Here is a 54518-nt window from a genome sequence, read left to right as displayed (position 1 = left end):
CCTGGCGGGGCTGCTCGGCGAGGCCCGCACCATGGGGTAGGGCCGCCGTCGTACCGGCAGGGGTCAGCCTTGCCGCAGCCGTCCGCGCAGCCCTGCCGCGCCTGCCCCCGCGGGGCCGGCGATAACCCTGATGCGTATCTTCCTGCTGCTATCAGTGGGACTGCTGAAACTCGCGTGTGGATGACAGAAACCATCATTTAACACGCCGGAAACCTAGTCCAAAATCGTCGCCATACAGTTGGAGCACGACGGCAATAGCCGGCCTCCGCTGAACTCTCCGGAGCGGCTCTGACGGCAATTTACCGTTCTCTCTTCGCATCACGAAAGGGGTTTCCCATGGATTCGGGAAATGTCGCTTGGATTCTGGCCAGCTCCGCGCTGGTTTGTATGATGATCCCCGCCCTGGCCCTGTTCTACGGGGGCATGGTGGGGTCGCGCCGCATCCTCAACATGATGATGATGTGCTTTGGCGGCGCAAGCCTGGTGGCAGTCCTCTGGGCGCTCTTCGGCTACTCGATGGCCTTCGGAAACTCCGTGGGCGGCATGGGGCTCATCGGGGACGTCACGGAGTTCCCCGGCATGGCGCAGCTGCTGCCCGCGGACGAGGGGGCCTCCATCCCGGTGATCCTTTTCGCCGCGTTCCAGCTGTTCTTCGCCTGCGTCACCACGGCACTGGTTGCTGGAGCCGCAGCCGGCCGCATGAAGTTCGGCGCTTGGATGCTGTTTGCCGGCATCTGGGCCACCGTTGTCTACTTCCCCATCGCGCACTGGGTGTTCGCCTTCTCCTCCGCTGACGGCAGTGTTACCGGCGGCTGGATCGCGAGCGGCATCAAGGCGATCGACTTTGCCGGCGGCACCGCTGTCCACATGAACGCCGGCGCCGCAGCCCTGGCCCTGGCCCTCGTCCTGGGCAAGAGCTCCGGCTGGCCCAAGGTGGAACACGCCAAGCCGCACAGCCGCCCGTTGGTACTGGTGGGCGCGGGTCTGCTGTGGGTGGGCTGGTTCGGCTTCAACGCCGGCTCGGCACTCTCGGCCGGCCAGTCGGCGTCGGTGGTTTTCCTGAACACCGCTGTTGCTGCGTCTGCCGGCCTCCTCGCCTGGGCGCTCGTTGAGCGGATCCGCCATGGCGCGGCCACCAGCATGGGCGCAGCCTCCGGCCTGATCTCGGCACTGGTTGCGATCACCCCGGCCTGTGGTGCCGTCAGCCCGCTCGGTGCGGTCGCCATCGGCGCGATTGCCGGGGCTGTATGCTCCCTCGCCATTGAGCTGAAATTCCGCCTCGGCTTCGACGATTCACTCGACGTGGTGGGTGTCCACCTCGTGGGCGGCATCCTCGGCACGCTGCTGATCGGCCTCTTTGCCACCGATGCCGCACCCAACGCCGTCAGCGGCCTCTTCTACGGCGGCGGCCTGGTCCAACTGGGCATCCAGGCATTGGCCACGGTCTCGGTCCTGGCATACTCGTTCGGCATCACCTGGGTCCTGGCAAAGATCCTCGACAAGACCATCGGCCTGCGCATCAAGCCGGAAGATGAGCTGCGCGGCATCGACCTCGCCGCCCACTCTGAGCTGGCCTATCTCACGGACGAGGATCCCGTGGAGTTGGGTTCGCCGCAGCGGGCCTAGCGTGCAGTAAGAGTTCCGGGTGGGGGCGCCCGGAATGACGAGTCAGGCAGAGGGCCAGGCCTTGGACCGGTGCCAGCATCAGCTGGCTTATAGTTCCAAGGTTTGGCCCTCTGCTGTGTGCAGTGTCTGGCGGGAAGGCTGGGTGGCTTTAGGGTTCGCTGCAGACCAGGCTGCCGTCCTGTACCTCCAGCACCGCAGCCCGGATGTGGCTGAGATGAGTTTTCGGGTCCGGCGCCATGGTGCCGATGTCCTCGCCGCCCCAGTGCGGGTGGGTGAAGTAGACCAGCAGGGCGCGGTCACTGCCGTCCTCGCGTTGCGGGAGCGGAACCACATCCGCGTGGCGTCCGACGACGGGCCTTCCGTCCACGGATTCCGGCGCCTTGAGGATGAGCCCGCCCGAGTGGTCCTGCCGGACCCAGCCTCCCGCACCGTCCTCGGAGCGGTAGATGCCCTGGCCGCGCCATTCGTCCACGATCATCCAGAACGCTCCGCCCAGCCGGAACACCTTGGGCCCCTCATGCGGCCGGCCCGGGATGGTGAGTCCTTCAAGGACCCACGACGACGGGTCCCCGGGTGTGTCGCTGACCGCGCTGCAGGTGTTCGAGCCGCGCGCCTCGTCTTTGTACCAGAGCCGGTAGCGGCCATCCCCGCACCGGGCGACGGCGGCGTCGATGACGCGGGGCGAGTCCAGGTCGATGGCGCCCAGGTACTGCCAGGTGAGCAGGTCACGGCTGGCGAACTGGACGATGGACGCCGTCCCGGTCCAGTCTGTCCGCACCCCGCCAAGCACGGTCAGGTACATGATCCACTGGTCGCCGATCCGTACGACGTCGGGAGCCCAGAGTGTCGCGGGCAGTTCAGTTTCCGGCGGGACCAGTCCGTCCACGGTTCCTTGGTAGGCCCAGGTGAGTCCGCCGTCGGACGATCTGGCCACGCCGATCGCGGTGCCGTGCACCCATTCCACGCCTGTCAGGCCTGGCGCAGTGGCCCGGCGCTGGGTGTAGAACAGCACCCACTCCCCGGTGCGGTGGTCCGGAACCAGGATGGGATCGGTGGGTCCGTCCCAGAGTGGATCGCGGTAGGGGTTCCGGAAGGCGTCCGGGCTCAGAAGCGGCGGGGCTGACGATACAACAGGCGTAGTGGCGGTCTGTTGGGACACAGATTTCTCCAACGTTGTAGTTTTCTTGCTGCATCCCAGCATATTCGTGTTTGGCGACTCGTAAAGGCGATCATGCTACGCACATTCGCCCGCGCTACCAAGATCCGGGCCGCGTCAGCGAATGGGCGGGTCGAAACCGGATTCCCGGGCCGAAACCAAATTCCCGGGTCGAAACCGGAACGGCCGGCGGGCGGAGGCTACTCCTGGAACAGCCCTGCCAGGTCCTCGGCCGTGATGGCGCCGCCGGCCAGGGCATCGCCCTCCATCACGTCGGCGAACAGCTGGGACTTCCGGGCTTTCAGCGCCATGACCTTTTCCTCGATGGTGTCCTTGGCCACGAGCCGGTACACCATCACGTTCCGCGCCTGCCCGATCCTGTGCGTCCGGTCCACTGCCTGCGCCTCGGAGGCCGGATTCCACCACGGGTCCAGCAGGAACACATAGTCGGCTTCGGTGAGGTTGAGGCCAAACCCGCCGGCCTTCAACGAAATCAGGAACACCGGCGCGCTGCCGTTCTTGAACTCACTGACCACGTCGGCACGGTTCCGGGTGCCGCCGTCGAGATAGCAGTACTCGATCTTCTCCTCGTCCAGCCGCTCGCGGACCTTCCCCAGGAACCCGGTGAACTGGCTGAAAATCAGGGCACGGTGCCCCTCCGCCACCAGGTCCTCCAGCTGCTCGAACAGCACGTCAAGCTTGCTGGACCGGACCGCCGTCAGCGCCGGGTCAACGAGCGAGGCATCCAGGCTGAGCTGCCGCAGCAGGGTCAGCGACTGGAAAATGGTGAAACGGTTCTTGTTGACGTCCTCGATCAGGCCCAGGATCTTTTGCCGCTCCCGCTGCAGGTGCGTCTGGTACACCTTCTGGTGGCGCGGGTTCAGCACCACTTCGAGGATCTGTTCCTGCTTGGGCGGCAGGTCCTTGATCACCTGGTCCTTGGTGCGGCGCATCATCAGCGGACGGACCCGACGGCGGAGCTTGTCCAGCTGCCCCTTGTCGCCGTTCTTTTCCACCGGCTTCTGGTAGTACTCCGCGAAGCGCTTGGGACTGGAAAACAGTCCCGGTGCCACGATCGAGGTGAGCGCCCAGAACTCCATCAGGTTGTTTTCCAGCGGGGTGCCCGTGATGGCCAGCTTGAAGGCGGCAGGCAGCTTCCGGGCGCACTGGTACGCCTTGGACTGGTGGTTCTTCACGAACTGGGCCTCGTCCAGCACCAGACCAGCCCACGACCGGGAAGCATAGGCCTCGTAATCGATCCGGAACAGGGCGTAGGACGTGATCACGATGTCCGCACCCGCAAGCGCCTCGGCCGGGACCCGGCTGCTCTTCGCGAAGGTCTCGCTGACGGCATGGACGTTCAGGCCGGGCGCGAACCGTGCGGCTTCCAGGGCCCAGTTGCCCACCACGCTGGTGGGGGCGACCACCAAAAAGGGAGCGCCGGCGTCGGGCGCGGAAATTGAAACGCCGGAAGGGGAAGGCTCCGCGGCAGCAGGTTCCTCCGCGGCGGCGGCCACGGCCAGTTCCTTCGCCGCGCACATCAGCGCGAGCGCCTGCACGGTCTTGCCCAGGCCCATGTCGTCGGCGAGGATGCCGCCCAGGCTGTGCTTGTACAGGAAGGTGAGCCAGTTGAAGCCCTCCAGCTGGTAGGGCCGCAGCTCGGCGTTCAGGGTGCCGGGCAGCGGGAGGCCGTCCATGCCGCCCTCGAGCAGGCCGCCCACCGCCGCGCGCCACGCCGCCGCCTGCTCGTCCACGACCCCCAGCTGCGCCAGCTCATCCCAGAGCCCGGCCTGGAAGCGGCTGATCTGCAGCGGCGCATCCTTGTTGTCCTGCAGCGAGCGCGCCTCCTCGATCAGGGCGCGCAGCTGGTGCAGTTCCGGCAGGTCGAGGGAAAAGTAGGCGCCGCTGGGCAGCAGCATCTTGGTCTGCCCGGCGGCGAGCGCGGAGAACACCGCGGCGAAGGACACCGGCTGGCCTTCGAGTGAAATCTGGATGCCGAGGTCGAACCAGTCGCGCTGCTCGGTGGCCTTGGTGGAGATGGAAACCACGGGCGCTTCCTCGGCCTCGCGGTAGTCGGCGATGTCTCCCACGGTGTCCACCTCCACGTCGGGGGCCTCGCGCAGGCGGGGGAGCACCTCCTCGGTGAAGGCCAAGGTGTCCAGGCCCTTCAGCTCCACGGACGCCGCGAGCCGGGGAGTGCCCCAGCCTGCGGTGGCGGACTCACCCAGCACGGGCACCACTTCCCACGGCCGGCCGACGCCCTCCAGGATGCGGGCCTCGGCAGTGTCGTCGCGGTAGCCGTGGTCGCCGGGGTGCCGCCACAGCGGCTGGGCGGTGACCAGGTTGCCCGTTTTGTAATGCCACTCCCAGTGCAGGCGCACGCGGTGGTCGGCGCCGTAGTTGGCGAGCAGCGAGAGGGTGGGGACGGCCAGCGCGGGCAGCGCGACGGACTCGTCCTTGGCGGTGACCCGGGCTGTCTGTTTGAGCTTGGGGTAGAACCCGGTGAGGAAGCGCGTCTCGTCCTTGGCGGGGATGTGCAGGGTGCTGCCGGCGGTGACGAACGCGAGCAGTTCCTCGCTCAGGCCGCCCTCCAGGGGTGCCAGCGTGATGGTGCCGTCGGGGTCGGGAACTCCCGGCAGGGAGGCTTCGCCGGAGGTGAAGAAGATGCCGTGCGCGGGCCGGCCGATGGTTCCCACGGCGGCCGGATCAACGTCTTCCCCTTCCACGGTGATGGTGGGCGAGAGCTCCAGCCCGACGTCGGACGCCTGCTCCTTGGCCGGCATGACTGGCTCGGCCGCGGGTTCAGTCACTGGCGCGCCGTAACGGCCCAGATTAAGGCCGACGGCGGCGGGGGACTCCGCGAGCCGCACCGGTTCGCCGCCGCGGGAGTGAACGAGCGCGAGGCCGATCTTCCGGGCGTCGGCCAGCAGGCTCCACAGGTTCTTGCCGGAGTAGGTGTTCAGGCCCAGCCACAGTCCGGAGGAGTTCTGCATCCGGCTGGCGGAGGCGGAGTGCGCGGCCAGGAACTCCTGCATCCACTCCACATGCGACGGGTTGCACTCGCGGCGGAAGTTCAGGTAGCTCAGGGTGTTCCAGGAGACGTCGCCGCGGATCCACTTGCCCTTGGAGCCCATAATCACCGGGCGGGCCTTGAGCTGGCGGACGCTGCGGAGCGGGTCGCGCCGCCCTGTGTAGGAGAAGTGCGGGGCAGGCTCCTCGATCTCGAACTGCAGTGCCAGCGGGGTACCGCTGGTTGAGGGTGTGATGCCGGGCCGCGAGATCAGCGGGCTGAGGGCTTTTTCCCAATCGGACACGGCCGTGGCGGGTTCACGGGAAACCTGGGTGGCGGTGCCCGGCGACAGCAGCTGGATGCGGGTGGCCGGGTTGTCCTCCGCCGCGAAGAGCAGCGCCGCCACGTGCTTGCAGTCCTTCCGGACCGGGCAGCTGCACACCCCCACCGTGCAGCTCCAGCCGCCGGCCTTGCGGACCAGTTTGGCGGTGGTGGAATAGGGCACGTCCGCGCCGCCGCGGACCTTGCCCAGCATGAGCCCGGTGGCGGCGTCAAAGGAGATGCCCGAGACGCGGCTGCCCATGGCATACGCCAGTCCGGCCGCCAGGGAACGGTCGTTGATGGCGGGGGTCTGTATTGCCAGTGCCGTACTTTCGTCCGGATGGGATGGAATGGTGCGCGCTACTTTCAGCAGGCCGCGGCGGGGCCGGGCTGGTGGTTGGTTATCTGATCCATCTTAGTTCGCCGGCGGGATTCAAAAGCCCCGCAAACTTCGCCGGACGTTCACTTCCCCCTCAACGCTGCGGGTACCCGGCGGACGTAGCGTGAAAAGCGTTCGAGCACCACCCGGTCCCAAGCAGTGAGGATTGCCATGATCACCACCCAGCAGCCCGTCGTCCTGACCAGCAGCAGCATCGCATCAACCGACGAGGACGTCGTAGAAGCCAATGTCAGCATCGTGGATGCCATGCACACCGCCCTGCTCCGCACCGGGGAGATGTCGCCCGTCGCCGTCCGCAGCTACTACGTGGACTTCTACCTCACCCAGGCACTCGAGGGCGGCTTCGCGCAGTACGTATTCACCGCCGTCGACCGAGCCGAAACGGACACCCTGATCCGCGAAGGCATGGCAGGCATGGGTGCCGCACCGCACCTCGACCTCTTCAACCGCGCCGTAGAGGCATTCGACGATCTGTCCGAGGAAGACGAGGAGCACTACCTCGACGGCGGCCTGGACGACACTGACGAAACGCCCGACGGCGTCCTCCGGATGGAGGAGCTCGACGGCGAGTTCGAGGAACTGCTGGAGAGCGAAAACATCACAGCCCTCAATGCGGCCTGGCTCCGCGGCCAGGCCGAACTTCTGGTACTGGACGACGAGGAGGTGGGCGCATACATCGAGCGCCTCGTCGCCCAGATCCCGGACCTGCCCGAACGCCAGGCGCAGGCCGACGCCGAAGCGCTGGAGGACGCCCCCGACTTCGAGATCATCATCCGCGAACTCTGCAGCATCGCCGGCTACGAGCTGGTCAAGATCACCATGGGCGACCCCAACTACCTGCGCGACGGCGCGAAGACCCTCGCCTGGCACTTCGCCACTGACCACGGCGACTTCCTGATGGTCGAAGAAGACGACGAGGCTTTTATGATCAACCCCGAAACGCAGGAGATTGTAGCGGCCGTGGAGTTCGAAGAAGCCGACGCCGAGATGGCCGAAGCCTTGGGGTAGAGGAAGTCCGGGACGCTTGACGGGGCGTCCACAGCGCCGCCCCGTCAGCTGTTCTGTGCCAGGGCGGTGGCCAGAGTCTCCAGCAGTTCGTCGTCCACCTGGTCCGCCGAGGTGAGCCGCACCCGGCGGGTGAACAGATCATCCGCCCGGGTCTTGACCGTCTCGATCCTGCCGGCCGCTGCCTGTAGGCCCACGGCATCCACGCCCGCGGCCCCGGGTCCGGTCGTATCCAGCCTGAGCGTCACGTCCACCGCGTTGTTGGTGGTCCTGGTGACCTGGGCGAACTTCCGGCGCGCGCTGTGGAGGGACACGTATCCCTTCCGCATCTGGATCGCTACGCCCCCGGTGGCAGAAGCCCACGCGAGGATCGCGTCCGCAATCGGCCGCAGGTGCGGATGGTTCGCGTACTGGCCGCCGATCAGCTCATCGGCGTCGCGCAGCATGAAGTCCGGATAGCCGAACATTTCCCAGGACACCGCGTATTGGGCGTACCCGGTCACGCCGAATTCGTCGCGCAGCCAGACCCGGAGCTCGCCGTCGCTTTGGATGCCGGCGGCGCGGGCCTTACCGGCCCAGTGCGCGGTGTCCTTACCGGTTTTCCGCAGCAGGCGGGCCTTGTTGTTATCCACCATCAGCTGCCAGGTGCCGGCTTCCTTTTGCGGCCCGGGTGCCGGCTCGGGGGTTGTAGGCATGCCTCGATCGTAGCGCCCGGCCTGTCCCCGCGTTTGCCCCCTTAGGCCTCGCGGCACGTGCCGCAAAAAAAGATTCCCCGCACCCGTAACCTTTCCGGCGTCCCCTGCGATGCAGGAGGTGATGGGCCCGCGCGCCGGGCCCGAATCGAAAGTGTTGTCTAAGTTTTGGAGAGTCTAATGTCGTTGTTCACCGTTCTCGCCACCAGCAAAGTCGCCGCCGGAGTACTCGCAGCCGGCACCCTTGCCGTCGGCGGAACCGGGGCCGCTGCCGTTTCCGGCGTCCTCCCCACCGAAGCACAGCAGGCCGCCCACGACGTCTTCGGCGCGCCTGCCCCGAGGCTTGCAGCAGAAGCTGCCGGTGAAGGCCAGGGCGCCGCAGAGTCGGCCGCAGACGCAGCAGCCAACGCCTCCACCGACGCAGACGCGGACGCGGACGCCTCAGCGGACGCCACCGTTTCCGACAAGAACATCGCTGCCAAGGCTTCTGTCTCCGCTGCAGCCGGCACCGCCGTTGATGCAGCCGGCGCCGCATCCCTCGGCCTCTGCACCGCTTTCGCCAACGGCGGCCTGGACGCTGCCTCTGAAGGCTTCTCCTCGCTCTCCATCGCGGCACAGGGTGAAGCGAACATCGACAGCTTCTGCACCGACGTCGCAGCCCAGGCTGATGCCGCCGCTGCTGCCGGCGCCGAAGCAGCCGGTTCCGCCGCTGTTGACGCACAGCGTCCCGAACTGCCTGCTGTTCCGGCAGTCCCCGCCGTTCCGGGTGTCGATGGCGAGCCCGCAGTTCCCGCCGTACCTGCTGTTCCGGCCGTCCCCGGCAACGCTGTGGACGCACCCTCCGTTTCGGTCCGCTAAGCCCGCTTAGCTAGTGTGTACTGCGGGGAACGGCACAGATTCCGTTTCCCGCAGTAGCAGTCCCGATCCCTAGGATCATCACCCGCACCCCTGGTGCAGCCCCCCGAATACCGACCGGGGACGCCGCCGGGAGGCAGCGGGGCAGTGCGGGAGGGACCCGCAGACCGCAGCGTAAACCGGGATGGGCATTGCCTGTCCCGGGATGGAGGAGCCGCTGGTGCTGGACACTTTGGCCCAAGAAGAGATCGACATATTCGACGCCGCCGCCGGCACCGACCCGGCAGCGCTCTTCGGCGTGGCCTACCGGACCTTCGCCGGCCCGGTACTGGGCTATCTCAAGGCACGCGGCGTGGACGATCCCGAAGCGGTCACCCAGGATGTTTTCCTCGCCTTTTTCCCCAAAATCAACGGCCTCACCGGTGGACTGCAGGGCGCAAAGTCACTGCTCTTCTCCATTGCCCACGCCCGGATGGTGGACCACTACCGCCGGCTGGAACGCCGGCCCCAGCTGACTCCGTACGACCCCCAGGAAGACAGCCGCAGTACACCCTCGGCGGAACATCACGCGGTGGAGCTCACCGGCGGGGCCGAAGCACTGCTGGCCGGGCTCAGCGATGAACACCAGGAAGTACTGGCCCTGCGCGTGGTGGCCGACCTGTCCATCGAAGAGGTGGCCGCCATCATGGGCAAAAGCGAAGGAGCCGTCAAACAGCTTCAACGCAGGGCCCTTCGAAACCTCAAGGCACAAACGCTCACAAGAAACCAGGCAAACCATGAGTGACACCGCAGGAATCCGCCGCGGCGGGGCAGTCGACCGGCTGCTGCTGGAAGCAGACCTGGACGGCGACAGCCAGCTCCGCCCCGTCCTCCTGGAACTCCAGGCGCTGGGCACCGTTGCCCCGGAGCCCTCTGCCGAACTTCTCGCGCTGATGGGCGGCGCCCCGGCAGTTGGTTCGCCGGCAGCCGGTGCCTCGCCTGAAGTTGATGCTGACCTTGCAGCCAGTGCCGCCCCTCCGGCCAAACCATCCGCGGCTCCCGTTGACGAACTCGCAGCCCGCCGCAGGGCACGGCGCAGGATCGCCCTCACCACGTTGTCCGTGGCGGTCTCACTCGGCGCCGGCGGTGCCGTTGCCGCAGCATCAGACCAGGGCATCCGCGACTCGTTCACACAACTCAACCAGGCTGTCACGTCCTTCATCACCGGCACAGCCGCTGCCCCCGCCGGCGAGCAGGCAGGCCAGCCCGCCGCGCCTGCACGTACGGCGACCCCCGGAACCGAAGCCGGGGACCCGGCGGCGATCCCGACAGGCCCCGCCGCAGCCACGCACCCGACGGCCTCATCGACGTCGGACGGTCAAGCTGCGACGGAGCCCGCCAAGGGCCAGCGAACTTCCCCAGGAAAGCCCGGGGAAGTTCCCGCTTCAGGAACCCTGCCCGGCGAAGTTCCCGGACACCTGGCTGACGGCCTGGGCAAACCGCCCGAGGTGCCGGTCCCCTCGGAGGTTCCCCTGCCGGGGACGCTTCCGGCCGTTCCGTTGCCCTGACGGGTGGTTTTGCGTCAGTAACCGGAGGCTCCCATCTTGATCATTTCGCCCGCCGGGTCCGCCAGGTACCAGACGCTATTAACGCCCTGTCCCGTGATGTCGCCGGGCTTGGTGTCCTTCGCGTAGTAGTACAGCGGCAGCCCGTTCAGCGTCACCTGCTTTGTGCCCTCCGGCGTGGTGATGGTGCCCAGCGTCCCACTGATTCCTTCGGCCTTCGGCTGCGCAGCAGTGGTGAGAAGCGGGGGCCACGCCGCGAGGCACCCGCCGGTGCAGGCGCTGGTACCGGAATCCTTGACGTCCTTGGTGAAGAAGTAGACGCTCATGCCCTTGCCGTCCACCACGATGTTTCCGGCGCTTGAGGATGCGGTCTTGAGGTCGACGGCGGCACTCGCCGTTGACGTGGACGGGGCGGAAGGAGAGGCAGAGGCAGCCGGCGAACTCCCCGTGGCAGCCGGACTGGTGGCCGCAGGAGTCGTTCCGCCGCCGCCGGCACACCCGGTCAGGGCCGCCGTCAGGGCCAGGATGGCGAGGCCTGTGCCCATATGCTTTTTCATGGGTTGCTCCTTTGCTGGTGCCCGGCGCCGGTCGCCGAACGCTAACCAATACGACGCACGTGGGTGAAGAATGGTTCACGATGAACCAAAAACCGGATCTGGACGTCGTACCAGCCGGGAAGCACGGAGCAACCGTGCCGGAGGGCGGGACAGGAGGCCCTGGAATGCCGCTTGACGAGGACGTGGTGGAGGCCATTTACCGGGAACACGGAGCGGCCCTCCGCCGTTTCGTGCTCAGCGCCTCCCGCGACCCCCAGCTCGCCGAAGATGTGGTCCAGGAAACCGTGCTCCGCGTCTGGCAGCACGCACCAGAGGTCACCGGCAGTCTCCGCAGCTACCTTTTCCGGACCGCAAGGAACATCATGATCGACAACTACCGCCGCGCCCAGCGCCGCCCGGCGGAGGCACTGGACGGCGGCCTCAACGATACGGCCGAGGCCGTGGAACGCGTGGATGAGCTGCTGAACCGGGTGCTCATCGAGGAGGCGCTGCTGCGCCTCAGCAACGAACACCGGGACGTCCTGGTGGCCCTGCATTACCGCCGCTTCACAGTGAACGAGACGGCAGTGCAACTGAACATCCCGAGCGGAACGGTGAAATCCCGGGCCTATTACGCCGTGCGTGCCCTGCGGACCATCCTGGACGAAATGGGTGTGGAACGGTGAACACTTCCGGGCTGCACCAGTTGCTGGGGGCCTACCTGCTGGGTGGGCTGGATGCCGTGGACCTGAAGAGTTTCGAAGACCACCTCAGCGAGTGCGTGCAGTGCCGCGAAGAACTGGCCGGGCTGGAGAAGATTCCGGTGCTGCTGGACGCCGTCCCCGTGCCGGATGCCGTGGCGCTGACAATTGTTCCGTCCACCGTTCCTGCCGCGCCATCAGCCGCTGCCCCGGTGAGCCTCCTCGGCAAACTGGCGCGCCGCCGTCGTAACGTGCGACGGCGGTGGGTGGCGCTGGCGGGCGCAGTCGCAGCTGCCTGCCTCGCCGCGGGGCTGGCGGCGGGTCCGCTCCTGAGCCGGGCCCCGCAGCCGGACGCCACGTACTCCGTCCAGTCCGGCGGCGGCCTGCAGTTCAGCATCGACCTGGCCCGGAAGACCTGGGGGACGGAGCTGGCAGTGAGCGGGAGCAGCCTCCCGTCCGACGGCACCCTGTCGCTCTGGGTCCGGGACCGGGCCGGCGGGGAGGACCGGGCGTGTGCCTGGACGGCCACCCCGAGCGGCCGGGTCAAGGTTACCGGGGCGACGCCCATCCAGCTGGGCAGCATCTCCAGCGTGGAACTGAGGGACGGCACCCAGCAAGCCGTCGCCGTGATTACCGTCCCGTGACGTTGGGTGCCGGGATGTACGGTGTTTAGGCTAGGGCTGCTTCGAGTCGGTGCTGCCCGGTGCCAGGGCGCGGAACCCGGCCACGAGCGCGGGGTCTTCGCAGGCGCGGGCGAACGCTTCGATCCGTTTTTCGATTTGCCGGCCCAGCAGCCAGGCGCCGATCCGTTCCATCACCGACCGCAGCAGTGCCGGGCGGCAGGAGAAGGTGTACTTCCAGACTGCCCGCGTGCCGCCGTCGTCCGCAGTGAACCGCCAGCAATCCGGATGAGGCGTTCGGCGCGTACCTGGGGCATGGTCCAACCCTAGCCACCGCTGCGCTCCAACATCTGCAGGCGGTCCTGCACGCGGACCGTTAGGCGCCGCGCTGTTCGTGCAGCGCACGCCACCCGCGGCTACTTGGTCATTTTTGCCAGCCGCGCCCGAACCACCATGTAGACGCCGTAACAGATCAGCCCCGCACCCACGGCGGCCAGCACATACACGCCGAACGGCTGGTCGCGCAGTGCCCGCAAGGCTCCGTCCAGTCCCGTGGACTCCTCCGGATGTGCCTGGAGGGTGGCAATGGCGATGAGCAGGCCGGTCAGCAGCAGCACGATTCCCTTGGCCACGTATCCGGTCACGCCCAGCACAGTGACGGCTTTCCTTGTCATCTGGGATGCAGGCATCCTGAGCTGCTTCTCAAAGGACTTCCTGATGCCGCGGATGCCATAGGCCACGCCCGTTACGGCGATAGCGGCACCCAGCAGGACCAGCAGTGCAACGCCGCCCGGAGCCTTCATCAGCGAGGCGGTGAGGTCGCTTGCTTTCTGCTGGTTGTCCCCGCTTGAACCCGTTCCCCGCGCGAAGGCCAGCAGCGTCAGGGCGAGTCCTGCGTACACGAAGGCCTGGGCCGCAGCTTTGCCTTTGTTCTTGGCTTTTTCCTTGGTGGGGAGGTGGCTGTAGTCGAAGATGGCATCGCTGGCCTGCCACAGCGCAAGGGCCGCGCAGGCGGCGAAGCTTGCCCAGAGCAGGAAAGGTCCCGCGGGCTGGGTGGCCAGCTCTGCCACGGCGCCGCTGATGTCTGCGTTTCCCGAGCCGCCCATGGCCAGCCGGATGGCAATGGCGCCCACCAGCAGGTGCAGGATGCCGCTGGCCGCAAAGCCGGCCCTCGCCAGCAGCTCCAGGGTGCGGGAGTTGGTGACGTTCTCCGCCGCGTCCGCGGCCTGCCTCAGTTCTCTTTTGATGGCTGTTCCTTTATGCCGGCGCTGATGCGCGAAAATTGCGTGCCCCGCGCACCGCCATCGTGTCACGCCCCGGTGGCCGCGGCCAGTAATTGGGACGACTATGTGGAATAGCCCGCAGAGCATGTGGTTTCCGGGCAAGGCACGGCCGTCCCAGGCCCGCCGCAGGCCGTCGCTGCTAGATCCGGCGGTAGCAGAGATCGAAGATCATACGCCCGGCTTCGTGTGCCTTGGCTTCGAAGCTGGTCCGGATCCGGCCCTCGAAACGGGGTGCCCAGCCGCCCGTTGCGTCCACTCCCTCGTTGGGCCCGGTATGTTCAGTGCTGACCGGCGCCCGGCCCTCCCGCACGGGTGCCCCGCCCACCACTGATTCCACGCCGGACTGCCACACCTGGGTCAGCGGACTCTCGGGTCCGCGGCGCTCGCCGGCGTGCAGGTTCTCAAAGTCCTGCGAGTCCGCCAGGACGTCGCGGACGTGGACGGCGTAGTTGGACCAGTCGGTGGCAATCCGCCAGAGGCCGCCCTTTTTCAGTGCGCGCGCCGCCAGTCCGGCGAACTCGGGCTGGATGAGGCGCCGCTTGTGGTGCCGCGACTTGTGCCAGGGGTCGGGGAAGAAGACCCAGAGTTCGCTGACCGAGCCCTCGGGAAGCATGGTGGCCAGCACCTCCGGGGCGTTGGCCTCCACCACCCGGACGTTGCTCAGACCGCGGCTGTTGATTTTGATCAGCGTGTTGGCGAGCCCGGGGGTGTAGACCTCCACGGCGAGGAAGTCGGTGTCCGGGTTCTCCTCGGCGGCGTGGCAGATGGCGTCGCCCAGGCCCGAGCCGATCTCGACGATGAGGGGAGCCTTCCGGCCAAACTCTGCCTCGGCATCAAACGTGTAGTCCGGGTGAACCGACGTGTTGGCCACATGCCGGGGGACGTTCACCGCCCACCGCTCGGCATGCAGTTCCCACGCTGCCTGCCGGCGGCCCTGCAGGCGGGTGCCGCGGCGCACGAAGCTGACGGGCCGGCCCCCGTACGTGCCGTAGGAAGCCTGCGTGCCGGGGGTTACCGGCCTGGGGACATGCTGCGGCTGGGGGGTTTCTGGGGATTCGCTCATCCCTTCCAGAATACCGGCGGGTGGACAGCCGGAGGAGCAGAAGCCGGACAATCAATAGGACCGCCGCAGGGACTCGTCGAAAAACCCCGTGCCAATCATGAACTGCAGCGTGGCTATCAGCCCGGCGAGAAAGAAGATGCCCATGAACGACAAAGAAATCACCGCCACCACCCAGGAGCCTGATCCGCGCCGGCACTTCCGCAGTGACGAACGTGCCAGCGAGACAGAGCTGATGCCTGCGAGAAGGGGAAGGCTCCAGAAAAAGACGGGTGCCAGCCAGGTCAGAGGGGTATGAGCCGTGGGACCCGCAGTCATGAGCATGGTGAACATTCCGATAGGGCCGGTGATGCCGATGCTGATCGGTGCAAGGAAAGCAAGGATCAGGCTCCCAACGGCCCCGCTGTCCGTCCCGGGTGACGGCGCTGGTGCCGGCAGGGGTGGGTCCGGGCTGGGAGGTTGGACGTTGCTCATGCTTCCAAAACTAGGAGCAGGGCTGCAGGGCCGGCAGGGATACATCCTGCTATGTGGATAACTGCGGCCAAAACAACTCCTGCAAGAATGGGCAGGTGACGGAAGCGACAGATGCCAAAGCGAAGAAGCAGCGGCCACGGGAGCCATCAGGGAGGCCCCGGCCGGCGAAACAGGACCGGCCCGGAAACCCGGCCCGCCCGGACAACCTGGTGGACGCCGAGATCGATGAGCTGCCGGCACCGGAACCAACCCGGATGGGAAGCCGAAGGGCCCTCGTTTACCTGGGCCTGTGCCTGGTCCTGGTCGGGCTGAACCTGCGGACGGTCTTCTCCAGTTTCTCGGCCGTGCTTCCCGAGGTCACGGCCCAGGCTGCCTTGCCGGGGTGGGCCGTTGTAGTCCTGACCACCGTCCCGGTGACACTGCTGGGCCTGTTTGCGCCCCTCGCCCCGGTCCTGGCGCGACGGTTCGGCCCTGAGCGGGTCCTGCTCGGTGCCATGGCGGTCCTCACAGCAGGGCTCCTGCTCCGTCCTGCAGGACCGCCGCATTTGCCCGCACTGCTTGCCGGCACCGCTGCCTGCGGCGCCGCCATCGCCCTGTGCAACGTGCTCCTGCCCGGGCTCGTCAAACGCGACTTCCCGCACCGGCTTGGCCTGATGGGCGGCCTGTACACCACAGCCATCTGCGCCTCGGCGGCCCTCGGAGCCGGCTTCACCTACCCTGTCTACACGGCGACGGGGGAGTGGACACGGGCGCTGTGGTTCTGGGCGCTGCCCGCCGCCGTCGTCCTCTTCCTGTTCCTTCCCATAGCGGTCCGGCAACGTGCGGTGCGGCACCAGGTGGCGAAGGACGGCGTCAACGTGTGGCGCTCGCCCGTGGCCTGGCAGGTGACCATTTTCATGGTGCTGCAGGCGATGATGTCCTTCAGCGTGTTCGCATGGCTGGCTCCCATCCTGCGGGAACGTGGCGTGGACGGCGGCACGGCAGGGCTGATCGTCTCCGTGTGTATTGTGCTGCAGATGCTCGGCTCACTGTTCGCGCCCGCGCTCGCTGCAAGGTTCCGGGACCAGCGGGCCATCAACACGGTGGTGGCGCTGATGACTGGCGCCGGCTTCGCCCTGAGTATTTTCGGCCCGCTGGAGCTGGTGTGGGTCTGGGCGGGCCTGTTGGGTCTGGGCCAGGGAAGCCTGACCGCGGTGGCCCTGACCATGATCATGCTGCGGACCCGGGACGGACACACGGCCGCGCACCTGTCTGGGATGATGCAGGGCGTGGGCTACGGCCTCGGTTCAACGGGAACCCTGATGGTGGGCCAGCTGCACCAGGCCACCGGATCGTTCACCACCGCCGGCATCCTGTTCCTTGCGGTGGGGCTGCTCGCGGCTGTCTTCGGGTACCGGGCCGGGCGGAACCGCTTCGTCGGAGAGTGACACTTGGCGCTCCTTAGTTGGGAGAACTAGTGCGTCAGGTCCTTGCCCTTGGTCTCCGGGATGGTGAAGACGAACGCTGCACTCACTACGAGCAGCAGCACGGCGTAGACGTTGAACAGGTCCGGCATGTGGAGGGTGGTGCCCAGCCACTGCTGCAGGTACGGGGCGGTGCCGCCGAACAGTGCCACGCAGATGGAGTACGGGACGCCCACGCCCACGGTACGGATGCTGGTGGGGAACAGTTCGGCGTACACGGCCGGCACAATGGCGGCGCTCGCGGCGATGAAGATCAGCATCACGGACATGCCGACGGCCAGCTGCCAGGCCGAGTCCTTCAGCAGCCAGGTCATGGGGAAATGCATCACCGCAGACCCAATGGCACCGGACCACAGCACCTTCTTGCGGCCGATCCTGTCTGACAGTTTGCCCCACACCGGCAGCGCCGCGATGAACACGATGTTGCCGATCACTCCGGCCCAGAGGGCTTCGCCGCGGTCGATCTTCAGGGCGGTGGTGGCGTAGCTGGGGGCAACAACACCCCAGATGTAATAGATCACCGTGAGCCCGACAGTCAGGCCGATGACCTGCAGCGCCTGCTTGCGGTGGCGGACCACCTGCGGCCAGATCGGAGCGCGCTTCTCGCGGACGGATTCGCTTTCGAAGGCCTCGGTCTCGTGCAGCCGGGACCGCATGATCAGCGCGTACAGCCCCAGCGCCGCGCCGATCAGGAACGGGATCCGCCAGCCCCAGGCGTTCATGGCCTCGGTGCTCAGCGCCATGTTCAGGACCGCGCCCAGGAGCGTGCCGAACAGGATGCCCACCGTGCCCGAGGTATAGATCAGAGTGGCCCAGAAGCCGCGCTTTTCCTTCGGCGCCATTTCGGAGAGATACGTTTGCGACGACGGCAGCTCGCCGCCGTGTGCCAGGCCCTGCACCAGCCGGGCCGCCAGCAGCATCAGGGACGCCCAGGCGCCGACGCTCGCGAACGCGGGGGCGATGCCGATCATCAGGCTGCCCAGGGACGCGAGCCCCACGGCCAGTGTCATGGAGGTTTTGCGGCCCACCCGGTCCCCGATCCAGCCGAAAAGGAAGCCGCCGAAGGGCCGTGCCACAAAGCCCACGGCGAAGATCGCCAGGGTGGACAGGACGGCCGACGCCGGGTCCGCCTTGCTGAACAACTGGCTGGCGATGAAGGGGGTGAAGGTGGCGTAGATCGCCCAGTCGTACCACTCCACGGCATTGCCGATCCCGGTACCAACGATGGTTTTCCGCATGGCAGTACGCGCCGCGCGCTGCGGGTTCACGATAGTGGTCATCTCAGTTCTCTTCCTGGGAGGGTGGATCAGGAGTTGGTGCGGGAGTGCGAAAGGGCGGCCAAACGCTGCATTGCCAGCTCGGCGTAGAGCGCGGCGCCGTCAGCCAGCACGCCGTCGTCGAACGTTGCGTACGGTGAGTGGTTGAACGGGGACGCTGCGTGGTCGGCGCCGCGGGGGACGGCACTGAGGCCGATGAAGGTGCCCGGCACTTCGGCCAGCACCCGGGAGAAGTCCTCCGAACCGCTCAGGGGAGTGGCCCAGCGGGAGAGCCTGGACTCGCCGAACAGCTCCGTGATGACGTTCTCGGCGGTATGGGTTTCGTCCTCGTCCGTGATGGTGAGGGGGTACTCCTGCTGGTAGTCGACGTCGACTTCCAGGCCGTGTGCCGACGCGATGCCCTTCAGCAGCCGCGGAATCGAGTCCATCAGCCTTTCGCGGGAGGCCTCCGAGAAGGTTCGGATGGTGGCTTCGATCCGGGCCGTTTCGGGGATGACGTTGCGCTTGGTGCCGGCGTGGAGGACACCGACGGAGAGCACCACGGGATCGAACATGTTGAACTGCCGGGTGATCATTACCTGCAGTGCGGTGACCATCTCGGCTGCTGCCGTCACGGGATCCTTGGCAGCGTGCGGCGCGGAGCCATGGCCTCCGGCGCCCAGCACGGTGACCACCAGGCCGTCGGAGGCGCTGAGCATCACGCCGGGCTTCGTGGCGAACGTTCCGTGCGGCTCCAGCGAGGAGAACACGTGCATGCCGTAGGCGGCGTCCACGCGGCGGCCGGGGGCGTCCAGGACGCCTTCGCGGATCATGTAGCCGGCGCCGTCGAAGCCTTCCTCGCCGGGCTGGAACATCAGGACCACGTCGCCCGCCAGTTTATGACGGTTCTCGGCCAGCAGGGCGGCGGCGCCGGTCAGCATGGCGGTGTGGAGGTCATGGCCGCAGGCGTGCATGGCACCATCCAGGCGGGAGGTGTAGTCGACGCCGGTCTTCTCCTGGACGGGCAGGCCGTCCATGTCGGCGCGAAGGAGGACCGACGGCGTCACGCGCCGGCCGTGGCCGGCTTCCCCGGGCGCTTCGTCCCCTGAGCCTGCTGTGCCGCCGGTTCCGCGCAGGACCGCCGTGACCGACGTCGTGTCCTTGCCAACGGTGATCTCGTAGGGCAGGCTGTCCAAGGCCTGAAGGACTTTCTCCTGCGTCCGGGGCAGGTTGAGGCCGATTTCCGGTTCCTGGTGCATGGCGTGGCGGAACCGGATCAACTGGGGCTGGAGTTCCCTGGCCGCGGCGGTGATGGTCATTTCTTGCTCCTCCAAAGAATGGGCTGTGTCCAGTGTCCGGTGACTTGGTTCACATTCGTCAGAAGTCCTCGAAAAATGCAGTGCCCGGTTCATGGCCCCACGTTTTGTGCACTGCTGGGGAACAATGGGGATCATGGAACTGAGTGAGGAGGACCTGGCGCTTATCAACGCGCTGGAGATCGCACCAAGGATCAGCTGGGCTGACGCCGGCGAAATCCTGGGCGTCCACGCCACCACCCTTGCCGCCCGGTGGGAACGGGTCCGCGGTGCGGGTGCCGCGTGGGTGACGGCCCACCTGATGGGTGACCCCAAACAAATGTGCCTGGCCCTGGTGGACATCGACTGCGAGATGCACCGCCGTGCCGAGGTGACCGAGGCGCTGGCAGCGGTCCCGGAGATTGTCACCATCGAGGAAGCCGCCAGCAACCGTGACCTCATGCTGACCGTCCTCACGCAGTCCCTCGAGGAGTTCACTACAGCCGTGGCCTCACGGCTCCAGGACATTGAAGGACTGCTGAAATACCAGACCGCGCTGTGTACCAGGCTGCACTCCGGTGGCTACGCCTGGCGCCTGAATGTTCTGGACCGCGCCCAGGTCGCGGCGCTGCAGGCCAAGGCAGGCCCGGAGGCGGCAGGATCCGCGCCCCCGGAAGCCGTCGTCGAGCCCCTGCCTGGAAGCCATCAGGCCCTGCTGCCCTTCCTGGCAAAGGACGGGCGGGCGACGGCGGCCGACATTGCCCGTGCGCTGGGCCGCCACCCTGCCACCGTCCAGCGGCAGCTGAACCGCGTCCTCGCCAGCAGGGTCCTCTCCTTCCGCTGCGAAGTGGCGCAAAAGTTCTCAGGCTATCCCGTCACCTGCCAGTGGTTCGCCAATGTTCCGCCAGGGCGGCATGAGGCTGCGGCCGCCGAACTCCGGGGCCTCCGCAACGTCCGGCTCAGCGCCTCCACCACCGGCCGCACCAACTTCGTGATCGTCATGTGGCTGCAGTCGCTGGCCGATGTGATGAGCGCCGAGCTGGCCCTGCAGCAGCGGATCCCGGGAATCGACCTCGTGGAGAGCGTGGTGATGCTCAGTACCGTCAAACGGGTGGGCTGGATGCTGAACCGGGACTCCACCGCCACGGGGCGCGTCATCGTCCCGGCCGCGGTGGCAAGCGCGGGGTAGGTTCCGGCAAGCGCCGGGCAGGCCTGTCGGGCCCTGCGGCTATGCTGTGGAACACGTCAATCAGCAACCGATCGGCCCAACAGCGTGCGCGACACAACCCTTCCACCGGCAGACACCCGGTCCGGCATCCTGCACCGGCCGTACCTGTGGGTGACCATCGGCACGTGCGCGCTGGTGTTCCTGGCCGCGTTCGAATCCCTTGCGGTGACCACCATCATGCCGGTGGTGAGCCGGGAACTGCGCGGCGCCGACCTCTACGCCCTTGCGTTCGCCGGACCGCTGGCCACCGGAGTCATCGGCATGGTTGCGGCCGGCAACTGGTCCGACCGCCGTGGCCCCACCGTTCCCCTCTACAGCTCGGTGGTGCTGTTCGTGGCGGGCCTGCTGATTGCGGGCACCGCCGTCTCCATGCCGCTGCTGGTGGCAGGCCGGCTGGTGCAGGGGCTCGGGGGCGGTGCCCTGACGGTGGCGCTGTACGTCCTTGTGGCCCGTATCTACCCGGGGGTGCTGCACCCGAAGATCTTCGCCGCATTCTCCGCAGCCTGGGTGATCCCGTCCTTGGTGGGGCCGTTCGCTGCCGGAATCGTGGCGCAGGCGTTCAGCTGGCACTGGGTGTTCCTGGGGGTGGTGGGCCTGGTCATTCCTGCGCTGGTGATGATCGTTCCGGTGCTGCGCAACCTGGCACCCGTCCAAGGGCAGGGCAGTGCCGGGGACAAACCGCCCACCCCATGGGCCCCGCGGCGGATCGCCTGGGCCAGCCTGGCCGCACTTGCCGTGCTCGGCCTTAATCTCTCGCGGGAGGCCCGCCTCCCGGCATTCCCTGCGGCGCCGGCGCTCCTGGCGGTGGCCGCCGTCGTGATTGCCCTGGTGGCCGTGCGGCCATTGGTGCCGCGGGGTACGCTCGCCGCCCGCCGCGGCCTGCCCAGCGTGATCCTGGTGCGCGGGCTCGCCTCTGCCGGGTTCTTTGGCGCGGAGGTCTACCTGCCATACCTGCTGATCGAGCAGTATGCCTTCCAGCCCACTTTCGCGGGCCTCACCCTCACCGGCGGCGCACTCGCCTGGGCTGGCGCCGCGGCAGTCCAGGGGCGGCTCGGCCCCCGGTTGTCCCACCGCGGTGCCGTCCGGATCGGCTCCGTGATGGTCCTCGGGGCTGTACTCCTCGCACTGGCGACCGCCGCGCTGCACTGGCCGCCCGCCGTCGTGATTGCCGGCTGGATCCTCGCGGGCGGCGGGATGGGCCTGCTGTACCCGCGCCTGAGCGTGATGACACTGGCCCTCTCCACTAAGGAGAACGAGGGCTTCAACAGCTCGGCCATGTCCATCTCGGACTCGCTGGGCGGTGCGCTGGCGCTGGCCACCACAGGCATCGTCTTCACGGCATTTACGACGACGGCGGCATCCTTCGCCGGGGTCTTTCTGCTGACCGCTGTGCTCGCCGCAGCCGCGGTGGCCGTTGCGCCCCGGGTCACCACCAAAACCCCCTGAGTTTTTGTCCACGTATGCAGACTTGGAGGCCCTTGAAATCTGCACAAATGGACAAAATCCCTTGGGAATCAGGCAAGGCGGGTGGCGCGCAGAACCACGTCCGCGATGGTGGCCTGTTCGCCCTCCGGTCCGGTCACCGGCCGTTCCCGGCTGGTCTGCACTTCCAACTGCCACCCGGGGCCGTCCAGTTCCAGCTCCCCGACCAGTTCATCAGCCGTGTAAAACATGTTGTGGTGGGCGTGGGCCCCTCCCCACGGCGGCAACCGGTCCGGGTGATGGCCCACCACCAGCAGAGTGCCGCCGGGTTTCACGGCCGACGCCGCAGCGCGAAGCGGCCCCTGCCAGGCCAGCTCTTGGGAATGGAGGAACTGCGAGGTCACCAGGTCATACAAGTCCGCGGGCTGCCACTGCTCCAGGTCGGCCTGCTGCCAATGGATCCGGCTGGCGATGGCCCCCTCGGCCGCGTGCACGCTTTCCCGCGCCAGGGCCGCCTTCTCGTGTCCCTGCGCCCGTTCCAGCGCGACGGCGGAAACGTCGACGGCGGTGACGGTCCAGCCGTGCTGGGCAAGCCAGATCGCGTCCGCCCCTTCGCCGCAGCCAAGGTCCAGCGCATGTCCCGGCCGGAGTCCGCCGGCCTCCCGCACGAACTGCGGGTTCGGCTTGCCGCTCCAGATCTGGGGCTTGCTGCGGTACCGCTCATCCCACAGGGCGGCCGCGTCCCTGATTCCCTGACCATCCGCGGAGTCGGCGTGCCCCGGGAGGCGGGGGCCGCCGTCGTGCGTTGCCTGGTGTTCATGCTGGTGGGCCGCGTGTTCCGTCATGCCTCAACCCTGCCCTGCGGCAACAGTGTTTGCAACGCCCAACCAGCCAGCGCCAAGTGTCGCTTCGGAGCTCGAAACGACACCTGGCGCTACCTGCCTGGGTGGGGGAGGACAAGGGGAACTGGCGCGGGATGGTAGACTGGTGAAACTTGATGTGCAGTGATGCCCATGTGCCCCTTCATTTAGGGGACAGGGCTTTTTTCATGTGAGAGGCACATCCTGCGTCGATGAACGCGTTCCATTTGGTCCCGGCCGCCGCTTTGCATAAGCGGCACAGGCTGGTTGATCACCTGACTTTTCTTCGGCGAACCCCCTGGCCCAACCGGCGCCGGGGGCCGATATCCGCACGGATACCGCCTGAAAGACCTTTGACTTTGACTACTTTTGCTGCCCTCGGCACGCCCAAGGCCCTCGCCGACACCCTCACCGCCCAGGGAATCGAAACTCCGTTCCCCATCCAGGTGAAGACCCTCCCCGACACCCTTGCAGGACGCGACGTCCTGGGCCGCGGCCGCACCGGCTCCGGCAAGACCATCGCGTTCGCCATCCCGCTGGTGGCACGCCTGGCCGAGCGTGAAGCCCCGTACTTCCGCAAGCCCGGCCGCCCCATGGGCCTGGTGCTGGCACCCACCCGTGAACTGGCCACCCAGATCAACGCCACCATCGAGCCGCTGGCCAAGGCCGCCGGCCTGAACACCACCGTGATCTACGGCGGCATCTCCCAAGCGCGCCAGGAGAAGGCCCTGCGCGCCGGCGTCGACATTGTTATTGCCTGCCCGGGCCGCCTGGAGGACCTGATCCGCCAGCGCATCCTCACCCTCGAGGCCGTGGAAATCACCGTCCTGGACGAGGCCGACCACATGGCCGACCTCGGCTTCCTGCCCGTGGTGAAGAAGCTGATGGACATGACCCCCAGCCAGGGCCAGCGCCTGCTCTTCTCCGCCACCCTGGACAACGGTGTGGACAAGATCGTCCAGCGCTACCTGTCCAACCCGCTCACCCACTCGGTGGACGATCCGCAGGCAGCGGTCACCACCATGGAGCACCACGTCCTGGTGGTCAACGACCAGACCGTCAAGAAGCAGCTGATCGTGGAGCTCGCCTCCGGAGCCGGCCGCCGCGTCCTCTTTATGCGGACCAAGCACCACGCCCGCAAACTCGCCAAGACGCTGACCGACGCCGGGATCCCCGCCGTGGACCTGCACGGCAACCTCTCGCAGAACGCCCGTGACCGCAACCTCGCCGAGTTCTCTTCCGGCGACGTCCGCGTCCTTGTGGCCACCGACGTCGCCGCCCGTGGTGTGCACGTGGACGACGTCGAACTGGTCATCCACGTTGATCCGCCCACCGAGCACAAGGCGTACCTGCACCGTTCAGGCCGTACCGCCCGTGCAGGTTCCGATGGCACCGTTGTGACCATCACACTGCCCGAACAGCAGACCGACGTGAAGAAGCTGATGAAGGCCGCCGGTGTGGACGTGAGCTTCGAGCGCGTCACCGCCACCTCTCCCATTGTGGGCGAGCTTGTGGGTGAAATCGCGGACAAGGTTGACCCGCGGACCCGCGCCGCGCTCCTGGCAGCCAAGGCTTCCAAGCAGGGCGGCGGCACCTCCACCGGAGCCAATGCCGAGCGCAAGCGCGCCCGCCGCCAGGCTTCGCCTTCGGCCGGCGGACGTGGCGGCCGTGGTGGACGCGGCAAGGTGGGGGCCGAGCCCGTCCGCACCGACGTTCCCCGCGCCGAGCGCCGCGCCGCAGCATTCGAAGGCCGCACGGAAGCCCGCGCAGCGTTCGACCGCGTTGCCGAGCAGAACGAGGACCGCGCCATTGCCGCAGCGGCTGCCCGCCGCAACGCCCGTGGCCGCGGCACCGCTTCCAGCCACCGCAACGACGTTCCCGCGGCAGGTGGCCGTGCATCGGCCGGCCGCGGTTCGGACGGCCGCGCTGCTGAAGGCCGGGGCGACTCCCGCATCACCCGCAGTGACGCCCCGCGCGGTGGCACTGGCCGTCCCGCCTCCTCCGGCGGCCAGCGCAGCGGCCGCCCCGCAACCGGGCAGCGCGCAGCGGCAGGTGCCGGTGGCCGTTCAGGTGGCCAGCGCTCCGCGGCTGCGGGTGCAACCGGCGGCAACAAGGCTGTCTGGTCCTCCAACACCGGAGGAACCTCCGGCGGATCCTACAGCGCAGGCAACGGCGGCGGCTCCGGCCGTCCCGCCCGCAGCGGCCCGCGCCGCGCCTCCGCTCCGGCGTCGAACGAACGCCGCAGCCGCTGAACAGCACCAACAGGTGTTGACGGGCTCTACCCCGGTGGTTGAGCCCGTCAAAACCGGGTTTCCCTCAGCGCTGCCGGCTTGGGCCAGTTACCAGCCGCGGGCGCGCCATTCCTCCAGGTGCGGCCGCTCGGCCCCCAGGGTTGTCGGTTTGCCGTGGCCCGGGTGCACGATGGCTGAATCCGGGTAGGCGTCAAACAGCCGCGCGGTCACGTCGTCCAAAAGCTGGTTGAACCGCTCGGGATCCTGCTGCGTGTTGCCCACCCCGCCGGGGAACAGGGAGTCGCCGGAGAAGATGTGCGCCGGACCCTCGGGATCCTCGTACACAAAGGCGATCGAACCGGGTGTGTGGCCGCGCAGGTGCACAGCCGTCAGGTCAAAGCCGTCGAAGTTGCCAACGTCGCCGTGACTAAGCTGCACGTCCACCCGAACCGGCAACGCCCCGGCGTCGTCCGTTCCGGCAGCGGTACGCGCCCCCGTAACCTTCACCAGTTCCTCCAGCGCCCGGACGTGGTCCCAGTGCTGGTGGGTGGTGGCGATCAGGGCCAGGTTAGGCGCGGCTGACGTATCACCGGCGCCGTCCTGCAGCAGCTGCTGGATGGCCGGAAGGTCGTCCGCGGCGTCGATCAGCACCTGTGCACCGCTGGCTTTGGCGGTGAGCAGGTACACGTTGTTGTCCATCCCGCTGACCGAAATCCGGCGGATGGTCAGCGCTGGCAGGTCGTAAAGAAGTGAGTCCATAGGCTTCAGTCTAGGGACGCTTTTTCCGCCGCCGGTTACTCGCGGCCTTCAGACACCCAGTTGGGATCCGCCGAGCGGGAGCCGACGACGGCGTCCGAGGCCTGGTCCAAAGCGTCCAGTTGTGCCCGGGTCAGGTCCAACGCCAGCGCGCCAAGGTTTTCGTCGATCCGGTGCCGCTTGCGGGTGCCGGGGATCGGGACGACGGGCAGGCCCAGCCGTTTGCCCTGGGCGAGCAGCCAGGCCAGGGCAACCTGGGCGGGGGTCGCATCCAGCTCGCCGGCCACGGCCCGGACGGTTTCCACCACTGCCTGGTTGGCCCTGGCCGCGTCCGGGGCGAAGCGGGGGATCCTGCGTCGGAAGTCCTTCTCGCCCAGGCTCGTTGCGTCAACGGTGCCGGTGAGGAATCCCCGGCCCAGCGGCGAGTACGGCACAAAACCCACCCCCAGGGCCGCCGCGGCAGGAACAACGTTGCGTTCCACGTCGCGGCTCCAGATGGACCATTCGCTCTGGACCGCCGCAATGGGGTGGACGGCGGAGGCTTCCTCGAGCTCCTGGGCCGTGACTTCGGACAATCCCAGGTGCCTGATCTTGCCCTGCTGCACAAGCCCCGCCATGGCCTCCACGGTTTCCACAATCGGAACGCGGAGGTCACGGCGGTGCATGTAGTAAAGGTCGATCACGTCCGTGCCCAGCCGCTGCAGGCTGCGGTCCACGGCCTGCCGGACATGCCCGGCGTCGCCGCGGATGTCCGTGTACCCGTCCGCGGGCGAGCCCACCAGGCCGAACTTGGTGGCCAGCTGGACTTCGTCCCGCCGCTCCTTCAGCAGCCGGGCGATCAGTTCCTCGTTGCTGCCTCCGCCGTAGATGTCCGCGGTGTCAATAAAGCTGACACCGGAGTCGACGGCGTGGTGCAGCGTCCGGAGCGCATCCTCAGGATCAACCTCCCCATAGACCGGGGTAAGCGCCATACCGCCGAAGCCGAGAGGGCTGACGACGAGGCCGTCGCCGAGCCGAACCGTTGCTGTCATGACCGTGCTCCCATCGTTGCGGTTGTCCAAGCCAAGAACCCCGTCCCGGGCTGCGCTATTCCAGCCGTCCTAGTCCCAGGGGATGATCCGGTCCGCCGCGGGCCGGGTGGCCTGGATCAGCACCGCATTGGCTTCATCCGGGCCGTTGGCCCAGGCTTCGGCGGCAGTCCGGCCCATCCCGAAGGACACGTGCCGGTCCACCAGGCGGCGCAGCCGCAGGGCAGGGGGTGTGTCTACAAACCACACCTCGTCCACCTGTGCCCTGATGTCCTTCCAGGGTTCCTGCTCCACCAGCAGGTAGTTGCCTTCCGTGATCACCAACGGCACCTCGGCAGGGACCGCAATGGACGCTGCAACGGGTTCATCGAGAGTGCGCCGGAACTCCGGTGCGTAGACCACTGGCTCGTCCCGGCGCACCAGGCGCCGCAGCAGCGAAAGGTACCCGCCGGCGTCGAAGGTATCAATGGCACCCTTGCGCTGCCGCAGCGGCGTGCCGTCAATGATGGCGTTGCCCAGGTGGAAGCCGTCCATGGGCACTACTACGGCCGCGCCGGGCGGGAACTGTTGCTGGATCCATGCCGCGAAGGTGGATTTTCCGGAACCCGGCGCCCCGGTAATCCCCAGGATGGTGCGGGTTCCCGGCACCAGCCTGGCGCGGAGGGTGTCCATCGCCTCGTTGATCTCGGGGGAGTCCATGACCAAAGCCTAGACCGGCCGCTGGGTCTCCCCACCTTTTGCCGGGCAGGGGTGGGGTACGACGGCGTTTTGCCGGGACACGCCGTCGGCCTGCCTTATAGGTGGGGAGATTCAGCGGGTGGAAGCGGACGTGGCGGCAGGTTCGGCCTCCCGGGCAGGAGCACGCGAAGGCAAAGCCTTCAACCCCGCCGCACACCCCACAATCCCGGCGATAAACACAACCTTCAGCACGCTGAACGGCTCCGCTCCGGTGGCCATCGCCCAGCCCACGGTCAACGCTGCACCAATCCCGACCCACACGGCATAAGCAGTGCCCAGCGGGATACTGCGGATCGCCATGCCCAGGCCCAGCATGCTGAGGGTCGCCGTCACCGCGAAAACCACGGTGGGCAGGGGCTCCGTGAAACCGTCGGACAAACCGAGGGCCGTTGCCCAGACAGCTTCAAGGACGGCCGAGGCCAGGAGGATCAGCCAGGGAATTGAACGCCGCAGCATCACGCCACCACCTTCAGGCCAACCACGCACACGGCGATCCCGGACAGCAGGAGGAGCCGCGCCGCCGTCGGGCGCTCCACCTTGGTGAGGATGGCGTAGGCGGACGTCAGCACCACGCCCACGCCCACCCACACGGCGTAGGCCGTACCGGTGGGAATGGACTGCATGGCGATGGCCAGGCCACCGGTGCTGGCCGCAACCGAAACCAGGAACAGCAAAGCGGGGGCAAGCCGGCGCCGGCCGGAAGCCTGGAACGCCCGGTGCAGGGCTGCTGCCCAGACGGCTTCAAGGGCCCCGGAGAGAATGAGGATTAACCACGACATGACAGATCCTTTGGCCAGTCTTGTCGCGTGCCGGGTACTGAACCGTCGTCCGGAGGCCCCGCCGCGGAGCCTTGCTTTCCAGCGTAGCAACGCCCGGCGCGGGGCGGCCAAAGATGGTGCCCAACCTCACCACCACCGCCCGACCACCCACCTGGTTGGGCACGGAGGAAGTTAGAGCGCGCCGCCGGCAGCTTCGGGGGCCGAGGCGTCGCGGCCGCCGTCGCCGATGGTCTCCCGGGCGATGAAGTTCTCGATATCGAACAGGTTGTCCGCACGCTCGGCAATGTTCAGCAGCGTGGTCATGGAGGCAACTTCCTCCACCTGCTCCTTGAGGAACCAGAGCATAAACTGCTCACCCAGGGCGTCGTTCTCGCCGCGTGCGGCGCGGAACAGGTCCTCGATGTTCTTGGTGACTTCTTTTTCCTGCTGCAGGGCAAGAGCCAGCGGCTCGGTGACGGAGGCGAAGTCGTTGCGGACGGCCGGAACACCCGGGATGGTGAACGCAATGTTCCGGTCCAGCATGTACTGCACCATCATCATGGCGTGGTTCCGCTCTTCCACGGACTGCCGGTAAAAGTAGCGGGCCAGCTGGGGGAGGTCCTGGTTGGCGAACCAGGTGGCCACCGCAATGTACTGCTGCGATGCCGTGAATTCGTTGCCGATCTGGGTGGACAGGAGCGCATTGAACGATGTTGTGGTCATAGCCCGAGTTTAGGGACCACCACGGGGTCCCACCAGTGTGGGAAGGCTCGGCTGATCAAAGGCGAGGCTGCCCTATTCGGACTCCTCCACGGGATCGATGGAAACGACCGCCAGGAAGCCGCGGCCCAGGACGTCCGGGGTGTCGGTATCCGATCCCACCACGGCGTCGTACCGCGCCAACGGTTCGGCCTCATTCAGGGCATCGGCCACAGTGGCCTGCCCCTGCAGAAGGATCCCCAGCGAGCCTTCGAAAATCGGCTTCGCCCGCTTCTTCGAGAGTTCGATGATGGACGTATAGCCCTTGAAACTCCCGGCGCGCGTGATGACGTTGAGGTTCCGGATGTCGCCCGTGGGGAGCGCCGCCCGGGTGGCCGCGCCGCCCGGGAAACGGAACGGACGGTACTTTTCCAGCGGGCGTTCCGCGCCGTCCACGGTCAGCAGCAGGAGCTCGCCTTCCACCACGGTCAGCACCCGCTCCATCCCGGGGAAAGGCGAGAAATCGCCGGCCTTGGTGACGTCCGCGATGCTGACCCTCCAGTCCCAGCCCCCGTCCTGCGATGTTCCGGCCCCGGGCTGGCTGGCCAGCTGGCGGGTGACGCCGCCGCCATTGCGCCATTTCTCGGGCTGGAGGTTTGCAAAGCGGATAATTTCCATGCGCCCAGCCTAGTTCCCGTCCGGGCGTCCGCCGTCGCGGCCCGGGCCCTTCCCTGCTACTCTCCTCCGGGGGAACAACACGAAAACAGCCTGAAGGAGCCGGGAATGTTCGTCAAAGTGTGTGGTCTCAGCACGCCCGAATCAGTGCGGGAAGCGGTCGATTCCGGGGCGGATGCCATAGGTTTCGTCCTCACCGCCAGCCCGCGCGTCGTCTCGCCGGGGCAGGTGTCCGCGCTGCTGGCGGACGTCCCGGACCGTGTGATCCCCGTTGGCGTGTTCCGCCACGAACCCGTGGCCGACGCCCTCGCCATCGCCCGCGCCGCGGGGCTGGAGTGGATCCAGCTGCACGGCAGCCGCACGCAGGCGGACGTCGCTACGGTGCACGACGCCGGCATGAAGCTGATCAGGGGCGTCACCATGGGTGCCGCGCGGTCAGAGATTGAAGACTGGGGCGAGGACCTGCTGCTGATCGACTCTGCCGTGCCCGGTTCGGGTGAATCCTGGGACTACGCTGCCATGGCCGAGGTGCCGGAACTTCAGGGCCGCAGGTGGCTGCTCGCCGGCGGTCTGGACCCGGCAAACGTCGCGCAGGCATCCGTGGCGGCCAATGCGTGGGGCGTGGACGTCTCCTCCGGCGTGGAAGCGTCCCGCGGCGTCAAGGACCTCGCCAAAATCCGGGCCTTTGTGCACGCGGCAAAGTCGGACGCCACCGTCTGACGGGTTTCACCGGCTCAGGGTCCGGTCAGGGCAGTCCCCCATCCTTTTGTCAGACCCGCCGGGGCACAATGGGTGGATGAAGACACTGCTCAACATCATCTGGCTGGTTTTCGGCGGCTTCTGGCTTGCGCTGGGCTATTTCGCGGCGGGTGTGATCTGCTGCCTGCTGATCATCACCATCCCGTGGGGCATCGCCTCGTTCAGGATTGCGTCCTACACGCTGTGGCCATTTGGCCGGATGGTGGTGGACAAGCCCGGCGGAACCGGGGTGTTCTCGCTGCTCGGCAACGTGATCTGGCTGCTGGTGGCCGGCATCTGGATCGCCATCGGCCACGTGGTCACCGCATTCGCCATGGCAGTGACCATCGTCGGCATCCCGCTGGCCATCGCCAACCTGAAGCTCATTCCCGTTTCGTTGATGCCGCTGGGCAAGCAGATCGTCCCCACCAGCGCGCCGTTTGTAGCGGCGTACCGGTAAGGACGCGGTTAAGCGGCGCGAGCCTGGCTGAACATCCCGTCCACCAACAGGGCCACGGCGTCGCTGTCATCCAGCTCCGCGGCGATATCGACGTCTTCGCCGTAGCCCGCGCCGGAGAGTTCAAGCCCGCTGGCGCAGCCGTGCAGCATTTCCCGGAGCCTGGGTTCGGCAGCTTCGAACACGGCCGCCGCCGCCAGGGCCTCGGGCGAATAACCGTGCCGGCCCACCTCAGCCTCGTAGCCGCCCTTGCCCGCGGCCGCGAGGCCGGCAATGAACGCCCCCGCCCCGATCTGGTCCTCCACAGCCGGGCGGAGGGTGCCGTCCGGCCAGCGTTCCCCGGCAGCGATCACTGCGATGACCGCGTCCGGCGGCAGGTTGGCCGCCACCCAGTCCGCAGTTGCTCCAGCGTTGCGCAGGCACACGGCGGCAACGAGCGGGACATCATGGGCCAGTTCGTGGCAGAGCGCGGAACCGTTGGGGGATGGCAGCACCACGCGTCCCAACGATTCCGCCGCCCGGAAACCCGCGGGGGAGAGGCTGAGGCCGCCGCCATTGCGCGGCCCTGCCAGCCGGGCGTGGTGTTGCGCGGCGAACTCCTCCGCCCGGATGTCCTTCCAGGGAAATGGGAAAACCGCGGCGCCCCGGTCGAGGGCCACGCTGACGCACGTGCTGAACGACAGGACATCGACCACCACGGCGAGGTCCGCCCCCGACGTGACTGTCCTGGCGCCGTCGAGCCCCCATTCCAGCCGGACTGTGCACGGATGCTGCCGGTGCGCGGCACTCGCGGTCACCGTGTGGCGGGGGTTCGAGCCGGGTGCGTTCACGCGAGTTCGCCCTTAAGGTTGCGGTGCGCAGCTTCCTGCCACAGGTCCTTTGCCCGAGGGGTGTGGAACAGCGGGTCAAGTTCCAGGAGATGGCGGACGACGGCGGCGCGTCCGGCCGCGAAGTCAGCGTCGCCGATGTGCGCATAATCCTGCCGGACGTCCGCCACGTAGCGGGCGTATTCCCCAGGTTCCGCGCCAAGAACGGACAGGTCCGCGTCGCAGAGGAGGGCGCCGTCGCCGTCCCCTGGTTCCGGGCGGTGGTCCGACGTCAACAGCACCAGCCGGGCCACCTCGGCAACCTGAGCCCCGGGGAGGCCCGCTGCTTCCAGCCGCTCCTCCGCAAGGCTGGCAGAGTCTTCCTCGTCCTGGCCGGCCACACCGCGGTAGACGGCGTCGTGGAACCACGCCGCCAGCAGCACCGTGAGCGGCGGGTCGTCGGGGTCCGTGAGCAGGTCGAGGGCTTCCAGCACCGAGAGCAGGTGGGTGCAGCCGTGGTACCGGCGGTGCGGCTCGCTCCAGCGGTCCAGGAGGTCCAGGAAGAGGGCGTCGTGGCCGGGCATGATGGCTTCCCACCGGTTGAACAGCGGCACCTTGAGTGACTTGTTCCGCTGGCGGGCGGGGATGCGCAGGCCGCTGGCGATCAGCTTCCGGACCAGGACCCGGGCCTCAACAGGGACCGCTCCGGCGGCCACCAGGTCATCGAAGCTGCGCTCCGCCACGTCGTAGTGGTCACCGTCGAAGGCGCGCTCGGGAATGCCTGCGGCCGCGGCGAATCCGTGCAGTTCAGCCAGCGACGAGTCCGACACCAGATGCGAAAAGTGCGTCCCGTGGGCAGGCCAAAGCGGCGGGTCGATGTAGATGGCCATGGAGGAAGTCTAGCCGCGAACCGGGGCCCCACCGGTGCTTGCAGCCCGTCCGAAGAAGGGGTCAGTTCGTCCAGCTGCGGCGGCTGGTACAACGACCACGCGTCAGTGGCGCGGAACCTCAGCTGGATCACCAGCGTCTCCGGAGTCGGGCGCGTCCTGACGACGGCGGCAACAATCGGGCGGCGGTAGACCAACCGGCGGGCGGCTCCTGGGGGAGTCGCCCGCCGGCTCCTTTGAGGTATTACAGTTTGCGGCCGCGGCTCGTGCCCGCGTCCCTACATGCCCGGGATGTCGAGCGTTTCGTATACCTGGATGCTGGCTCCCGGCATCATGAGGTGGGGATGTCCTTCCAGGAGAGCCTCGGCGCCCGCGAGGTCCTCGGCCTGCAGGATTGTGTAACCGCCCAGCCCTGTGGTGGTGCCTGACGTGCCGGTGGCCGTAATTTCCTTGCCCTCCCCGAGCGGAGTTCCCAGGTCCACGATGCCCTCGCCGGCCCGCTCGGCCCAGGCCATCCAGGCTTTCATTCCCTCCTGGGCGGCTTCGGGGGTACTCTCGGCCATCTGCGCCTGGGCCGATTGCGGTGCGATATAAAGAACAACAAACTTCTTCATTGCCTGTCCCATCTGCCGTGCGCCGGCGGCACTATCCGCCCCGGTCACAAGGCGATCCTAGAGGGAAGGGGGCGCGTTGGAAACGGATTTTTTCTGCGGCCAACGACCCGGTTCGCCGTGGGCAAACAGGAACCAAAAAACTCCAGATCTAAAGTTGAGCGTAGTAGACTCAACCCAGGGTTTATGATCATTTCCCCGAAAGGAGCCCTCTTTGGACGTCAAATTCACCACCAAGAGCCAGGAGGCTCTTTCCGCTGCGGCAATGAACGCCTCAACGGCCGGCAACCCTCAGGTGGAACCCGCCCACCTGCTGAAGGCGCTGATGGACCAGCGTGAGGGTGTGGCGGTGGCGCTGCTGCGTGCCACCGGCGCCGACCCCGATGCCGTCAGCGTCCAGGCCAGTACCGCCATCAAGGCGTTGCCCGCGGCTTCCGGCGGTTCCAGCCAGCAGGCGCAGCTCTCGCGGCCGGCGCTGCAGGCCATTCAGAATGCCAAAAATGAGGCCGACCGGCTGGGCGATACCTTCGTCTCCACGGAGGTCCTCCTGCTGGGCCTCTCAGCCGGAACTGACGCCGTGGGACGTTTACTGCGCGACGCCGGTGCCTCCCATGAAGCCTTGCTCGCCGCCCTGCCGGGTGTCCGCGGTGACAGGAAAGTCACCAGCCAGGACCCCGAGAACACCTTCCAGTCCCTGGAGAAGTTCGGTACGGACCTCACCGCCATGGCCCGCGCCGGAAAGCTGGATCCCGTCATCGGCCGCGACACGGAAATCCGCCGCATCGTCCAGGTCCTGAGCCGCCGCACCAAGAACAACCCGGTGATCATCGGCGAGCCCGGCGTGGGCAAGACCGCCGTCGTCGAAGGCCTGGCCCAGCGCATCGTGGCCAATGACGTACCGGAGAGCCTGCGCGGCAAGACACTGATCGCCCTGGACCTGGCCTCCATGGTGGCCGGTGCCAAGTACCGCGGCGAGTTCGAGGAACGCCTTAAGGCCGTCCTTGAGGAGATTAAGAACTCCGACGGCCAGATCGTCACGTTTATCGACGAGATCCATACCGTGGTGGGTGCCGGTGCCACCGGGGAATCCTCCATGGACGCCGGCAACATGCTCAAGCCCATGCTGGCGCGCGGCGAGCTGCGGCTTATCGGCGCCACTACGCTGGATGAGTACCGCGAGAACATCGAGAAGGACCCGGCCCTGGAGCGCCGCTTCCAGCAGGTTTACGTGGGGGAGCCCAGCGTCGAGGACACCATCGGCATTCTCCGCGGCCTGAAGGAGCGCTACGAGGCGCACCACAAGGTGGCCATCGCCGACTCCGCCCTGGTTGCGGCCGCCACGCTGTCCAACCGGTACATCTCCGGCCGCCAGTTGCCCGACAAAGCCATCGATTTGGTGGACGAGGCGGCGTCCCGACTCCGGATGGAAATCGACTCGGCCCCTGAAGAGATCGACCAGCTCCGCCGCGCCGTGGACAGGCTCACCATGGAAGAACTGGCCCTCCAGGACGAAAAGGACGCCGCCTCCGTGGAGCGCCTCGCGGCACTGCGGGCGGACAAGGCGGACAAGCGGGAGGAACTGGACGCCCTGAACGCCCGCTGGGAGGCTGAGAAGGCCGGACTGAACCGGGTGGGTGACCTCAAGGCGAAGCTGGACGAGCTCCGCTCCACGTACGACAAGGCCGCCCGTGAAGGCGACCTGGAAACGGCGTCACGCATTCTGTACGGCGAGATCCCTGCGCTGGAGCGCGAACTGAACGCTGCCGCTGAAGCCGAGGCCGCCGTCGCCGACAAATCGTCGCAGATGGTGGCCGAACAGGTGACCGCGGACGATATCGCCGAGGTCATCTCCGCCTGGACCGGCATCCCTGCCGGCCGCATGCTGCAGGGCGAAAGCCAGAAGCTGCTCCACATGGAGGAGGAACTCGGGAAGCGGCTGATCGGCCAGAGGAAGGCCGTCACGGCGGTATCCGACGCCGTCCGGCGCGCCCGCGCGGGCATCAGCGACCCCAACCGCCCCACCGGCTCGTTCCTGTTTCTGGGCCCCACCGGCGTGGGTAAGACCGAACTCGCAAAGGCCCTTGCGGACTTCCTGTTCGACGACGAACGCGCCATGGTGCGGATCGACATGTCGGAGTACGGCGAGAAGCACTCGGTGGCCCGCCTCGTGGGTGCGCCTCCGGGATATGTGGGCTACGAGGAAGGCGGCCAGCTCACCGAAGCCGTCCGCCGGCGGCCATACTCCGTCATCCTGCTGGACGAAGTGGAGAAAGCCCACCCCGAGGTCTTCGACATCCTCCTTCAGGTGCTCGACGACGGCCGCCTCACCGACGGCCAGGGCCGCACGGTGGACTTCCGCAACGCCATCCTGGTGCTGACCTCCAACCTGGGAAGCCAGTTCCTGGTGGACCCGACCCTGGATGCCGAGGCCAAGCGGAACGCCGTGATGGCCACCGTGAACGCGTCCTTCAAGCCGGAATTTCTGAACCGGCTCGATGAAGTGGTGCTGTTCGACCCGCTGTCAGTCGAGGACCTGGCGCACATTGTGGAACTGCAGGTGGCCGAGCTGGGCCGGCGGCTGCACGAGCGCCGGCTCACCCTCGACGTCACCGACGGCGCCCGCGCCTGGCTGGCCATGTCCGGATTCGACTCCGCCTACGGGGCCCGGCCGCTGCGCCGGCTGGTCCAGCGGGAGATCGGCGACCGGCTGGCCAAAGCCATCCTCTCCGGTGAGATCGCCGATGGGGACACCGTGCTCGTGGACACTGCCACCGACGTCGATGAACTCACCATTGAAGGGCTCGAAGCACTGTCCGGTCCGGGCGGCGCCGCTGTCCCCGGAACCGGGCTGGTGGTCCGGCGGAAGGAATAGGCGCCGGGCAGTGCCGGCACGCGGGGGTTGCCGGCGCTGCCCTGCGCTGCGGGGCGTTAGGGCAGCACACTCGCGTTGACGTTGTTCCCGGCCGGGGACGTCACGTAGCAATCCACCCTGCGGTCCCCTGAGTCCCAACTGGTGGAGCTGGGGAAGCTCCGCTCGTAGTTCAGCGTGAACTGGTCTGCGGCCGGCCCAAGTTTGGACGCCTGACAGGCCTCCAAGGCTTTGGCTTTGAGCGCGTCGGCGCCCGGATAGTCGGCTTCCGCGGGATACCGGAACACCGCCACCAGCTGGGCAGAGTGGTTGGTGTCGCACGGCACCACGGTGGATTTCAGCGCTTCGGGGTGGAAATCGGTGAAGCAGTCGCCCAGCGCGTACGAGGCAGGTTCCGCATCGCGTGGCAGGGGCAGTGGAGTTGCCGGGGGCGTGGCGGTCGTCTCCAGGACTCCGCGGGCGGCGCCGTCCGAAGTTTCCGGGCCCCCATTGGAGTTCAGCCACAGGCCGAGCCAGACGAGCGATCCGATGACGGCGAGCAGGACGACGGCGAAGAATGCCTTCCAGAGCGTCCGCCGGTGTCCCTGCTTCCGGGCCTCGTCCGGGTCCGGTGCGGCGGTTGCCCCACCCTGGCCCTCGGTCCGTGCCGGCGGCTCGGCCGGCGGCACGCTGTACTCCGCGGCCGGGACCCGGGGAAGGCCCGCGGTGGGCGGAGAGCTGGGCTTGGGCGGGACGTCCTGGTGGTTCACGGAGTGCATCCTCCTGCGTTTCGTCCGCTCGGGCAGCCGGTTCCGCCAGCCGGTCCCGGCAGTTGCTTCATCGACTCTACCGAAGAAATAAGGGGCATTCCGGCCTTGATTGGGCCGGAATGGTACTGCATGCGACCGGCCGGGCCCGCAACTGGCAAGCGGGGGCAGTCGAAAGCATGTAATCTAGGTGTACGACAAATTGACCAAACATTCCGGGGCCTCACCGATAGCCAAGGTGACCACCTCCGGTCCAAGTACAAAAGGGGGTCACGCCATGGGGCGCGGCCGTCAAAAGGCAAAAGCTACCAAGCAGGCTCGGGATATCAAGTACTACTCCCCGAATACTGACTATTCGGCACTTCAGCGTGAGCTGACGGGCCCGAGCAGTCGTGCCACGAGCCATTACGCGAATGAGCCGGTTGAGCCGGACTATTCGGCTTATGTGGATAAGTACGCGGATGATTTGGAAGAAGACGACGACGAGGTAGACACCCGTCGGATCGGCTAGTTGTCGCAAGGTGCTGTTGCCTTACCTGGCAGCCCTGTGACGCCGTCGCACGAACGGATCCAATTCAGGATCCGGGTCTGAGGATGGGACCAGTGCAGCGCTTCTTTTTTGGCACCCGGATCCGGGCCGATCACGGGTGCTGACCTCAGTTATGAAGCCCGTTGCCCGCGCCGTTAGTTCGGCGCAGGCAACGGGCTTTTGCTGTCCCCTGATCTCTTTCCGGTGCCGAGTACCGGGAGGATCTGCACATGCGGCTGCGCACGCGCCTCCTGGGCCAGGGCAGCGGTGTGGGCCGCAAGGGGCGCCCAGCTCACCGCCGCCACGGCCAGCGCCGCCCCCTGTGCCGACGGACCGGTGATGGCGGCCACCACTAAACCGGCGAGGATGGGCGGCGCCGCGTTGGTCACCTCGAGGCCGGGGGACGGCCGCCGGGGCAGCGGATGAAAAAAGGTGCATGGCTGCTGCCGCGTGCACCAAGGAGGCGGCGGCCGGGCAGGACGGGTGGGCCAGCACCCGCTCCGAGGGTCCCTGTTCCACGATGCGGCCTTCGGACAGGACAGCAGTGGTGCCGCACATCCTGGCGGCGGTGCCGAGGTCATGGGTGACCAGGAGCAGGCCCAGTCCTTCGTCGCGCACCCGGCGGTCCAGCAGTTCGAGGACGGCGTCGCGCAGTGGCAGGTCGAGGCCGCTGACGGGTTCGTCAGCAAGCAGGTAGGCGGGCTTCACCGCCAGGGCGCGGGCGATGGCTACCCGCTGGTTCTGGCCGCCGGACAGCTCGCCCGGCCGGCGGGTCAGCATTGCTGCCGGCAGCTCCACCCGATCCAGGGCCTCGCACGCCAGTTGCCGGTGGTTGCCGTCCACCCGCAGCTGCCGCAGCGGTTCCAGGAGCAGCTGCGACACGGTCATCCGCGGGTCGAGGCTGCCGGCCGGGTTCTGGGGGATGTACTGGACTGCACGCCGGTACCAGCGGAGGGCGCGGACCGGACCGGGCCGTACTGGGTTCCCGCAGAGCGTGACGGTGCCGGTGGCGGGCTTTGCCAGGGCAAGCATGACCCGGACCAGGGTGGATTTGCCGGAGCCGGAGCTTCCCACCAGTGCCGTGCTTGTGCCGGGAGCGAGCCGCAGGGTCACGTTCCGAAGCGTGTCTGCCGGTTGCCGGCCGCGAAGGCTGCGCTTGGGGTACCTGAAGGAGATGCCGTCAACAGCCAGGGTTCCGGTCATGCTGCCACCGCCGTTACTGCGCGGCTTGTTCCTGCGGCCCTCAGACACCCAGGCGCCAAGGGTGGCCAGGACTGTCTGCCGGGTGACGGCGTCCAGGGCGATGCACACGCGCTGCAGCTGTCCGCCCGAGAGCTCACCGGTGTAGCGCTGCATGACCTCCGCCGCGTTTGCCAACCCGGCCCGGGACAGCAGGCGCTCCGCTTCCCGGGAAGCGTCTGCATGGCTGAGCCCTGCCCGGCCCAGCCCTGACCGGTTCAGTACCGACCGGCGCAGCGGGATCATCAGCTGCCGGCCTACCGGCACCAGGGGGTTGAGGGAGGTTTGCGGATCCTGGCTGATCAGGGTGGCGCCGGTATTCCTGGCCACAGTCCGCCGGCCGCCAGGGGCAGGGCCAAAAGCTGTGTCCCCGCTCGCTGTGATGCCGTCCGGGACAGTGCCGGTGAGGGCCGAGGCTGTCAGTGACTTCCCCGTGCCCGAGGCACCCAGCAGTGCCACACTTTCGCCACCTTGGATTGCGAATGTCAGGGGGTGTACCAGCGGGCGTCCGGCGTGGGAGAGCGCGAGGTTCTTCACGGAGAGGGCGGGTGCAGGCATCGGGACGTCGTTTCGTGGCAGGATTACGTGGCGAGCTACACGCTATCAATAATCATTCGCATTTACACAAATGACGGTGCCGCTGGACGTCCTGCGGGGTTAAACGCATCGAGTGCTCCGTTACTGCCCTTTTGACGCTTCAAAACGGCAGTAACGGAGCACTCGGTGAAGAGATTAGGCGTAGGCGTTGACCAGGCGGACCGCGCCGCCGTCCACACCCTTGGCGCCCTGCACGTAGTCCGGGCCGGACTTGAGGATGGAATCCGAGTCCTCCGTGACGGTGCCCATGACCCAGGACGGCAGGCCGCGGTCATTGAGGCGGGATACCGCGGCATCGGCGGCGTCCGCGGAGACGATGGCCACCATGCCCACGCCCAGGTTCAGGGTGCGCTCCAGGTCTGCCAGCGGCACGTTGCCCAGCTCGGACACCAGCTTGAAGATGGCCGGCAATTCCCAGGTGGAGCGGTCCACCGTGGCCACGAGGCCCTGGGGCAGTACGCGGGCCAGGTTGGCAGCGAGGCCGCCGCCGGTGACGTGGCTGAAGCCGTGCACGGCGGACGTTCCGGTGACGGGGAAGGCGCGCGCCAGGTCCAGGCAGTCCGCGGCATAGACGCGGGTGGGCTCGAGGAGTTCCTCGCCCAGGGTGCGGCCGAGCTCGGAAACCTGGCGGTCCAGGGCCCAGCCGGCGTGGTTGATCACGCGCCGGACCAGGGAGTAGCCGTTGGAGTGCAGGCCGGAGGAGGCCATGCCGATCACCACGTCACCGGCGCGGACACGGTCCGGGCCCAGCAGCTGGTCAGCTTCCACAACGCCGGTGGCTGCACCGGCGACGTCGTACTCGTGTTCCCCCAGCAGGCCGGGGTGCTCGGCGGTTTCGCCGCCCACCAGGGCGGTGCCGGCTACGGAGCAGGCTGCGGCGATGCCGCGGACAATGTCGGCGATGCGCTCGGGCACTACCTTGCCGCACGCGATGTAGTCCGTCATGTACAGCGGCTCGGCGCCCACCACCACGATGTCGTCCACCACCATGCCCACGAGGTCGAACCCGATGGTGTCGTGGATGTCCATGGCCTGGGCGATGGCCACCTTGGTGCCCACGCCGTCCGTTGACGTGGCCAGCAGCGGCTTCTTGTAGGTCAGGAGCCGGGAGACGTCATAGAGGCCGGCGAAGCCGCCCACCCCGCCGATCACCGAGGAGTTGTGGGTCGCCTTGACGGCACCCTTCATCAGCTCGACGGCGCGGTCGCCGGCTTCAACATCGACGCCTGCGGAGGCGTAAGTGATGCCGGAATTGGCGGAGTTGCCTGCGGCGGGGGCAGCGGAAGTCATACGGACTCTTTCTTGTCAGCACCGGTGGTGGCGGCGTGCACGTCTGGCACAAGGTCGGCTTCGGTCAGCAGGTTCTCGAATTCGGAGTCCGGTCCGGGGTCGCATCCGGTGGCGCCCGCTTTTTCTGCCGGGTCCTCCTCGGAGTCCACGGCCAGTGCGGCGGTCTCTCCCGGAAGGGCGGACGGCGACGGCGTGAGCCCGCCGAGGTCGGTGCGCTCCAGGAGGTTCTTGCCCAGTTTGTCCGAGCCCGGAAGTTCGATGGGGTACTTGCCCGTGAAGCACGCGGTGCAGAGGCGTTCGCGCGGCTGGCGGGTGGCGCCGATCATGCCGTCCTCGGAGATGTAGGCCAGCGAGTCTGCGCCGATGGCCTGGGAGATCTCTTCGATGGTGGCGCCGTTCGCGATCAGCTCGGCGCGGGAGGCGAAATCGATGCCGTAGAAGCAAGGCCACTGCACCGGCGGGGACGAGATCTTGACGTGGACCGCGGCGGCGCCGGCTTCACGGAGCATCCGGACGATGGCGCGCTGGGTGTTGCCGCGGACGATCGAGTCATCCACCACCACCACACGCTTGCCGCGGATGACGGACTCCAAGGCGTTGAGCTTGAGCCGGATGCCCAGCTGGCGCAGCGTCTGCGAGGGCTGGATGAAGGTACGCCCAACGTAGGAGTTCTTGACGAACCCGTGCGCGAACGGGATGCCGGATTCTTCGGCGTAGCCCACCGCCGCAGGGGTGCCGGATTCCGGCACCGGAATCACTATGTCCGCCACTTGGGTGTTTTCGCGGGCCAACTGGCGGCCCATCTCCACGCGGGACTCGTAAACGGAACGGCCGGCGATGGCGGCGTCCGGACGTGCAAGGTAGACGTACTCGAAAACGCAACCGGCCGGCGTCGGCTCGGCGAAACGCTGGGACCGCACGCCCTGCTCGTCGATGGCGATGAACTCGCCGGGCTCGATCTCGCGGATGAAGCTGGCGCCCACGGTGGCGAGGGCGGACTGCTCGGAGGCAACAACCCAGCCGCGTTCCAGCCGGCCCAGGACCAGCGGGCGGATGCCGTAGGTGTCGCGCGCCGCGTAGAGGGTGCCCTCATCCATAAAGACGAAGCAAAAGCCGCCCTTGATCTTGGGCAGCAGCTCGATGGCCGTTTCTTCGAGGGTCTTGCCGGGCTCGCCCTCCAGCAGTGCAGTGACCAGGGCGGTGTCCGAGGTGTTGCCCTGCTTCATTTCGCCGGTGAGCTGGCCGCCGTTGCGTTCCTGGATCATGGCGTTGAGCTCGGCCGTGTTGGTGAGGTTGCCGTTGTGCGCCAGGGCCACGGTGCCGGTGCTGGTAGCGCCGAGCGTGGGCTGGGCGTTGGCCCAGTGGCTGGCTCCGGTGGTGGAGTAGCGGCAGTGCCCCACGGCGAGGTGTCCGGTGAGGGTGTTCAGGGTGGTCTCGTCGAAGACTTGGGAGACGAGCCCCATGTCCTTATAGACGTTGATCCGTTTGCCGTCGCTGGTGGCTATACCAGCCGACTCCTGACCGCGGTGCTGCAGTGCATACAGCCCGTAGTAGGTAAGTTTTGCTACTTCTTCACCTGGTGCCCAGACCCCAAAAACGCCACAAGCGTCCTGAGGGCCCTTTTCGCCAGGGAGAAGATCATGAGAAAGTTTTCCATCGCCGCGTGCCACTGGTCGATTATCTCACGATATGCGCTAGAGCTTTTCCGGCCGCCCGTTTGTGACCGGCCTACTGCCCATTCTCCGGATCAGGCTCCGAATCGGGAACCGCTTCCACCACGGCCCGCTGCTGCCGCTTGACGCTCCGGCGGTCCAGGACCAGCGCCAGCCCTGCGCCCAGGATTGCGCCCGCGCCGGCGAACAGCACCATAAAGAACCCGAACACCGAGCCGGCGTCGAAGTCCGGGGTCGCGGGGAGGCCGTAGGCCACGGCGGCCGCCACCGCCACGCCCACCAGTGCGCCCAGGATCAGGAATGGCACAAATTTGGGTGCGCGGCGGACGGTGACCTCGCGGCGCTCGGCGGCGGGTTGTTCAGAAGGCATGCATCAAGCCTACATTTCCGCCGTTGCCCCTTCACTTACGGCTGCGAGGCCCCCTTGGACCCGCCCCCGGAATGGGAACCGTAAGTGATAGCGCAACGGGGGTCAGCTGCCGCGGTACGTGGAGTATGCGAAGGGGCTGAGCAGCAGCGGAACGTGATAGTGCTCGGTGCCGGTGACTTCGAACACCAGGTCCACCTCGGGAAAGAACGTGGCGGTCTGCAGGCCGGCGTAGTAGCTTCCGGTGGCGAAGTTGAGCTTGTAGTGGCCCGGCTCCAGCTGCTCCGGCCCCAGGTCCTTCGCCCGGCCGTCCGCGTCAGTGGTGGAGCCCGCCAGCTTCTGCCAGGTGCCGGCGTCGTTTTTGTAAAGCACGACGGCGACCCCCGCCGCCGGGCGTCCGGCGCCTGTGTCAAGGATGTGGGTGGTGACGTGGGAAACGCTCATTCGCTGATCAGTCCTTCAAGCCGCAGAACGGCGATCTCACGCAGCTGGCCGGCCACAATGGTGTCTTCGTCGGCGGGGGAGTTGGCCAGCCGTTCGTTCAAGGCCTGCAGGATTTCCGGGGCCGTGCGTCCCGCGGCGCGGATCAGGAAGACCCGGCCGAACTTTTCCTCGTAGTCCCTGTTGCCCTGCGCCAAGGCCTGCGCCACACCAGTGTCCGCGGGGTCCACGCCGGTCTGCTCGGAACGGGACATGGACGCTTCTGTGGTGGCCGCCGTCGGACGTTCCCCGATCCTGGGGTGGTGCGCCATGGCGGACTCAACCTCGGCGGGAGAAAACGGACGGGCGGCTTCGGCGGCGAAGTCCAGCAGCGCATCCCTGGAAGGGAAGGGCCGGGCGGCCACCACAGTGTCCACCCAGCGCTGGACGTCGATGCAGGGCTTGAGGGTTTCCGCGGCCCGTGCGGGGTCCGCAGTGTTGAATTCGGCAAGCTTCATGCTGGCTGCTTCCTCGGTAACAAATGCTGGCATCCATGGCGACGGCTATGCGGAGGCCGGACTTCCGGCGCCCGACCGACGCATTGCGCAGGCGAGGCTTCCGCATCATGGAACTGTTATTTCAGCATACGTAATATTGAAGTGGACCTTGCCGATGGTGTCAAGAGACTACAGCAGCGGCGGAGCCAAGCCGGTATTATCGCGGGAGAGCCGCAGGCTCAACCAGTTTTTACTGGGGGAACAAAATGAATAGGGACGGGACGGCTATGCAAATGCTGACCGATCAGGACGCCGCGCGCGAGTTTGGGCTGCGGGAATACGGGCTGATACCTGCTACCGCCGGCGAGGCGCCGGCACTAAGAGACGCCCAGGCAAGGGGCTCACTGCAGAACCTGGTGCGGCTGGCCGCCTCGTTGTGCGGCGTACCGTACAGCGTGGTCAACATCATTACGTCGGACCAGCAGCTGCAGATAGCAGCCTCCGGCATCGACCCGGGGGCCTGCTCCCGCGAGGACTCGATGTGCGCCGCAGTCTTTTTGACCGGCGGGACCACCGTAGTCCGGGACGCATCCGAGGACCCCCGTTTCGCAGCGAACCCGTTTGTGACCGGTGAGATAGCCGACGTCCGGTTCTACGCTTCCGTCCCGCTGCAGACCGCCTCCGGGCTGGTGCTCGGGTCCCTGTGCGTCTTCTCCAACCGTCCCGAATTGCCAACCCTGGAGCAGATCAGCCTGGTTGAAGTGCTGGCCCGGCAGGTCGTGGAGCTCCTGGAGTTGCAGCACCGCACCCTGCAGCTCAACGATGCCCTGGCCGAGCTGCAGCGCAGTAACGCCATGCTGGCAGAGTTCGCCGGCCGCGTCAGCCATGACCTCCGGTCGCCGCTGACCGCCATCCTGGGCTACGTGGAGCTGGCCGAGGACGATCCGGACATCCAGCCGGACCATCCGTCCGCCGGCTATCTGGGCCACATCGGCAGCGGCGGCCGGCGCATGCTGGCCACCCTGGACGACGTGCTGGACTACTCCCGGGCAGACGGAAAGCTCCACCGTGAACGGCTGTCGTTGCTGGCCGTGGCAGCGGAGGCCGCCCAGGACCTGGGTGTTGACCTGGGCCTGGCCAGTGGAATCCTGTGCGAGGACGCGGAGGTCTTCGCGGACCGGTCCCAGTTGCGGACCCTGCTGCAGAACCTGCTGGGGAACTCCCTGAACTACCAGAACCCCGGCCAGGTGTTGCGGGTCATTGTCAGGGCAAAGCCCGGGGTGCAGGGCATGACCGTACAGGTGGTGGACAACGGCAAGGGCATCCTGCCGTCCGAGCGACGGAAGGCGGTGGAACCGCTGGTGCGGCTCCACCGGCCCGGTGACGGCCCCGGAACGGGGCTTGGCCTGGCCACCTGCCGCAGGATCGCCCAGGCGCACGGCGGTGAGCTCTCCATTGGCGATACCCCCGGCGGCGGGGTGACGGTGTCGGTATGGTTCCCGGGCGGGCCCTGACCTCTGGAGGTTTGTCCAAGTATGCGAACGGGAGCGCCCCGGAGGCCTGCATATCTGGACAAAAACCTAAGGGCTAGGCCTGCGACGTCCGGGACAGCACCCAGGTGTTGGTGCCGTCCTGCCGCTCGAACGTGACCGTGGTGACCAGTGCCTGGATCAGCGCCAGGCCCCGGCCGGACTCGGCGTCCTCGCCGGGCGTCGCCGGCTCCATCGGCCCAAACGGCGGTTTGGCGTGGTAGGCGCTGACCCGGGCCTGCAGCAGCGTGGGCTGGACGGTGATGTCCACGCCCAGCTCCACCTGGTCCGGCCCCGCCGGCTCCGCGTGCTGGACGATGTTGGACGCGGACTCGATGACCGCTGTCGTAAAAGTCATCTGGTCCATGTCCTGCACAAATGGAACGTCGAGCCAGAGACTGTCCAGGTTGTTGTGGACCGACTCAATGGCGTCCTCGGCAGCCGGCCCACGGAAGCTGCGCGACGCCAGCACCTCAGTCATTCCTGAACGCCTCCTCCGCCGTTCCATACGCGGTGAGGACCTTGTCCATACTGGTCAGCTGCAGGACCATCTTCACCTGCGGCTGGACCGCCGCGATCCGAAGGTCCCCGCCCGCCTGCCTGGCCGCCTTAAGGCAGCCGATCAGGGCACCCAGGCCGGAGGAGTCCATAAATGCGGTGTTTTCCAGGTTCACCACGATCCGGTTGGATCCACCGGCGATCACGTCGGTGACGAACTCGCGCAGCTTCGGCGCGGAGACCATGTTCAGCCGCCCGTCGGCCTTCACCTCCGCGTACGAGTCCTTGACCTCATAACTAAACTCCATCTGGATTCCTCTCTGGTTCTTGGACTGCGGGTTCTGCTTCCGGTTCGAAACCCTTGTAAAGCACTGCGCGCACCAGGATGCTCATCACCACCAGGTCGAAAATGACCCAGGCGACGTTCACCAGGGTGCCGAGCGGTTCCGCCAGGCCGCTGGCCAGGCGGATAATTCCGACGACGGCGGCCACCGCCAGCAGCACCGACACCACAATCTGTGGCTGGATCAGGCTCCAGCTGGGTCCGCCGCTCTGGCGGGCTTTGGGGGTGACGGCAAAACCGAGGGGACGGCCGAACCAGACGTTGCGGGCCGCCGTCGAACACGCCTTGATCCAGGTGGGGAACAGTGCCAGGCTGTACTGCTGGCCGCGCCAGGTGGGGATGCCCCTGCCGGCCACGGCGAACAGGATCTGGTTGACCACCATAAAGGGGATGAACCGGATGAAGAAGTCCCAGCTCAGGCTCGTCACCGGAAGGATGCCGAGGAGCAGGTAGATGATGGGGGCGGCGAAGTAGATGACGGCAGCGTAGCCGCTGAGGTAGGTCCACATCGTGGCGAAGTACATCAGCCGCTGGCCGACCTTGAGGCCCTTCTGCACCAGCGGGTTCTCGCGCAGCAGGACCTGGATGGTTCCCTGGGCCCAACGCAGCCGTTGGGTGAGCATGGTCTTCAGGTCCTCCGGGGCGAGCCCATAGGCCAGGATTTCGTGGTGGTAGACACTCTCCCAGCCCATGGCGTGCATGCGCATGGCGGTGGCCATGTCCTCGGTGACGGAGATGGTGGCCAGCGGCATCACCGGCTGGGCTTCGTCGTTGCGTTCCACGGACAGGGCGTCCAGGACGGCCTGCACGGATTCCAGGGCGCCCAGCGGCGACCAGTCACGGGCGGACATGCGGCGGACGGCGTCGTCCGCCACCACGGGAACGCCGGACTCGCCCACGTGGGCCAGTTCCATGGCGGCGATCTCTTCGAGGTCCGCCTGAAGGGCTGAAACGTCGGCCATCACCAGGGTCTGCACGGCGGCGTCCACACGGCGGCGCACCCGGTAGGTGATCTCGCTCAGGGCCCCGCCGGCCTCAAGTTCCTGCTGGGCCTCGCGGGTGGCTGCCTCCACTTCGTCGAGCACCTGAGCCACCAGGGGAGCCTCTACATCCGCGGACTTCCGGGCCTGCCTGATGGCGGAACGGGAGGCGGCCAGGGCGCGGCGGATGCTCTTCTCGGTTTCCTTCACATAGCCCACCAGGCCCAGCTGCATCAGGGCCTCGCGGCGCAGGATGGCGTTGGAGCCGCAGAAGAAAGCGGCGTTCCAGCCGTCCTTGCCCTGCTGGATGGGGCCGTAGAACAGCGGTGCCTGGCTGCCGAGCGGATCGCTGGCCGGGACGTTGCTGAAGTACTGGGGCGTCTGGACCAGCGCCACCCGGCGGTTGTTGAAGTAGCCGAGGGTCTTTTCGAGGATGTCCGGCTCGGGGATCTGGTCCGCGTCCAGGATCAGGAGGAACTCGCCGTGCGTCTGCATCAGGGCGTTGTTCAGGTTGCCGGCCTTGGCGTGCCGCGGGAGGTTGGAGGTCCAGTCCTCGCTGCGGGTGACATAGCCCAGGCCGTGCTGCTCCGCGAGGGCCTTGAGTTCGGGCCGGGCGCCGTCGTCCAGGATCCAGGTGCTGTGCGGATGCCGGATCTTCTGGGCTGCCAGGGCCGTGGTCATCACCATGTCCAGGTCTTCGTTGTAGGTGGTGATGAAGACGTCCACGGTGGCGTCAGCCGGTGGCGGCGGGGCGGCCTTGCGGATTTTCAGCCGCCAGACCGTCATGCCGAACAGCATGACGTCGATCAGGCTGTAGGTCTCGGCGATCACCAACGGCAGCGCGATCCACCAGGCGTCCCAGTTCAGGGAGGCCACCCACCGCCAGGCAATGTAGTTGACTCCGGTGATGACGGTGAGCACCACCACCAGGCGCGTCCAGAATCGGGTCATGCAGCTGCCTCATCCGGCAGCCGGCGGACCACAACCACCGTGACGTCGTCCTCCGCCGTCTCGGCGGGGGCCAGGGCCAGGATGGCGCCGCTGGCCGCCTGGGCCGAATCCTGGCCCTGCGTGGCGCGGCGGACGGCTTCGGTGAAGTCCTCTACCGAGTCAAAGACGTCCAGTACGCCGTCGCTGACCACCACCAGGGAATCCCCCGGGGCGAGTTCCAGGTTGGACTGCGGCCACTGCGAGCCCGCCCAGGCGCCCACCGGGGGCCCGCCGGAGGGCAGACGGTGGGCAGCGCCGTCGGAGCGGACGTGCAGCGCAAGCCCGTGCCCGGCGTCGACGTAGCTGACTGTTCCGGACGCGGCGTCCAGCCGGGCGTGGAACAACGTGACAAAGGAGTTGGAGGAATCCAGGTCCGTGGCGATCGCTTTGCTGGCGGAGGCAAAGGCGCCGTCGAGGTCCTGCCTGCGGCCGGTGGAGCGCATCACGGCGCGGACGGTGGCGGCGATGAGGGCCGCGCCCATGCCCTTGCCCATGGCGTCGGCGAAGGTCAGGTGCAGCCCCTCGGGTGTCTGGTACCAGTCATAGAAGTCCCCGCCCACGCTGCGGGAGGGGCGGAACATGCCGGCGACGTCGTACCCGTCCACCCGGATGTCTTCCTTGGGCAGGAGGCTTTGTTGGACTTCCGTGGCGCGTTCCAGTTCACTGCGGTTTGCCGAATCCGCGGCGGCTGAGGGCCTGCGGCGGAAGAGGGCGTTGATCCTGGACTGCAGTTCGCGCGGGCTGAACGGCTTGCTGATGTACTCGTCCGCGCCGTTGTCCAGGCCGGTCAACTTATCCAGTTCATCGGCGCGGGCCGTCAGCATCACGATGAACGCGTCCGAGAATTCCCGCAGCAAGTTGCAGACTTCCAGGCCGTCAATGTCCGGCAGGTTCAGGTCCAGCGTGACCAGGTCCGGCTGCCGGCGGCGGACTTCCTCCACGCCCGGCAGGCCGGCGCCGGCCTCCGTCACCTCGAAGCCCTGCTTGGCCAGGACGCGGACCAGGAGCCCACGGATGTCCGGGTCATCCTCGATGACAACAGCACGACGGATTTCGGAGGCAGAGACCATAGGTCTACTTCTACCGTATTAACCGCAACAGAGCATGTCGCAGACTTCACATGTGCTGAATTCAGCCGTGCGAATTTTCTTCCGACGGCGGCACCTGGGTCCGCTGCCATGCCCGCCTGGCGGGATCTTGCGTAAATCTTGGGACCTGCTTGCCCGGACGTTGAGGAAGGCCCGGGACACTCGAAAGCAGGAGCCGGCTTCGACAAGGACGAGGGTCAAGGACGACCCGTCCGGGGGCTGGCCGGCTGGCAGGAAGGCGGAGCCGATGGCACACATCAACACAGACCGGACGACGGCGGCTGCCGCGGCTTGCGCGCCAGTCGCCTGCGCGTCACCAGCCGAGGGGGAGCTGCAAGGGGTGGGTCAGGCCTGCGGGGAACACACTGCGGTAAAGCCGGCGGGTCCGCGCGAGCTGCTGGGTGCCGCCGTGGACAAGGGCAAGGCGTTGCTGCGTGTCTATTTCCACTCACGGAAGGTGCGCGCCGCGGCCAACGCCCTGGCCCAGGCCCTGGCCGACTCGCGGGAGGCTTCCAGTTGGCCCGGGGACCGGCTTCCGGTCGGTGAGGAGATGTCCGCGCAGGTGGAGAAGCTCACCCGCCGCCTCAAGCTGGAGACCGACGCGCACAACAGGTTGGAGGCACTTTTCAGGAGTGTGGAGTTGGGGCGTTCCGCTGCAGCGGTTTAGGTGCCACACTTAGGTGCAATCGAGTGGCTGGGGGACACAGTCAGGAGATTGCAATGGCTTGGTATACAGGATGGGCATACCTCATCGCGGGGCTCATGACAGTGGATGCGCTGCTCCTGGCCTTGTGGGCCATTGACGAAGGCTGGCCCGGCAGCTGGTGGAAGAAACCCTAGCCTTGCAGGTCAAGCCGCATCAGTACCCGCGGGAAGCCGTTCAGTACTGACTCCGTGTCCGCCGCTTTGGTGAAGCCGGCGTCCTCGAAGAGCTTCTGGGTGCCCACGTACGCCATGGTGAGGTCCACTTTTTGCCCGCCGTTATCCACCGGGTAGCCCTCGATGGCCGGCGCCCCATAGCTCCGGGCCAGCTCCACGGCGCCCGCCAGGAGCTGATGCGAAATCCCGTGGCCCCGGTGCCCCGGCCGGACCCGGATACACCAGACCGACCACACATCCAGGCTGTCCACATGCGGGATCTTCCGGTTGCCCGCGAAACTGGTGCCGGCACGCGGGTGGACCGCTGCCCACCCCACTGGCTCCCCGCCGTCGTACGCCAAAACCCCCGGCGGGGGATCCTGTTTCACCAACTGCTGCACCAGGTCCCCGCGGCCGGTCCCGCGCAACGCCTGGTTCTGCTTGGACGGGATGCGGTAGCTCAGGCACCAGCAGACGTTGGCGTCGGGCCGCTTCGGCCCCACCAACGCCCGGACGTCCTCAAATTCGGTGGCCGCACGGACCTCAATCGCCATGCGGCCATCCTGTCACCGGCCCCGGAGCCCGGCAACGGTGCTTCGAGGCAGGCACTGGAGTCCTTCGGTTGCAGTCAACCTGCCAAACGCGCCGGGGCCGGTAACTATTGCCGGGTCCCGGAGTGCGGACTGTCAATCCGGGTCCCACGGAGGGGGTTCCAAACCTGTCCGCCCGGGACACTCGTCACTAGACTGGGACGCATGACCGAGCAGGAACCGGCCCGGGGGAGGGACGCCGGGGTTCCCGACGGCGGGAAAAGCCTTCGCGACGACGTTACCGTCACTTCCACTGCGACGGAGGACGGCGAGGTTTCGCCCCTGGCTGCGCCGGACGCCGTCGACACCTCCCTGCGCACCCCGGCCCAGCGGTCCCGCACCTTCGCCGGGATCCTGGTGAACACTGCCCTCGCCAACGTCACCACCAGCTACCTGTGGTTCGCACTGACGTTCTGGGTGTACCTGGAGACCCGCAACGTGATCGCCACCGGCGTGGTGGGCGGTGTGTACATGCTGCTGATCGCCCTGTCCAGCATCAGCTTCGGCACCTTCGTGGACCGCTACCGCAAGCTGGCCGTGATGCGCTTCGCCGCCGGCTTTACCCTGGTGATGTTTGTGCTGTCCGGGGTCATGTTCCTCCTGACGCCTGCCTCCTCGCTGCTGGACCTCAGGCAGCCGTGGTTCTGGGTTTTTACCTTGATCATCCTGATCGGCGCGGTGGTGGAGAACATGCGGAACATCGCGCTGTCCACCACTGTCACCATCCTCATCGAGCCGGACCGGCGGGCCAACGCCAACGGGATGGTGGGCATGGTGCAGGGACTCATGTTCATCGTCACCTCCCTGCTTTCGGGGCTGTCGGTGGGGCTGCTGGGCATGGGGTGGACCATCGTCGTCGCCCTTGTCCTCACGGCGCTTGCCTTCGCGCACCTGCTCACCCTCCGGATGCCCGAGGAAGTGCGTGCGGCCGCCACGGATGCGCATGGCAGCTTCGACCTGAGGGGCTCCCTCGCGGCGGTGCTGGCCATTTCCGGACTGTTCGCGCTGATCCTGTTCTCCACCTTCAACAACTTCATCGGCGGCGTCTACATGGCGCTGATGGATCCCTACGGCCTGGAAATGTTTTCCGTGGAAATGTGGGGCGCCGTGTTCGCGCTTGGCTCCACCGGGTTCATTATCGGCGGGGCGCTGATCGGCAAATTCGGCCTGGGAACCAACCCGCTGCGCACCCTGCTCATTGCGGTGGTGGCCATGGGGGTCCTCGGCGCGGTGTTCACCCTGCGGGAATGGGCGTGGCTGTACATCGCGGGAATCTGGTTGTACCTGGTGCTGATCCCCTTTGTGGAGGCGGCCGAGCAGACCGTCATCCAACAGGTGGTGCCACTGGAGCGGCAGGGCCGGGTATTCGGCTTCGCCATGGCGTTTGAATCAGCGGCAGCGCCCATCACGGCCTTCCTGATCGCACCGATCGCCCAGTTCTGGATCATCCCCTACGCGCGGTCGGCCGACGGCGGGGTCCAGTTGGCCCCGCTGCTCGGCGAGGGCACCTCCCGCGGCATCGCCCTGGTGTTCCTGATCGCCGGGATCATCATGGTGATGGCTGCGCTGCTGGCCTTCCTCACCCCTGTGTACCGCAGGGTGTCTGCGGAATATGCGGAGGCGGCGGCAACGGCGAAGGAATCGGCGGAAGCGGAGGCCTAGGCTGCATCAGGCCGATGTCCCCGTCCGGGTGTCCGCCGGTGGCCGCGGCCAGGACATCGTTGACGTAACCGGTTGAACTGCTGGCCACAGCAGGAAGGACAACCAGGCCAATGACCTCGACGCTCATGATGCTTAAACGCCGGACGCTCCCGCAGTTCAAAACTGCTGGAGCGTCCGGTGGAAAGCTGCAGGACGTGCTGGAGCGTCGGGAGGGCTAGATTCCCAGGGCTTCCTTCAGCGCTGCGACGTGGCCTTGGGCCTGGACCTGGTATTGGGCGAGGGTGACTTTGCCTTCGGGGTCTACTACGACGGTGGAGCGGACGATGCCTTCAACGATTTCGCCGTCGACAAGCTTTTCGCCCCAGGCGCCGTAGGCCAGGGCGATGGCGTGGTCGGGGTCGGACAGCAGCGGGAAGGTCAGGGAGAAGTCTCCGGTGAAGCCGGCGAGTGCTTCGGGGGCGTCGGGGGAGATGCCGATGACCTCATAGCCTTTGCCCTGGAGTGATGCCAGGCTGTCGCGGAAGTCGCAGGCTTCGGTGGTGCAGCCGGGGGTGGCGGCTTTGGGGTAGAAGTACACGATGACGTTTTTGCCACGGTAGTCGGCCAAGGCAGTCTCGCGGCCCTGGGCGTCCTGAAGGGTGAAATCAGGGGCCGGGGTACCGGGCTGAAGCTTGGTGGTCAGGGTGGGGCTCATGGCATTCCTTTGGAGATTCGGTCAATAATGGCCAACATCAAGTGAAGCGGCTTTCCGCCACTACCAACAACTCCGGCGTCACACGCAGTATTCCGCAGCGTCGCGTGGCGCCGTTCCCGTTACTGTTCCGGACGCGGCTGGAGCTGCCCCTGGAAGGCTTCGGGGCGTTGGGGTGGTTACAGCCCGAGCTCGTCCTTCAGCGCTGCGACGTGGCCTTGGGCCTGGACCTGGTATTGGGCGAGGGTGACTTTGCCTTCGGGGTCTACTACTACGGTGGAGCGGACGATGCCTTCAACGATTTCGCCGTCGACAAGCTTTTCGCCCCAGGCGCCGTAGGCCAGGGCGATGGCGTGGTCGGGGTCGGACAGCAGCGGGAAGGTCAGGGAGAAGTCTCCGGTGAAGCCGGCGAGTGCTTCGGGGGCGTCGGGGGAGATGCCGATGACCTCATAGCCTTTGCCCTGGAGTGATGCCAGGCTGTCGCGGAAGTCGCAGGCTTCGGTGGTGCAGCCGGGGGTGGCGGCTTTGGGGTAGAAGTACACGATGACGTTTTTGCCACGGTAGTCGGCCAAGGCAGTCTCGCGGCCCTGGGCGTCCTGAAGGGTGAAATCAGGGGCCGGGGTACCGGGCTGAAGCTTGGCGGTCAGGGTGGGGCTCATGCTGCTCCTTGATGGGACTTAGATGGAGTATTCGGCGGGCCCGCGCACGGTGGCGTGCGGGCCCGGAATGAATTGGTAGCCGCCGCCGCGGACGGTGGCCACGGCGTGGCGGGCGTTGCCGAGTTTCCGGCGGATCCGGCCCACGTAGACGTCGATGGACCGGGCCGACGCGCCGGGGGTTTCGAACGAATCGAGGAACTCCTGGAGCTCCTCCCTCCCCACAGTGCGGGACAGGTGGGTCACCAGGTACCGGAGCACCTTGAACTCGACCCCGGTCAGCGCCACAGCGGTGCCGTCCAGCAGGACCCTGTCGGCTGCCAGGTCCACGGCGACCCGGCTCACAGGGCCGGCCGACGGCGGCAGGCGCCTGCCGCCGTCGGCCTCGCAGGGTGCCTGGCCCTGTTTCCCGCTCAATAACTCGCCGGGATCGCCGGGGTCCGCCGGGGAAGGAATGCGGGAGGAGTGGTTTGCGGCTCCTTCCGTGGCGGAGACCCCGGACGTGGGGGCTCCGGCGGCGGGCCAGTGGACTTCCGCCTCCGGAGCAGTCTGAAGGGCCCGGGCAAGGACCAGTTGCGCGGCGCGGGCCAGCAGTTCGGGACTGGTGCCTTCCGACGGGACCACCCACACCGCGAGGCCGCGTGCTGCTGCCCGGGGAGGGTGGGCAGCAGCACGCGTGGCCGGAACAGGGTGCCGGGACAACCCCCTCGGATGGTGGGCTTCCACTGCCATGGCGCGTCCTAGACTCCGCCGCGGCGGATCAGCTTGCCCGTGGGGATCTGGCCGTCCACCACGGTGCCGCGCAGGAAGGTCTTCCGGACCACGCCGGAGAGGGCCTTGCCGTCGTAGGGGGTGATGGGGTTCTTGTGCTTGAGCTTGGACACGTCCACCACAAAGGCCTCGTCCGGGGCGAAGATGGCGAAGTCGGCGTCGTAACCCAATGCGAGCTGGCCCTTGTTGGAAAGCCGGGCCAGGGCTGCGGGCTTCTCGCCCATCCATGACACCACCTGCTCCAGCGGGATGCCGCGGTGCCGGGCCTCGGTCCAGATCAGGGACAGGCCCAGCTGCAGCGAGGAGACGCCACCCCAGGCCACGGCGAAGTCGCCGTTCTCCAGGTCCTTCAGGTCCAATGTGGAGGGGGAGTGGTCCGAGACGATGCAATCGATGGTGCCGTCCTGCAGGCCCTGCCACAGGAGCTCCCGGTTGGAGGCCTCG

General features: G+C 67.3%; 55 protein-coding genes, 1 pseudogene and 1 riboswitch (2 of these 57 only partly in view). Of the genes and pseudogenes, 19 read left to right on the top strand and 37 right to left on the bottom strand.

Translation table 11 applies throughout. The features are described 5' to 3' along the window. Both BACI348_RS19860 and BACI348_RS19855 read left to right on the top strand, forming a co-directional pair. Nucleotides 1–40: the 3' portion of an allantoate amidohydrolase gene (locus BACI348_RS19860; protein ID WP_159829447.1), read on the top strand. Its footprint begins 1247 nt before the window's first position; the window shows 40 of its 1287 coding nt (coding positions 1248–1287); its start codon lies off the left edge, out of view; the stop codon is at nucleotides 38–40. A gap of 296 nt (nucleotides 41–336) precedes the next feature. Next, the gene (locus BACI348_RS19855) at nucleotides 337–1626 is read left to right on the top strand and encodes an ammonium transporter (RefSeq protein WP_159829445.1); all 1290 of its coding nucleotides are present in this window, start codon (nucleotides 337–339) and stop codon (nucleotides 1624–1626) included. Between the two features lie 148 nt (nucleotides 1627–1774). On the opposite strand, the gene BACI348_RS19850 is transcribed toward BACI348_RS19855, so the two are convergent. Together BACI348_RS19850 and BACI348_RS19845 are read right to left on the bottom strand one after the other, a co-directional pair. Then, nucleotides 1775–2785, bottom strand: coding sequence for a glycoside hydrolase family protein (locus BACI348_RS19850; RefSeq protein WP_159829443.1), 1011 nt, complete (start codon nucleotides 2783–2785; stop codon nucleotides 1775–1777). A 197-nt stretch (nucleotides 2786–2982) separates the two neighbouring features. Further along, the gene (locus BACI348_RS19845) at nucleotides 2983–6465 is read right to left on the bottom strand and encodes a DEAD/DEAH box helicase (RefSeq protein WP_159830359.1); all 3483 of its coding nucleotides are present in this window, start codon (nucleotides 6463–6465) and stop codon (nucleotides 2983–2985) included. 198 nt (nucleotides 6466–6663) lie between these two features. On the opposite strand from BACI348_RS19845, the gene BACI348_RS19840 reads away from it, so the two are divergent. After that, nucleotides 6664–7521, top strand: a complete 858-nt coding sequence (locus tag BACI348_RS19840) for a DMP19 family protein (protein ID WP_159829441.1) — start codon at nucleotides 6664–6666, stop codon at nucleotides 7519–7521. 44 nt (nucleotides 7522–7565) lie between these two features. Here BACI348_RS19840 and BACI348_RS19835 read toward each other — a convergent pair whose 3' ends face one another. Then, nucleotides 7566–8213 (bottom strand): DUF5655 domain-containing protein, encoded by a 648-nt coding sequence (locus BACI348_RS19835; RefSeq protein ID WP_159829439.1) that lies wholly within the window; start codon nucleotides 8211–8213, stop codon nucleotides 7566–7568. A gap of 177 nt (nucleotides 8214–8390) precedes the next feature. Between BACI348_RS19835 and BACI348_RS19830 the strand changes: the two genes are divergently transcribed. The 3 genes from BACI348_RS19830 to BACI348_RS19820 all read left to right on the top strand — a co-directional run bounded on the left by BACI348_RS19830 (nucleotide 8391) and on the right by BACI348_RS19820 (nucleotide 10612). Continuing rightward, a complete protein-coding gene (locus tag BACI348_RS19830) occupies nucleotides 8391–9068 on the top strand; it encodes a protein tyrosine phosphatase (RefSeq protein ID WP_159829437.1) in 678 nt (225 codons plus the stop codon). A gap of 202 nt (nucleotides 9069–9270) precedes the next feature. Continuing rightward, entirely contained in the window at nucleotides 9271–9849 is a 579-nt protein-coding gene (locus BACI348_RS19825; protein WP_159830357.1) for an RNA polymerase sigma factor, read from the top strand. Beyond that, nucleotides 9842–10612: a hypothetical protein gene (locus tag BACI348_RS19820; RefSeq protein ID WP_159829435.1), complete on the top strand. Its 771-nt coding sequence runs from the start codon at nucleotides 9842–9844 to the stop codon at nucleotides 10610–10612. The genes BACI348_RS19825 and BACI348_RS19820 overlap by 8 nt, the downstream gene beginning before the upstream one ends. 14 nt (nucleotides 10613–10626) lie before the next feature. Here BACI348_RS19820 and BACI348_RS19815 read toward each other — a convergent pair whose 3' ends face one another. Beyond that, nucleotides 10627–11166 (bottom strand): COG4315 family predicted lipoprotein, encoded by a 540-nt coding sequence (locus BACI348_RS19815; RefSeq protein WP_159829433.1) that lies wholly within the window; start codon nucleotides 11164–11166, stop codon nucleotides 10627–10629. A 164-nt stretch (nucleotides 11167–11330) separates the two neighbouring features. On the opposite strand from BACI348_RS19815, the gene BACI348_RS19810 reads away from it, so the two are divergent. After that, on the top strand, nucleotides 11331–11831 hold the full coding sequence (locus BACI348_RS19810) for a sigma-70 family RNA polymerase sigma factor (protein ID WP_159829431.1): 501 nt from the start codon (nucleotides 11331–11333) through the stop codon (nucleotides 11829–11831). Then, a complete protein-coding gene (locus BACI348_RS19805; RefSeq protein WP_159829429.1) occupies nucleotides 11828–12490 on the top strand; it encodes a zf-HC2 domain-containing protein in 663 nt (220 codons plus the stop codon). Before BACI348_RS19810 ends, BACI348_RS19805 begins: the two co-directional genes overlap by 4 nt. 30 nt (nucleotides 12491–12520) lie before the next feature. On the opposite strand, the pseudogene BACI348_RS19800 reads toward BACI348_RS19805, so the two are convergent. From BACI348_RS19800 to BACI348_RS19785, 4 genes and pseudogenes are all read right to left on the bottom strand, one after another. Further along, nucleotides 12521–12745: pseudogene (locus tag BACI348_RS19800) on the bottom strand (SRPBCC family protein); the annotation flags it as partial. Between the two features lie 137 nt (nucleotides 12746–12882). Beyond that, nucleotides 12883–13701 carry a DUF1206 domain-containing protein gene (locus tag BACI348_RS19795; RefSeq protein ID WP_236557731.1) on the bottom strand — a complete coding sequence of 273 codons (819 nt, stop codon included), beginning with the start codon at nucleotides 13699–13701 and terminating at the stop codon, nucleotides 12883–12885. Nucleotides 13702–13888: 187 nt separating this feature from the next. Further along, nucleotides 13889–14812, bottom strand: a complete 924-nt coding sequence (gene trmB / locus BACI348_RS19790; protein ID WP_159829425.1) for a tRNA (guanosine(46)-N7)-methyltransferase TrmB — start codon at nucleotides 14810–14812, stop codon at nucleotides 13889–13891. A gap of 51 nt (nucleotides 14813–14863) precedes the next feature. Next, entirely contained in the window at nucleotides 14864–15283 is a 420-nt protein-coding gene (locus tag BACI348_RS19785; protein ID WP_159829423.1) for a hypothetical protein, read from the bottom strand. Between the two features lie 95 nt (nucleotides 15284–15378). Between BACI348_RS19785 and BACI348_RS19780 the strand changes: the two genes are divergently transcribed. Beyond that, complete coding sequence (locus tag BACI348_RS19780; protein WP_442858519.1) at nucleotides 15379–16710, top strand: CynX/NimT family MFS transporter; 1332 nt, start codon at nucleotides 15379–15381, stop codon at nucleotides 16708–16710. A 26-nt stretch (nucleotides 16711–16736) separates the two neighbouring features. Here the strand turns inward: BACI348_RS19780 and BACI348_RS19775 are convergent, their stop codons facing one another. Continuing rightward, a complete protein-coding gene (locus BACI348_RS19775; protein WP_159829421.1) occupies nucleotides 16737–18026 on the bottom strand; it encodes an MFS transporter in 1290 nt (429 codons plus the stop codon). Nucleotides 18027–18052: 26 nt separating this feature from the next. Then, nucleotides 18053–19321, bottom strand: a complete 1269-nt coding sequence (locus tag BACI348_RS19770; RefSeq protein WP_159829419.1) for a M20 metallopeptidase family protein — start codon at nucleotides 19319–19321, stop codon at nucleotides 18053–18055. 133 nt (nucleotides 19322–19454) lie between these two features. Here BACI348_RS19770 and BACI348_RS19765 point away from each other — a divergent pair, with 133 nt between their 5' ends. Together BACI348_RS19765 and BACI348_RS19760 are read left to right on the top strand one after the other, a co-directional pair. Next, nucleotides 19455–20486, top strand: coding sequence for an Lrp/AsnC family transcriptional regulator (locus BACI348_RS19765; RefSeq protein WP_159829417.1), 1032 nt, complete (start codon nucleotides 19455–19457; stop codon nucleotides 20484–20486). A gap of 84 nt (nucleotides 20487–20570) precedes the next feature. Continuing rightward, entirely contained in the window at nucleotides 20571–21971 is a 1401-nt protein-coding gene (locus BACI348_RS19760) for an MFS transporter (RefSeq protein ID WP_159829415.1), read from the top strand. A 68-nt stretch (nucleotides 21972–22039) separates the two neighbouring features. Here BACI348_RS19760 and BACI348_RS19755 read toward each other — a convergent pair whose 3' ends face one another. Then, nucleotides 22040–22792: a class I SAM-dependent methyltransferase gene (locus BACI348_RS19755; protein ID WP_159829413.1), complete on the bottom strand. Its 753-nt coding sequence runs from the start codon at nucleotides 22790–22792 to the stop codon at nucleotides 22040–22042. 374 nt (nucleotides 22793–23166) lie between these two features. Between BACI348_RS19755 and BACI348_RS19750 the strand changes: the two genes are divergently transcribed. Further along, entirely contained in the window at nucleotides 23167–25059 is a 1893-nt protein-coding gene (locus tag BACI348_RS19750) for a DEAD/DEAH box helicase (protein WP_159829411.1), read from the top strand. Nucleotides 25060–25146: 87 nt separating this feature from the next. Here the strand turns inward: BACI348_RS19750 and BACI348_RS19745 are convergent, their stop codons facing one another. From BACI348_RS19745 to BACI348_RS19715, 7 genes are all read right to left on the bottom strand, one after another. Then, nucleotides 25147–25797: an MBL fold metallo-hydrolase gene (locus BACI348_RS19745; RefSeq protein ID WP_159829409.1), complete on the bottom strand. Its 651-nt coding sequence runs from the start codon at nucleotides 25795–25797 to the stop codon at nucleotides 25147–25149. 35 nt (nucleotides 25798–25832) lie between these two features. Next, nucleotides 25833–26825, bottom strand: coding sequence for an aldo/keto reductase (locus BACI348_RS19740; protein ID WP_159829407.1), 993 nt, complete (start codon nucleotides 26823–26825; stop codon nucleotides 25833–25835). A gap of 69 nt (nucleotides 26826–26894) precedes the next feature. After that, the gene (locus BACI348_RS19735; RefSeq protein WP_159829405.1) at nucleotides 26895–27521 is read right to left on the bottom strand and encodes a nucleoside/nucleotide kinase family protein; all 627 of its coding nucleotides are present in this window, start codon (nucleotides 27519–27521) and stop codon (nucleotides 26895–26897) included. A gap of 111 nt (nucleotides 27522–27632) precedes the next feature. Beyond that, nucleotides 27633–28016 (bottom strand): DMT family transporter, encoded by a 384-nt coding sequence (locus BACI348_RS19730; protein WP_159829403.1) that lies wholly within the window; start codon nucleotides 28014–28016, stop codon nucleotides 27633–27635. Then, the gene (locus BACI348_RS19725; RefSeq protein WP_159829401.1) at nucleotides 28016–28339 is read right to left on the bottom strand and encodes a DMT family transporter; all 324 of its coding nucleotides are present in this window, start codon (nucleotides 28337–28339) and stop codon (nucleotides 28016–28018) included. Before BACI348_RS19725 ends, BACI348_RS19730 begins: the two co-directional genes overlap by 1 nt. A 9-nt stretch (nucleotides 28340–28348) precedes the next feature. Then, a riboswitch (guanidine-III (ykkC-III) riboswitch) is annotated at nucleotides 28349–28414 on the bottom strand. A 96-nt stretch (nucleotides 28415–28510) separates the two neighbouring features. Continuing rightward, nucleotides 28511–29041 carry a ferritin gene (locus BACI348_RS19720; RefSeq protein ID WP_159829399.1) on the bottom strand — a complete coding sequence of 177 codons (531 nt, stop codon included), beginning with the start codon at nucleotides 29039–29041 and terminating at the stop codon, nucleotides 28511–28513. A gap of 72 nt (nucleotides 29042–29113) precedes the next feature. After that, nucleotides 29114–29695, bottom strand: coding sequence for a HutD/Ves family protein (locus BACI348_RS19715; protein WP_159829397.1), 582 nt, complete (start codon nucleotides 29693–29695; stop codon nucleotides 29114–29116). Nucleotides 29696–29800: 105 nt separating this feature from the next. Here BACI348_RS19715 and BACI348_RS19710 point away from each other — a divergent pair, with 105 nt between their 5' ends. Together BACI348_RS19710 and BACI348_RS19705 are read left to right on the top strand one after the other, a co-directional pair. Next, entirely contained in the window at nucleotides 29801–30412 is a 612-nt protein-coding gene (locus tag BACI348_RS19710) for a phosphoribosylanthranilate isomerase (protein WP_159829395.1), read from the top strand. Nucleotides 30413–30488: 76 nt separating this feature from the next. Beyond that, on the top strand, nucleotides 30489–30890 hold the full coding sequence (locus tag BACI348_RS19705; protein ID WP_159829393.1) for a YccF domain-containing protein: 402 nt from the start codon (nucleotides 30489–30491) through the stop codon (nucleotides 30888–30890). A gap of 8 nt (nucleotides 30891–30898) precedes the next feature. Here the strand turns inward: BACI348_RS19705 and BACI348_RS19700 are convergent, their stop codons facing one another. The 3 genes from BACI348_RS19700 to BACI348_RS19690 all read right to left on the bottom strand — a co-directional run bounded on the left by BACI348_RS19700 (nucleotide 30899) and on the right by BACI348_RS19690 (nucleotide 33242). Next, nucleotides 30899–31717, bottom strand: a complete 819-nt coding sequence (locus BACI348_RS19700; RefSeq protein ID WP_159829391.1) for a 2-phosphosulfolactate phosphatase — start codon at nucleotides 31715–31717, stop codon at nucleotides 30899–30901. Further along, on the bottom strand, nucleotides 31714–32583 hold the full coding sequence (locus BACI348_RS19695) for a DUF4031 domain-containing protein (protein WP_159829389.1): 870 nt from the start codon (nucleotides 32581–32583) through the stop codon (nucleotides 31714–31716). The genes BACI348_RS19700 and BACI348_RS19695 overlap by 4 nt, the downstream gene beginning before the upstream one ends. Before the next feature lie 275 nt (nucleotides 32584–32858). Further along, a complete protein-coding gene (locus BACI348_RS19690; RefSeq protein WP_159829387.1) occupies nucleotides 32859–33242 on the bottom strand; it encodes a YciI family protein in 384 nt (127 codons plus the stop codon). Nucleotides 33243–33405: 163 nt separating this feature from the next. Here BACI348_RS19690 and clpB point away from each other — a divergent pair, with 163 nt between their 5' ends. Beyond that, a complete protein-coding gene (gene clpB, locus BACI348_RS19685; RefSeq protein WP_159829385.1) occupies nucleotides 33406–36063 on the top strand; it encodes an ATP-dependent chaperone ClpB in 2658 nt (885 codons plus the stop codon). Between the two features lie 56 nt (nucleotides 36064–36119). Here clpB and BACI348_RS19680 read toward each other — a convergent pair whose 3' ends face one another. Beyond that, a complete protein-coding gene (locus BACI348_RS19680) occupies nucleotides 36120–36818 on the bottom strand; it encodes a septum formation family protein (RefSeq protein ID WP_236557653.1) in 699 nt (232 codons plus the stop codon). 265 nt (nucleotides 36819–37083) lie between these two features. Between BACI348_RS19680 and BACI348_RS19675 the strand changes: the two genes are divergently transcribed. After that, on the top strand, nucleotides 37084–37317 hold the full coding sequence (locus BACI348_RS19675; RefSeq protein WP_009359485.1) for a DUF3073 domain-containing protein: 234 nt from the start codon (nucleotides 37084–37086) through the stop codon (nucleotides 37315–37317). Nucleotides 37318–37338: 21 nt separating this feature from the next. Here the strand turns inward: BACI348_RS19675 and BACI348_RS19670 are convergent, their stop codons facing one another. The 6 genes from BACI348_RS19670 to uraD form a co-directional block, all read right to left on the bottom strand. Further along, nucleotides 37339–39132, bottom strand: coding sequence for an ABC transporter ATP-binding protein (locus tag BACI348_RS19670; protein WP_159829381.1), 1794 nt, complete (start codon nucleotides 39130–39132; stop codon nucleotides 37339–37341). A 174-nt stretch (nucleotides 39133–39306) separates the two neighbouring features. Then, a complete protein-coding gene (purM, locus tag BACI348_RS19665; protein WP_159829379.1) occupies nucleotides 39307–40461 on the bottom strand; it encodes a phosphoribosylformylglycinamidine cyclo-ligase in 1155 nt (384 codons plus the stop codon). Next, nucleotides 40458–42131: an amidophosphoribosyltransferase gene (gene purF, locus BACI348_RS19660; RefSeq protein ID WP_159829377.1), complete on the bottom strand. Its 1674-nt coding sequence runs from the start codon at nucleotides 42129–42131 to the stop codon at nucleotides 40458–40460. The genes purM and purF overlap by 4 nt, the downstream gene beginning before the upstream one ends. A 58-nt stretch (nucleotides 42132–42189) precedes the next feature. Continuing rightward, nucleotides 42190–42504 (bottom strand): hypothetical protein, encoded by a 315-nt coding sequence (locus tag BACI348_RS19655; protein ID WP_159829375.1) that lies wholly within the window; start codon nucleotides 42502–42504, stop codon nucleotides 42190–42192. A 102-nt stretch (nucleotides 42505–42606) separates the two neighbouring features. Beyond that, entirely contained in the window at nucleotides 42607–42945 is a 339-nt protein-coding gene (gene uraH / locus BACI348_RS19650) for a hydroxyisourate hydrolase (RefSeq protein ID WP_159829373.1), read from the bottom strand. Continuing rightward, the gene (uraD, locus tag BACI348_RS19645; protein WP_159829371.1) at nucleotides 42942–43439 is read right to left on the bottom strand and encodes a 2-oxo-4-hydroxy-4-carboxy-5-ureidoimidazoline decarboxylase; all 498 of its coding nucleotides are present in this window, start codon (nucleotides 43437–43439) and stop codon (nucleotides 42942–42944) included. The genes uraH and uraD overlap by 4 nt, the downstream gene beginning before the upstream one ends. Nucleotides 43440–43705: 266 nt before the next feature. Here uraD and BACI348_RS19640 point away from each other — a divergent pair, with 266 nt between their 5' ends. Beyond that, the gene (locus tag BACI348_RS19640; protein ID WP_159829370.1) at nucleotides 43706–44932 is read left to right on the top strand and encodes a GAF domain-containing sensor histidine kinase; all 1227 of its coding nucleotides are present in this window, start codon (nucleotides 43706–43708) and stop codon (nucleotides 44930–44932) included. Nucleotides 44933–45005: 73 nt separating this feature from the next. Here BACI348_RS19640 and BACI348_RS19635 read toward each other — a convergent pair whose 3' ends face one another. Genes BACI348_RS19635 through BACI348_RS19620 form a run of 4 tightly spaced genes read right to left on the bottom strand, consistent with a single transcriptional unit; the run spans nucleotide 45006 to nucleotide 48828 of the window. Next, nucleotides 45006–45428 (bottom strand): ATP-binding protein, encoded by a 423-nt coding sequence (locus tag BACI348_RS19635; protein ID WP_159829368.1) that lies wholly within the window; start codon nucleotides 45426–45428, stop codon nucleotides 45006–45008. After that, on the bottom strand, nucleotides 45421–45753 hold the full coding sequence (locus BACI348_RS19630; RefSeq protein ID WP_159829366.1) for an STAS domain-containing protein: 333 nt from the start codon (nucleotides 45751–45753) through the stop codon (nucleotides 45421–45423). The genes BACI348_RS19635 and BACI348_RS19630 overlap by 8 nt, the downstream gene beginning before the upstream one ends. Further along, a complete protein-coding gene (locus tag BACI348_RS19625) occupies nucleotides 45743–47719 on the bottom strand; it encodes a glycosyltransferase family 2 protein (RefSeq protein WP_159829365.1) in 1977 nt (658 codons plus the stop codon). The genes BACI348_RS19630 and BACI348_RS19625 overlap by 11 nt, the downstream gene beginning before the upstream one ends. Further along, nucleotides 47716–48828: a PP2C family protein-serine/threonine phosphatase gene (locus BACI348_RS19620; RefSeq protein WP_159829364.1), complete on the bottom strand. Its 1113-nt coding sequence runs from the start codon at nucleotides 48826–48828 to the stop codon at nucleotides 47716–47718. The genes BACI348_RS19625 and BACI348_RS19620 overlap by 4 nt, the downstream gene beginning before the upstream one ends. 265 nt (nucleotides 48829–49093) lie before the next feature. Here BACI348_RS19620 and BACI348_RS19615 point away from each other — a divergent pair, with 265 nt between their 5' ends. After that, on the top strand, nucleotides 49094–49513 hold the full coding sequence (locus tag BACI348_RS19615; RefSeq protein ID WP_236557652.1) for a hypothetical protein: 420 nt from the start codon (nucleotides 49094–49096) through the stop codon (nucleotides 49511–49513). Nucleotides 49514–49682: 169 nt separating this feature from the next. Here the strand turns inward: BACI348_RS19615 and BACI348_RS19610 are convergent, their stop codons facing one another. Continuing rightward, complete coding sequence (locus BACI348_RS19610) at nucleotides 49683–50258, bottom strand: GNAT family N-acetyltransferase (RefSeq protein ID WP_159829363.1); 576 nt, start codon at nucleotides 50256–50258, stop codon at nucleotides 49683–49685. A 201-nt stretch (nucleotides 50259–50459) separates the two neighbouring features. Here BACI348_RS19610 and BACI348_RS19605 point away from each other — a divergent pair, with 201 nt between their 5' ends. Next, nucleotides 50460–51956 carry an MFS transporter gene (locus BACI348_RS19605; protein WP_236557651.1) on the top strand — a complete coding sequence of 499 codons (1497 nt, stop codon included), beginning with the start codon at nucleotides 50460–50462 and terminating at the stop codon, nucleotides 51954–51956. 214 nt (nucleotides 51957–52170) lie between these two features. Here the strand turns inward: BACI348_RS19605 and bcp (BACI348_RS19600) are convergent, their stop codons facing one another. The 4 genes from bcp (BACI348_RS19600) to allB form a co-directional block, all read right to left on the bottom strand. Further along, on the bottom strand, nucleotides 52171–52650 hold the full coding sequence (gene bcp, locus BACI348_RS19600; RefSeq protein ID WP_159829362.1) for a thioredoxin-dependent thiol peroxidase: 480 nt from the start codon (nucleotides 52648–52650) through the stop codon (nucleotides 52171–52173). Nucleotides 52651–52826: 176 nt separating this feature from the next. Next, on the bottom strand, nucleotides 52827–53306 hold the full coding sequence (gene bcp / locus BACI348_RS19595) for a thioredoxin-dependent thiol peroxidase (RefSeq protein WP_159829361.1): 480 nt from the start codon (nucleotides 53304–53306) through the stop codon (nucleotides 52827–52829). 18 nt (nucleotides 53307–53324) lie between these two features. Continuing rightward, complete coding sequence (locus tag BACI348_RS19590) at nucleotides 53325–54035, bottom strand: winged helix-turn-helix domain-containing protein (RefSeq protein WP_159829359.1); 711 nt, start codon at nucleotides 54033–54035, stop codon at nucleotides 53325–53327. 8 nt (nucleotides 54036–54043) lie between these two features. Then, nucleotides 54044–54518, bottom strand: the 3' end of a protein-coding gene (gene allB, locus BACI348_RS19585) for an allantoinase AllB (RefSeq protein ID WP_159829358.1). Its footprint extends 869 nt past the window's final position; the window shows 475 of its 1344 coding nt (coding positions 870–1344); the start codon falls outside the window, past its right edge — the gene reads right to left on this strand; the stop codon is at nucleotides 54044–54046.

Source organism: Arthrobacter sp. 9AX (assembly GCF_902506095.1).
GTDB lineage: Bacteria > Actinomycetota > Actinomycetes > Actinomycetales > Micrococcaceae > Arthrobacter.
This window is presented reverse-complemented; position numbering and strand designations above follow the sequence as displayed.

What these genes read in the sequence shown, in the direction of transcription:
- BACI348_RS19855 (WP_159829445.1), top strand. Translation starts at nt 337, where the DNA reads ATGGATTCGGGAAATGTCGCTTGGATTCTGGCCAGCTCCGCGCTGGTT.
- BACI348_RS19840 (WP_159829441.1), top strand. Translation starts at nt 6,664, where the DNA reads ATGATCACCACCCAGCAGCCCGTCGTCCTGACCAGCAGCAGCATCGCA.
- BACI348_RS19835 (WP_159829439.1), bottom strand. Translation starts at nt 8,213, where the DNA reads ATGCCTACAACCCCCGAGCCGGCACCCGGGCCGCAAAAGGAAGCCGGC.
- BACI348_RS19830 (WP_159829437.1), top strand. Translation starts at nt 8,391, where the DNA reads ATGTCGTTGTTCACCGTTCTCGCCACCAGCAAAGTCGCCGCCGGAGTA.
- BACI348_RS19825 (WP_159830357.1), top strand. Translation starts at nt 9,271, where the DNA reads ATGGAGGAGCCGCTGGTGCTGGACACTTTGGCCCAAGAAGAGATCGAC.
- BACI348_RS19820 (WP_159829435.1), top strand. Translation starts at nt 9,842, where the DNA reads ATGAGTGACACCGCAGGAATCCGCCGCGGCGGGGCAGTCGACCGGCTG.
- BACI348_RS19815 (WP_159829433.1), bottom strand. Translation starts at nt 11,166, where the DNA reads ATGAAAAAGCATATGGGCACAGGCCTCGCCATCCTGGCCCTGACGGCG.
- BACI348_RS19810 (WP_159829431.1), top strand. Translation starts at nt 11,331, where the DNA reads ATGCCGCTTGACGAGGACGTGGTGGAGGCCATTTACCGGGAACACGGA.
- trmB (WP_159829425.1), bottom strand. Translation starts at nt 14,812, where the DNA reads ATGAGCGAATCCCCAGAAACCCCCCAGCCGCAGCATGTCCCCAGGCCG.
- BACI348_RS19785 (WP_159829423.1), bottom strand. Translation starts at nt 15,283, where the DNA reads ATGAGCAACGTCCAACCTCCCAGCCCGGACCCACCCCTGCCGGCACCA.
- BACI348_RS19775 (WP_159829421.1), bottom strand. Translation starts at nt 18,026, where the DNA reads ATGACCACTATCGTGAACCCGCAGCGCGCGGCGCGTACTGCCATGCGG.
- BACI348_RS19770 (WP_159829419.1), bottom strand. Translation starts at nt 19,321, where the DNA reads ATGACCATCACCGCCGCGGCCAGGGAACTCCAGCCCCAGTTGATCCGG.
- BACI348_RS19765 (WP_159829417.1), top strand. Translation starts at nt 19,455, where the DNA reads ATGGAACTGAGTGAGGAGGACCTGGCGCTTATCAACGCGCTGGAGATC.
- BACI348_RS19755 (WP_159829413.1), bottom strand. Translation starts at nt 22,792, where the DNA reads ATGACGGAACACGCGGCCCACCAGCATGAACACCAGGCAACGCACGAC.
- BACI348_RS19745 (WP_159829409.1), bottom strand. Translation starts at nt 25,797, where the DNA reads ATGGACTCACTTCTTTACGACCTGCCAGCGCTGACCATCCGCCGGATT.
- BACI348_RS19740 (WP_159829407.1), bottom strand. Translation starts at nt 26,825, where the DNA reads ATGACAGCAACGGTTCGGCTCGGCGACGGCCTCGTCGTCAGCCCTCTC.
- BACI348_RS19735 (WP_159829405.1), bottom strand. Translation starts at nt 27,521, where the DNA reads ATGGACTCCCCCGAGATCAACGAGGCGATGGACACCCTCCGCGCCAGG.
- BACI348_RS19730 (WP_159829403.1), bottom strand. Translation starts at nt 28,016, where the DNA reads ATGCTGCGGCGTTCAATTCCCTGGCTGATCCTCCTGGCCTCGGCCGTC.
- BACI348_RS19725 (WP_159829401.1), bottom strand. Translation starts at nt 28,339, where the DNA reads ATGTCGTGGTTAATCCTCATTCTCTCCGGGGCCCTTGAAGCCGTCTGG.
- BACI348_RS19720 (WP_159829399.1), bottom strand. Translation starts at nt 29,041, where the DNA reads ATGACCACAACATCGTTCAATGCGCTCCTGTCCACCCAGATCGGCAAC.
- BACI348_RS19715 (WP_159829397.1), bottom strand. Translation starts at nt 29,695, where the DNA reads ATGGAAATTATCCGCTTTGCAAACCTCCAGCCCGAGAAATGGCGCAAT.
- BACI348_RS19710 (WP_159829395.1), top strand. Translation starts at nt 29,801, where the DNA reads ATGTTCGTCAAAGTGTGTGGTCTCAGCACGCCCGAATCAGTGCGGGAA.
- BACI348_RS19705 (WP_159829393.1), top strand. Translation starts at nt 30,489, where the DNA reads ATGAAGACACTGCTCAACATCATCTGGCTGGTTTTCGGCGGCTTCTGG.
- BACI348_RS19695 (WP_159829389.1), bottom strand. Translation starts at nt 32,583, where the DNA reads ATGGCCATCTACATCGACCCGCCGCTTTGGCCTGCCCACGGGACGCAC.
- BACI348_RS19680 (WP_236557653.1), bottom strand. Translation starts at nt 36,818, where the DNA reads ATGCACTCCGTGAACCACCAGGACGTCCCGCCCAAGCCCAGCTCTCCG.
- BACI348_RS19675 (WP_009359485.1), top strand. Translation starts at nt 37,084, where the DNA reads ATGGGGCGCGGCCGTCAAAAGGCAAAAGCTACCAAGCAGGCTCGGGAT.
- BACI348_RS19670 (WP_159829381.1), bottom strand. Translation starts at nt 39,132, where the DNA reads ATGCCTGCACCCGCCCTCTCCGTGAAGAACCTCGCGCTCTCCCACGCC.
- purM (WP_159829379.1), bottom strand. Translation starts at nt 40,461, where the DNA reads ATGACTTCCGCTGCCCCCGCCGCAGGCAACTCCGCCAATTCCGGCATC.
- BACI348_RS19655 (WP_159829375.1), bottom strand. Translation starts at nt 42,504, where the DNA reads ATGCCTTCTGAACAACCCGCCGCCGAGCGCCGCGAGGTCACCGTCCGC.
- uraH (WP_159829373.1), bottom strand. Translation starts at nt 42,945, where the DNA reads ATGAGCGTTTCCCACGTCACCACCCACATCCTTGACACAGGCGCCGGA.
- uraD (WP_159829371.1), bottom strand. Translation starts at nt 43,439, where the DNA reads ATGAAGCTTGCCGAATTCAACACTGCGGACCCCGCACGGGCCGCGGAA.
- BACI348_RS19640 (WP_159829370.1), top strand. Translation starts at nt 43,706, where the DNA reads ATGCAAATGCTGACCGATCAGGACGCCGCGCGCGAGTTTGGGCTGCGG.
- BACI348_RS19635 (WP_159829368.1), bottom strand. Translation starts at nt 45,428, where the DNA reads ATGACTGAGGTGCTGGCGTCGCGCAGCTTCCGTGGGCCGGCTGCCGAG.
- BACI348_RS19630 (WP_159829366.1), bottom strand. Translation starts at nt 45,753, where the DNA reads ATGGAGTTTAGTTATGAGGTCAAGGACTCGTACGCGGAGGTGAAGGCC.
- BACI348_RS19625 (WP_159829365.1), bottom strand. Translation starts at nt 47,719, where the DNA reads ATGACCCGATTCTGGACGCGCCTGGTGGTGGTGCTCACCGTCATCACC.
- BACI348_RS19620 (WP_159829364.1), bottom strand. Translation starts at nt 48,828, where the DNA reads ATGGTCTCTGCCTCCGAAATCCGTCGTGCTGTTGTCATCGAGGATGAC.
- BACI348_RS19615 (WP_236557652.1), top strand. Translation starts at nt 49,094, where the DNA reads ATGGCACACATCAACACAGACCGGACGACGGCGGCTGCCGCGGCTTGC.
- BACI348_RS19610 (WP_159829363.1), bottom strand. Translation starts at nt 50,258, where the DNA reads ATGGCGATTGAGGTCCGTGCGGCCACCGAATTTGAGGACGTCCGGGCG.
- BACI348_RS19605 (WP_236557651.1), top strand. Translation starts at nt 50,460, where the DNA reads ATGACCGAGCAGGAACCGGCCCGGGGGAGGGACGCCGGGGTTCCCGAC.
- bcp (WP_159829362.1), bottom strand. Translation starts at nt 52,650, where the DNA reads ATGAGCCCCACCCTGACCACCAAGCTTCAGCCCGGTACCCCGGCCCCT.
- bcp (WP_159829361.1), bottom strand. Translation starts at nt 53,306, where the DNA reads ATGAGCCCCACCCTGACCGCCAAGCTTCAGCCCGGTACCCCGGCCCCT.
- BACI348_RS19590 (WP_159829359.1), bottom strand. Translation starts at nt 54,035, where the DNA reads ATGGCAGTGGAAGCCCACCATCCGAGGGGGTTGTCCCGGCACCCTGTT.